This is a genomic window from Mycolicibacillus koreensis, assembly GCF_002104795.1.
GTDB classification, from domain to species: domain Bacteria; phylum Actinomycetota; class Actinomycetes; order Mycobacteriales; family Mycobacteriaceae; genus Mycobacterium; species Mycobacterium koreense.
The window spans coordinates 52,362-103,098 of record NZ_NCXO01000008.1; the positions used below are offsets into that span (position 1 = coordinate 52,362).

The 50,737-nt window shown below is 67.7% G+C and carries 75 protein-coding genes and 1 CRISPR repeat array (2 of these 76 only partly in view); of the genes, 50 read left to right on the plus strand and 25 right to left on the minus strand.

The annotated features are described in order from the left end of the window. From B8W67_RS20715 to B8W67_RS05580, 8 genes are all read left to right on the plus strand, one after another. Positions 1-46: the 3' portion of a hypothetical protein gene (locus B8W67_RS20715; RefSeq protein ID WP_163797114.1), read on the plus strand. 131 nt of this gene lie to the left of the window's left edge; 46 of the gene's 177 nt are visible here — the last part of the coding sequence; its start codon lies beyond the left edge, outside the window; the stop codon is at positions 44-46. Between the two features lie 5 nt (positions 47-51). Continuing rightward, positions 52-384 carry a hypothetical protein gene (locus B8W67_RS21085; RefSeq protein WP_085302706.1) on the plus strand — a complete coding sequence of 111 codons (333 nt, stop codon included), beginning with the start codon at positions 52-54 and terminating at the stop codon, positions 382-384. Beyond that, positions 381-518 (plus strand): hypothetical protein, encoded by a 138-nt coding sequence (locus tag B8W67_RS20720; RefSeq protein ID WP_163797112.1) that lies wholly within the window; start codon positions 381-383, stop codon positions 516-518. The genes B8W67_RS21085 and B8W67_RS20720 overlap by 4 nt, the downstream gene beginning before the upstream one ends. Before the next feature lie 215 nt (positions 519-733). Then, positions 734-955, plus strand: a complete 222-nt coding sequence (locus B8W67_RS05560; protein ID WP_085302708.1) for a hypothetical protein — start codon at positions 734-736, stop codon at positions 953-955. Between the two features lie 49 nt (positions 956-1,004). After that, a complete protein-coding gene (locus tag B8W67_RS05565; RefSeq protein WP_133056053.1) occupies positions 1,005-1,205 on the plus strand; it encodes a hypothetical protein in 201 nt (66 codons plus the stop codon). Positions 1,206-1,210: 5 nt separating this feature from the next. After that, positions 1,211-1,408 carry a hypothetical protein gene (locus tag B8W67_RS05570; protein ID WP_133056054.1) on the plus strand — a complete coding sequence of 66 codons (198 nt, stop codon included), beginning with the start codon at positions 1,211-1,213 and terminating at the stop codon, positions 1,406-1,408. Between the two features lie 19 nt (positions 1,409-1,427). Further along, the gene (locus B8W67_RS05575; protein ID WP_085302716.1) at positions 1,428-1,682 is read left to right on the plus strand and encodes a hypothetical protein; all 255 of its coding nucleotides are present in this window, start codon (positions 1,428-1,430) and stop codon (positions 1,680-1,682) included. 64 nt (positions 1,683-1,746) lie between these two features. Continuing rightward, complete coding sequence (locus tag B8W67_RS05580) at positions 1,747-2,007, plus strand: hypothetical protein (RefSeq protein ID WP_133056055.1); 261 nt, start codon at positions 1,747-1,749, stop codon at positions 2,005-2,007. Here B8W67_RS05580 and B8W67_RS21245 read toward each other — a convergent pair. From B8W67_RS21245 to B8W67_RS05595, 3 genes are read right to left on the minus strand one after another with little or no spacing between them, the layout of a single operon-like run. Next, positions 1,998-2,867, minus strand: coding sequence for a metallophosphoesterase family protein (locus tag B8W67_RS21245; RefSeq protein WP_234806670.1), 870 nt, complete (start codon positions 2,865-2,867; stop codon positions 1,998-2,000). The two genes, B8W67_RS05580 and B8W67_RS21245, sit on opposite strands and share 10 nt — an antisense overlap. A 52-nt stretch (positions 2,868-2,919) precedes the next feature. Then, positions 2,920-3,201, minus strand: a complete 282-nt coding sequence (locus tag B8W67_RS05590; RefSeq protein ID WP_085302718.1) for a hypothetical protein — start codon at positions 3,199-3,201, stop codon at positions 2,920-2,922. 13 nt (positions 3,202-3,214) lie between these two features. Continuing rightward, a complete protein-coding gene (locus tag B8W67_RS05595; RefSeq protein WP_085302720.1) occupies positions 3,215-4,030 on the minus strand; it encodes a hypothetical protein in 816 nt (271 codons plus the stop codon). A 290-nt stretch (positions 4,031-4,320) separates the two neighbouring features. Here B8W67_RS05595 and B8W67_RS05600 point away from each other — a divergent pair, with 290 nt between their 5' ends. From B8W67_RS05600 to B8W67_RS05615, 5 genes are all read left to right on the plus strand, one after another. Then, positions 4,321-4,707, plus strand: a complete 387-nt coding sequence (locus B8W67_RS05600; RefSeq protein WP_085302722.1) for a hypothetical protein — start codon at positions 4,321-4,323, stop codon at positions 4,705-4,707. Positions 4,708-4,709: 2 nt separating this feature from the next. Beyond that, positions 4,710-4,898, plus strand: a complete 189-nt coding sequence (locus B8W67_RS20495) for a hypothetical protein (RefSeq protein ID WP_133056056.1) — start codon at positions 4,710-4,712, stop codon at positions 4,896-4,898. Between the two features lie 48 nt (positions 4,899-4,946). Next, positions 4,947-5,402 carry a hypothetical protein gene (locus B8W67_RS05605; RefSeq protein WP_234806671.1) on the plus strand — a complete coding sequence of 152 codons (456 nt, stop codon included), beginning with the start codon at positions 4,947-4,949 and terminating at the stop codon, positions 5,400-5,402. Beyond that, positions 5,399-5,719 (plus strand): DUF4031 domain-containing protein, encoded by a 321-nt coding sequence (locus B8W67_RS05610; protein WP_085302725.1) that lies wholly within the window; start codon positions 5,399-5,401, stop codon positions 5,717-5,719. Before B8W67_RS05605 ends, B8W67_RS05610 begins: the two co-directional genes overlap by 4 nt. Before the next feature lie 131 nt (positions 5,720-5,850). After that, positions 5,851-7,059: an RNA-guided endonuclease InsQ/TnpB family protein gene (locus B8W67_RS05615; protein WP_133056057.1), complete on the plus strand. Its 1,209-nt coding sequence runs from the start codon at positions 5,851-5,853 to the stop codon at positions 7,057-7,059. Positions 7,060-7,082: 23 nt separating this feature from the next. Here the strand turns inward: B8W67_RS05615 and B8W67_RS05620 are convergent, their stop codons facing one another. Then, positions 7,083-7,367 carry a hypothetical protein gene (locus B8W67_RS05620; RefSeq protein ID WP_085302729.1) on the minus strand — a complete coding sequence of 95 codons (285 nt, stop codon included), beginning with the start codon at positions 7,365-7,367 and terminating at the stop codon, positions 7,083-7,085. Between the two features lie 80 nt (positions 7,368-7,447). Between B8W67_RS05620 and B8W67_RS05625 the strand changes: the two genes are divergently transcribed. After that, a complete protein-coding gene (locus B8W67_RS05625) occupies positions 7,448-8,422 on the plus strand; it encodes an ADP-ribosylglycohydrolase family protein (protein WP_085302731.1) in 975 nt (324 codons plus the stop codon). A 49-nt stretch (positions 8,423-8,471) separates the two neighbouring features. Beyond that, the gene (locus B8W67_RS05630; RefSeq protein ID WP_085302732.1) at positions 8,472-8,708 is read left to right on the plus strand and encodes a hypothetical protein; all 237 of its coding nucleotides are present in this window, start codon (positions 8,472-8,474) and stop codon (positions 8,706-8,708) included. 13 nt (positions 8,709-8,721) lie between these two features. Here B8W67_RS05630 and B8W67_RS05635 read toward each other — a convergent pair whose 3' ends face one another. Beyond that, positions 8,722-8,964 carry a hypothetical protein gene (locus B8W67_RS05635; protein WP_085302733.1) on the minus strand — a complete coding sequence of 81 codons (243 nt, stop codon included), beginning with the start codon at positions 8,962-8,964 and terminating at the stop codon, positions 8,722-8,724. 191 nt (positions 8,965-9,155) lie between these two features. On the opposite strand from B8W67_RS05635, the gene B8W67_RS05640 reads away from it, so the two are divergent. From B8W67_RS05640 to B8W67_RS05705, 17 genes are all read left to right on the plus strand, one after another. After that, positions 9,156-9,623 (plus strand): helix-turn-helix domain-containing protein, encoded by a 468-nt coding sequence (locus tag B8W67_RS05640; RefSeq protein WP_372507431.1) that lies wholly within the window; start codon positions 9,156-9,158, stop codon positions 9,621-9,623. Positions 9,624-9,634: 11 nt separating this feature from the next. Further along, entirely contained in the window at positions 9,635-10,129 is a 495-nt protein-coding gene (locus B8W67_RS05645) for a hypothetical protein (protein ID WP_133056058.1), read from the plus strand. Continuing rightward, positions 10,126-11,337, plus strand: a complete 1,212-nt coding sequence (locus B8W67_RS05650; protein ID WP_085302736.1) for a DUF6545 domain-containing protein — start codon at positions 10,126-10,128, stop codon at positions 11,335-11,337. The genes B8W67_RS05645 and B8W67_RS05650 overlap by 4 nt, the downstream gene beginning before the upstream one ends. Further along, positions 11,321-12,712, plus strand: coding sequence for a cytochrome P450 (locus B8W67_RS05655; RefSeq protein ID WP_085302737.1), 1,392 nt, complete (start codon positions 11,321-11,323; stop codon positions 12,710-12,712). Before B8W67_RS05650 ends, B8W67_RS05655 begins: the two co-directional genes overlap by 17 nt. A gap of 87 nt (positions 12,713-12,799) precedes the next feature. Continuing rightward, positions 12,800-13,111 (plus strand): hypothetical protein, encoded by a 312-nt coding sequence (locus tag B8W67_RS05660; protein WP_133056059.1) that lies wholly within the window; start codon positions 12,800-12,802, stop codon positions 13,109-13,111. Between the two features lie 31 nt (positions 13,112-13,142). Continuing rightward, positions 13,143-13,328 (plus strand): hypothetical protein, encoded by a 186-nt coding sequence (locus tag B8W67_RS05665; RefSeq protein WP_085302739.1) that lies wholly within the window; start codon positions 13,143-13,145, stop codon positions 13,326-13,328. 77 nt (positions 13,329-13,405) lie between these two features. Beyond that, entirely contained in the window at positions 13,406-13,864 is a 459-nt protein-coding gene (locus B8W67_RS05670; protein WP_085302740.1) for a hypothetical protein, read from the plus strand. Positions 13,865-13,884: 20 nt separating this feature from the next. Then, entirely contained in the window at positions 13,885-14,187 is a 303-nt protein-coding gene (locus B8W67_RS05675; protein ID WP_085302741.1) for a hypothetical protein, read from the plus strand. 4 nt (positions 14,188-14,191) lie between these two features. Then, complete coding sequence (locus B8W67_RS05680; protein ID WP_085302743.1) at positions 14,192-14,395, plus strand: hypothetical protein; 204 nt, start codon at positions 14,192-14,194, stop codon at positions 14,393-14,395. 64 nt (positions 14,396-14,459) lie between these two features. Then, complete coding sequence (locus tag B8W67_RS05685; RefSeq protein ID WP_085302745.1) at positions 14,460-14,651, plus strand: hypothetical protein; 192 nt, start codon at positions 14,460-14,462, stop codon at positions 14,649-14,651. A 46-nt stretch (positions 14,652-14,697) separates the two neighbouring features. After that, positions 14,698-15,222, plus strand: a complete 525-nt coding sequence (gene rnhA, locus B8W67_RS05690; RefSeq protein ID WP_085302748.1) for a ribonuclease HI — start codon at positions 14,698-14,700, stop codon at positions 15,220-15,222. Positions 15,223-15,301: 79 nt separating this feature from the next. Next, the gene (locus tag B8W67_RS05695; RefSeq protein ID WP_085302751.1) at positions 15,302-15,574 is read left to right on the plus strand and encodes a hypothetical protein; all 273 of its coding nucleotides are present in this window, start codon (positions 15,302-15,304) and stop codon (positions 15,572-15,574) included. Next, entirely contained in the window at positions 15,571-15,777 is a 207-nt protein-coding gene (locus B8W67_RS20500; protein ID WP_133056060.1) for a hypothetical protein, read from the plus strand. Before B8W67_RS05695 ends, B8W67_RS20500 begins: the two co-directional genes overlap by 4 nt. Next, complete coding sequence (locus B8W67_RS20725; protein ID WP_163797110.1) at positions 15,774-15,944, plus strand: hypothetical protein; 171 nt, start codon at positions 15,774-15,776, stop codon at positions 15,942-15,944. The genes B8W67_RS20500 and B8W67_RS20725 overlap by 4 nt, the downstream gene beginning before the upstream one ends. Further along, complete coding sequence (locus B8W67_RS20505) at positions 15,925-16,119, plus strand: hypothetical protein (RefSeq protein ID WP_133056061.1); 195 nt, start codon at positions 15,925-15,927, stop codon at positions 16,117-16,119. Before B8W67_RS20725 ends, B8W67_RS20505 begins: the two co-directional genes overlap by 20 nt. 20 nt (positions 16,120-16,139) lie before the next feature. Beyond that, positions 16,140-16,355: a hypothetical protein gene (locus B8W67_RS05700; protein WP_085302754.1), complete on the plus strand. Its 216-nt coding sequence runs from the start codon at positions 16,140-16,142 to the stop codon at positions 16,353-16,355. A gap of 105 nt (positions 16,356-16,460) precedes the next feature. Next, positions 16,461-16,664, plus strand: a complete 204-nt coding sequence (locus B8W67_RS05705) for a hypothetical protein (RefSeq protein ID WP_085302758.1) — start codon at positions 16,461-16,463, stop codon at positions 16,662-16,664. Between the two features lie 25 nt (positions 16,665-16,689). Here the strand turns inward: B8W67_RS05705 and B8W67_RS20730 are convergent, their stop codons facing one another. Continuing rightward, positions 16,690-17,010 (minus strand): hypothetical protein, encoded by a 321-nt coding sequence (locus B8W67_RS20730; protein ID WP_163797108.1) that lies wholly within the window; start codon positions 17,008-17,010, stop codon positions 16,690-16,692. 292 nt (positions 17,011-17,302) lie between these two features. Here B8W67_RS20730 and B8W67_RS20735 point away from each other — a divergent pair, with 292 nt between their 5' ends. After that, complete coding sequence (locus B8W67_RS20735; RefSeq protein WP_163797106.1) at positions 17,303-18,280, plus strand: AAA family ATPase; 978 nt, start codon at positions 17,303-17,305, stop codon at positions 18,278-18,280. Between the two features lie 46 nt (positions 18,281-18,326). On the opposite strand, the gene B8W67_RS05715 is transcribed toward B8W67_RS20735, so the two are convergent. The 5 genes from B8W67_RS05715 to B8W67_RS05735 all read right to left on the minus strand — a co-directional run bounded on the left by B8W67_RS05715 (position 18,327) and on the right by B8W67_RS05735 (position 20,670). Beyond that, entirely contained in the window at positions 18,327-18,521 is a 195-nt protein-coding gene (locus B8W67_RS05715) for a hypothetical protein (RefSeq protein ID WP_085302764.1), read from the minus strand. Positions 18,522-18,767: 246 nt separating this feature from the next. Beyond that, positions 18,768-19,220 (minus strand): phosphatase domain-containing protein, encoded by a 453-nt coding sequence (locus tag B8W67_RS05720; protein WP_085302768.1) that lies wholly within the window; start codon positions 19,218-19,220, stop codon positions 18,768-18,770. Next, the gene (locus B8W67_RS05725) at positions 19,202-19,477 is read right to left on the minus strand and encodes a hypothetical protein (RefSeq protein WP_085302771.1); all 276 of its coding nucleotides are present in this window, start codon (positions 19,475-19,477) and stop codon (positions 19,202-19,204) included. Before B8W67_RS05725 ends, B8W67_RS05720 begins: the two co-directional genes overlap by 19 nt. Before the next feature lie 137 nt (positions 19,478-19,614). Beyond that, positions 19,615-19,875, minus strand: a complete 261-nt coding sequence (locus B8W67_RS05730) for a hypothetical protein (protein WP_085302773.1) — start codon at positions 19,873-19,875, stop codon at positions 19,615-19,617. Positions 19,876-19,977: 102 nt separating this feature from the next. Further along, positions 19,978-20,670, minus strand: coding sequence for a helix-turn-helix domain-containing protein (locus B8W67_RS05735; RefSeq protein ID WP_085302776.1), 693 nt, complete (start codon positions 20,668-20,670; stop codon positions 19,978-19,980). A 148-nt stretch (positions 20,671-20,818) separates the two neighbouring features. Between B8W67_RS05735 and eccD the strand changes: the two genes are divergently transcribed. Genes eccD through B8W67_RS05755 form a run of 4 tightly spaced genes read left to right on the plus strand, consistent with a single transcriptional unit; the run spans position 20,819 to position 27,555 of the window. Further along, positions 20,819-22,336, plus strand: coding sequence for a type VII secretion integral membrane protein EccD (gene eccD, locus B8W67_RS05740; RefSeq protein ID WP_085302911.1), 1,518 nt, complete (start codon positions 20,819-20,821; stop codon positions 22,334-22,336). 18 nt (positions 22,337-22,354) lie between these two features. Beyond that, a complete protein-coding gene (gene mycP / locus B8W67_RS05745; protein WP_234806672.1) occupies positions 22,355-23,752 on the plus strand; it encodes a type VII secretion-associated serine protease mycosin in 1,398 nt (465 codons plus the stop codon). Continuing rightward, positions 23,752-25,785 (plus strand): type VII secretion EccE family protein, encoded by a 2,034-nt coding sequence (locus B8W67_RS05750; RefSeq protein WP_085302780.1) that lies wholly within the window; start codon positions 23,752-23,754, stop codon positions 25,783-25,785. Before mycP ends, B8W67_RS05750 begins: the two co-directional genes overlap by 1 nt. Then, a complete protein-coding gene (locus B8W67_RS05755) occupies positions 25,786-27,555 on the plus strand; it encodes a P-loop NTPase family protein (RefSeq protein ID WP_085302783.1) in 1,770 nt (589 codons plus the stop codon). On the opposite strand, the gene B8W67_RS05760 is transcribed toward B8W67_RS05755, so the two are convergent. Further along, a complete protein-coding gene (locus B8W67_RS05760) occupies positions 27,552-27,917 on the minus strand; it encodes an HNH endonuclease (RefSeq protein ID WP_085302785.1) in 366 nt (121 codons plus the stop codon). The two genes, B8W67_RS05755 and B8W67_RS05760, sit on opposite strands and share 4 nt — an antisense overlap. A 131-nt stretch (positions 27,918-28,048) precedes the next feature. Here B8W67_RS05760 and B8W67_RS05765 point away from each other — a divergent pair, with 131 nt between their 5' ends. From B8W67_RS05765 to cas3g, 7 genes are all read left to right on the plus strand, one after another. Beyond that, positions 28,049-29,251 carry a P-loop NTPase family protein gene (locus tag B8W67_RS05765; protein WP_085302788.1) on the plus strand — a complete coding sequence of 401 codons (1,203 nt, stop codon included), beginning with the start codon at positions 28,049-28,051 and terminating at the stop codon, positions 29,249-29,251. A gap of 361 nt (positions 29,252-29,612) precedes the next feature. Continuing rightward, a complete protein-coding gene (locus B8W67_RS20740; RefSeq protein WP_163797104.1) occupies positions 29,613-29,753 on the plus strand; it encodes a hypothetical protein in 141 nt (46 codons plus the stop codon). Positions 29,754-29,852: 99 nt separating this feature from the next. After that, positions 29,853-30,247: a CRISPR direct-repeat array (repeat unit 28 nt; unit sequence CTCCTCCCCGCGTAAGCGGGGGTGTTCC). A gap of 197 nt (positions 30,248-30,444) precedes the next feature. Then, entirely contained in the window at positions 30,445-31,104 is a 660-nt protein-coding gene (locus B8W67_RS05770) for a type I-E CRISPR-associated protein Cas6/Cse3/CasE (protein ID WP_163797102.1), read from the plus strand. Beyond that, the gene (locus B8W67_RS05775) at positions 31,094-31,288 is read left to right on the plus strand and encodes a hypothetical protein (protein ID WP_085302790.1); all 195 of its coding nucleotides are present in this window, start codon (positions 31,094-31,096) and stop codon (positions 31,286-31,288) included. The genes B8W67_RS05770 and B8W67_RS05775 overlap by 11 nt, the downstream gene beginning before the upstream one ends. 48 nt (positions 31,289-31,336) lie before the next feature. Next, a complete protein-coding gene (locus B8W67_RS05780; RefSeq protein ID WP_085302792.1) occupies positions 31,337-32,653 on the plus strand; it encodes a type I-G CRISPR-associated protein Cas7 in 1,317 nt (438 codons plus the stop codon). Further along, entirely contained in the window at positions 32,653-33,990 is a 1,338-nt protein-coding gene (locus B8W67_RS05785; protein ID WP_085302794.1) for a hypothetical protein, read from the plus strand. Before B8W67_RS05780 ends, B8W67_RS05785 begins: the two co-directional genes overlap by 1 nt. Before the next feature lie 49 nt (positions 33,991-34,039). Then, entirely contained in the window at positions 34,040-37,768 is a 3,729-nt protein-coding gene (gene cas3g, locus B8W67_RS05790) for a type I-G CRISPR-associated helicase/endonuclease Cas3g (RefSeq protein ID WP_163797100.1), read from the plus strand. A 16-nt stretch (positions 37,769-37,784) separates the two neighbouring features. Here the strand turns inward: cas3g and B8W67_RS05795 are convergent, their stop codons facing one another. After that, positions 37,785-38,387 (minus strand): helix-turn-helix domain-containing protein, encoded by a 603-nt coding sequence (locus tag B8W67_RS05795; protein WP_085302798.1) that lies wholly within the window; start codon positions 38,385-38,387, stop codon positions 37,785-37,787. 215 nt (positions 38,388-38,602) lie between these two features. Between B8W67_RS05795 and B8W67_RS20745 the strand changes: the two genes are divergently transcribed. The 3 genes from B8W67_RS20745 to B8W67_RS05805 all read left to right on the plus strand — a co-directional run bounded on the left by B8W67_RS20745 (position 38,603) and on the right by B8W67_RS05805 (position 39,447). Beyond that, the gene (locus B8W67_RS20745) at positions 38,603-38,767 is read left to right on the plus strand and encodes a hypothetical protein (RefSeq protein WP_165757310.1); all 165 of its coding nucleotides are present in this window, start codon (positions 38,603-38,605) and stop codon (positions 38,765-38,767) included. Next, positions 38,745-38,978 carry a hypothetical protein gene (locus B8W67_RS05800; RefSeq protein ID WP_085302799.1) on the plus strand — a complete coding sequence of 78 codons (234 nt, stop codon included), beginning with the start codon at positions 38,745-38,747 and terminating at the stop codon, positions 38,976-38,978. The genes B8W67_RS20745 and B8W67_RS05800 overlap by 23 nt, the downstream gene beginning before the upstream one ends. A gap of 109 nt (positions 38,979-39,087) precedes the next feature. Beyond that, entirely contained in the window at positions 39,088-39,447 is a 360-nt protein-coding gene (locus B8W67_RS05805) for a WhiB family transcriptional regulator (protein WP_085302800.1), read from the plus strand. A gap of 177 nt (positions 39,448-39,624) precedes the next feature. Here B8W67_RS05805 and B8W67_RS05810 read toward each other — a convergent pair whose 3' ends face one another. From B8W67_RS05810 to B8W67_RS05825, 5 genes are read right to left on the minus strand one after another with little or no spacing between them, the layout of a single operon-like run. After that, complete coding sequence (locus B8W67_RS05810; protein ID WP_085302802.1) at positions 39,625-39,852, minus strand: hypothetical protein; 228 nt, start codon at positions 39,850-39,852, stop codon at positions 39,625-39,627. Next, on the minus strand, positions 39,849-40,061 hold the full coding sequence (locus B8W67_RS05815) for a hypothetical protein (RefSeq protein WP_085302804.1): 213 nt from the start codon (positions 40,059-40,061) through the stop codon (positions 39,849-39,851). Before B8W67_RS05815 ends, B8W67_RS05810 begins: the two co-directional genes overlap by 4 nt. Positions 40,062-40,074: 13 nt before the next feature. Further along, positions 40,075-40,236: a hypothetical protein gene (locus B8W67_RS20750; RefSeq protein ID WP_163797097.1), complete on the minus strand. Its 162-nt coding sequence runs from the start codon at positions 40,234-40,236 to the stop codon at positions 40,075-40,077. Between the two features lie 22 nt (positions 40,237-40,258). Next, positions 40,259-40,513, minus strand: coding sequence for a hypothetical protein (locus B8W67_RS05820; RefSeq protein ID WP_085302917.1), 255 nt, complete (start codon positions 40,511-40,513; stop codon positions 40,259-40,261). A 29-nt stretch (positions 40,514-40,542) separates the two neighbouring features. After that, a complete protein-coding gene (locus B8W67_RS05825; RefSeq protein WP_133056062.1) occupies positions 40,543-41,049 on the minus strand; it encodes a hypothetical protein in 507 nt (168 codons plus the stop codon). 96 nt (positions 41,050-41,145) lie between these two features. On the opposite strand from B8W67_RS05825, the gene B8W67_RS21090 reads away from it, so the two are divergent. Beyond that, positions 41,146-41,595, plus strand: coding sequence for a hypothetical protein (locus B8W67_RS21090; RefSeq protein ID WP_085302807.1), 450 nt, complete (start codon positions 41,146-41,148; stop codon positions 41,593-41,595). Further along, the gene (locus B8W67_RS05835; RefSeq protein WP_085302809.1) at positions 41,592-42,536 is read left to right on the plus strand and encodes a hypothetical protein; all 945 of its coding nucleotides are present in this window, start codon (positions 41,592-41,594) and stop codon (positions 42,534-42,536) included. The genes B8W67_RS21090 and B8W67_RS05835 overlap by 4 nt, the downstream gene beginning before the upstream one ends. Here B8W67_RS05835 and B8W67_RS05840 read toward each other — a convergent pair. The 4 genes from B8W67_RS05840 to B8W67_RS05855 form a co-directional block, all read right to left on the minus strand. Continuing rightward, positions 42,533-43,132 (minus strand): bifunctional DNA primase/polymerase, encoded by a 600-nt coding sequence (locus B8W67_RS05840; protein ID WP_085302811.1) that lies wholly within the window; start codon positions 43,130-43,132, stop codon positions 42,533-42,535. The genes B8W67_RS05835 and B8W67_RS05840 overlap by 4 nt on opposite strands. Positions 43,133-43,208: 76 nt before the next feature. Then, the gene (locus B8W67_RS05845) at positions 43,209-44,195 is read right to left on the minus strand and encodes a transglycosylase SLT domain-containing protein (protein WP_085302813.1); all 987 of its coding nucleotides are present in this window, start codon (positions 44,193-44,195) and stop codon (positions 43,209-43,211) included. 16 nt (positions 44,196-44,211) lie between these two features. Further along, on the minus strand, positions 44,212-46,362 hold the full coding sequence (locus B8W67_RS05850) for a hypothetical protein (RefSeq protein ID WP_133056063.1): 2,151 nt from the start codon (positions 46,360-46,362) through the stop codon (positions 44,212-44,214). A gap of 30 nt (positions 46,363-46,392) precedes the next feature. Next, positions 46,393-46,779, minus strand: a complete 387-nt coding sequence (locus tag B8W67_RS05855) for a hypothetical protein (protein ID WP_085302817.1) — start codon at positions 46,777-46,779, stop codon at positions 46,393-46,395. Between the two features lie 77 nt (positions 46,780-46,856). Here B8W67_RS05855 and B8W67_RS05860 point away from each other — a divergent pair, with 77 nt between their 5' ends. Beyond that, positions 46,857-48,569 (plus strand): hypothetical protein, encoded by a 1,713-nt coding sequence (locus tag B8W67_RS05860; RefSeq protein WP_085302819.1) that lies wholly within the window; start codon positions 46,857-46,859, stop codon positions 48,567-48,569. Here B8W67_RS05860 and B8W67_RS21505 read toward each other — a convergent pair. From B8W67_RS21505 to B8W67_RS05875, 3 genes are all read right to left on the minus strand, one after another. Further along, the gene (locus B8W67_RS21505) at positions 48,562-49,755 is read right to left on the minus strand and encodes a PPE domain-containing protein (RefSeq protein ID WP_085302821.1); all 1,194 of its coding nucleotides are present in this window, start codon (positions 49,753-49,755) and stop codon (positions 48,562-48,564) included. The two genes, B8W67_RS05860 and B8W67_RS21505, sit on opposite strands and share 8 nt — an antisense overlap. Positions 49,756-49,769: 14 nt before the next feature. Continuing rightward, positions 49,770-50,537 carry a hypothetical protein gene (locus B8W67_RS05870; protein WP_133056064.1) on the minus strand — a complete coding sequence of 256 codons (768 nt, stop codon included), beginning with the start codon at positions 50,535-50,537 and terminating at the stop codon, positions 49,770-49,772. Between the two features lie 152 nt (positions 50,538-50,689). Then, positions 50,690-50,737, minus strand: the 3' end of a protein-coding gene (locus B8W67_RS05875) for a hypothetical protein (RefSeq protein WP_085302824.1). Its footprint extends 261 nt past the window's final position; 48 of the gene's 309 nt are visible here — the last part of the coding sequence; the start codon falls outside the window, past its right edge; the stop codon is at positions 50,690-50,692.

Here is a 50,737-nt window from a genome sequence, read left to right on the forward strand (position 1 = left end):
CAGCAACATCAAAGAGTGGTCGATCATCGACATCGAGAGCGTGTAGCTGCCATGCGATACAACCAGGGAACCGGGCGGCTGGAGTTGACTGAGCGCAACGTGATCTCGCTGCTTAACAAGCTGGACGATCCGCGCTCAGCACGCACGCTGGTATGCAACGACGGCGACAGGCTCATCGTGACCGCATACGAGGACCATGCGCTTCCGCCCCATCCGGACGAACCGATCATCTTGCTTCTGACGCGCACGCAGCTGGAGGCCCTGGCCGCCGGGAGGACGGTGCGCGTCCGGGACGTGGACGTGGTGCCCGTCGCCGACGAGGCGCACTACGGCGACCGCGACACTGGACCGGTCTACATGCCCAGCAGTGGGGAGTGCCGATGAGCGAGAGCTTCGATTACCGGTCCGAGGACTGCGGGCACAACAACGAGGAACTCAACGACGAGGGACTGGTGCAGTGCCTGGATGAAACCCGATGCCCGAGCGGATTTGATCCAGAGCTGCGGCAGGTCAGTTGACGTGAGGCAGACGCCTGGCGGGATCACGGTCGTACTCGGCTGACCACCATCCCCCGCCCCGCCAACCTGCGGGGAATCTGGCTCGTCCCAGCTGAGGATGGGGGGCAAGAAAAGGACAAAGCCCCCGTGCGGCTGAAGTTTGGCGACTGCACCGCATCGAGGGCTCTGTGGAGAGCAGGTCTCTGCGAGTGAGCATAACATCTTGCTTCTGACTGTTGTTCCTGTTCTACGCCGCCGACGCCGGGAACTGGGGCGGCAACCCCTGGCTGGACGGGAACCGCGACTTCACCGCCGCGGACCGCGGCAACCTCACCCAGCTCAAGCAGGCCGGGCTGCTGGTGACCCAGGACCACGGCGAGGGGGACGTTTACATCGTCTTCACCGACGCGGGCAAGGCGCTGGCCGCCGAGCACGGAATCGACCTCAGCGACTACTGAGCCGCGCCTCAGCCGCAGCATCGACGTCCCGCCGGACATGCTGTGCAGCATGGCTGAATACACCGTGTCGCATCCGCAGCTGCCCGAGGGCATCAACGGCGTCACCACCGTGGAGACCTCCGGCGGGATCGACGCCGCTCTTGACTTGGCGTCGTCACACGTGGCTGCCATCCTGCGGCACCGCAACATCGTCGCTTATGCGCGGCCGGAGGATGTGGCCGACCTAGTGACTGTCGAAGCGATCTCCTGATGTACGTGTCGGTGATCGAGCCGGGTCTGTTCGAGGTCGCCGAATCCCGTGGCCCCAACGCCGCGTGGTACACGGCCAGCCGACAAGACGACGGGTCGCTGTTCGTGATGAGCGGCAAGTCAGGTCGCGCCATCAAGGTGGGAAGCGCGATACACCACCGCGTGCAAGCAGCGGTGGATGGCCATGTCGATGGCCGCCGGTGAACGGCGAGGGGATTGGGGCATGACACCTGACGAGGTGGCCAAGGTCGCGCAGCTGATCGCCGAGGAGACCGCCGCGGTGCTGTTCGCGCATCTGCCTGCGCGGTTGGGTGATCCGGGAGTGAGTGCACCGTTGCCCAAGTCCCTCGACTTGCTGCCCGATGCGGTGAAGCGCTGCGAGACCGACGTGGACTACTGCGAAGACGACGCGGTGGAGGTGACCACCGTGGTGGCGCTGGAGACCGGGGTGGTGACCGCCTCGGCCAAGTTGCCGTAGCCGGGTCGCTGCCGCTCCGCCGTGATACTGTCTCTATAACAGAGACCATTAAGGAGCCTATCGGATGAATCGACGATTTCCCGGCAGCTTGGTCGACAAGGTGGTGGAGTCAGATAAGCCCGTCGAGCGATGGGTCAGCGTCGCGCTGCACCTGGTCGCAGCGGCTGCGTTCACCTTCGCTGCAGGGGCCTCGTGGCCCGCGGCTCTCGCGGGTGGGACAATGAGCGTAGCTGTGCTGTCCACGGTCGCCGCGATTGCGCACGCGGCGTCGGCGGTGATCATCGCGCGCCAGATTGTCCACGCGCCCGCTCCCGGTCAGACCTGAACGTCGACCACAGCGAGCCCGCTGATCCAGTGCACCGCGGTGCGGCCGTGGGTGCTCACCGGCGGGTTCTCGTAGGTGTGCCCGTGCAGCAGCCAGCGCGGCTGGTGGCGGTCCACCCAGCGCCGCAGCGCGGTGATACCGCGGTGCGCGTCATCGTCGGCGTCGTTGACCCCGGCTGGTGGGCAGTGGGTGATCACCAGGTCCGCGCCCGGTAGCGGGTCGATGGCTTGCGCGTACTGCTCCTGGGTGAACAGCACGTCGCCGGTGGGCTCCTTGTACTTCACACAGCCCTGCACCGCCAGCACCGACAGAGGACGTGACAGGGCGGACACCTGCGGGAACGTGGTCAGCCTCGCGGGCAGTGACCGGTCGCCGATGAGGTCGACGATGTCGTGTTCGGGCATGTAGTCGGCGGTGCAGTGGTTGCCGTAGACGCCGGTGACCACCGGTGCGCCGCTGCGTTGCAGGATCGCGGCGACGATCGGGCTGTAGTCACCCAGCGAGACCGCCGCGTCGATCTTCCGGCTGGTGACGATGGGGGACAGGTCGTAGCGACCGTCGACGCCGCTGGGCCAGCCGTCGGTGTTGTCGGCCACACAGAGCAGCCGCAGAGATTCCTCAGTGCGCGCCATCGGATAGGAGTAGGCGGCGCGGTAACGGTCCAGCATCTGATTGCTCGGGGCGCTGAATCTCAGCTGGGCCTCCTCGCGGCTGTAGGTGAGCACGGCGGTGCGCGACGGTGCCGGAAGGGCCACTTCCGCGGTCACTCGATCCGAGTAGACGTTGCTGATCTTGAGCAGTGTTCGTCCGTCAGCTACCAGGTGAAGTGGCTTGAGGTCGTCGAAAGAGATTGCACTCATGGATGCAGACTAGCTGCGTTCAGGCGCGCCGCTCGGTCTCGGCGCGTGGTGATCAGCCGTGGGCATCTTTGCTGGACAGGCTGGCCCTGTAGAGCTGGTGGATGGCGGCTTCGGCTTCGGCCTGCGACTCGGCGAACGAGGCATCGGGCGGGAGCCGCCCGTCGCGCAGCGCGTATTCGATGCCCCCGCAGGCGTTGGCCCGGCCTGCTTTCCAGTGCAGGCCATGCCGGTCGCCGTTTTCGACATAGGCGACGGTGGCGGTGTAGTGGTGGATGCGCAGGAAACGGTCTCCTCCCGCGGAGTCGCGCCACGCGGCGCGCAGAATGAGTTCCATGGATGTTGTCCTTTCACGTGGCTGCGATGCCGTAGAACAGCCACCCGCGTTTCGCCTCGGCCGGGACGCGCTTCTTGGGGGTGGCCACGGTGACGGTGACCCTGGCTTTGGCCGACTTCACGACGCGCCGCAGCTGCACGGCGACAGTGGGGTCGGCGGGAGCGTTTTCCTCGTCGCCGGTGCCGTAGCACTTCACCGCGCGCACGTCCACCGCACTGGACCAGGGTCGGCCGGGGTTGAGCAGCGCCTTCTTGGCCGCAGCGACGGCCTGCGCCTTGGTGTCGAAGCGCGCAGGATGGTTGCTGGCTCCGGTGACCTCGTAAACGGTGCGGGACTTGCCTTTCTGGTGGCCGACGATGACACCGAACTTCTCGGTGACGTCGATGTCGACGGAGTGGACGCTGTGGCCGTGTTCGCGTACGGCGCGGTCGAGTGCCGCGGAGCGGAAGCGCCACCGGGTGCTCTCGCCGCTGTCGAGTGCGGCGTCCCCGAGGGCGTCCTGGGTGAGGGTGAAGGTGCTCTTGGACAAGGTGAAAGCGTCGTCGGACAGAATCGGGATCGCCAGCGCTTCCTCCCACTTGCTGGCGGCGTACCGGGAACGTCGGCCGCTGCTGTCATCGCAGTAGTCCATTGCCCAGGAGGCGAAGGATTGCGCCCCGTTCGACGTCATGGGTGTGCTGGTCACCGCGCGTCCCCCACCGGTGGTGGAGATGGTCCCGTTGTAGGGGTCGTAGCCGAACTCAGAGTGGGAGTCTGCGACCAGTTCGTTGTACGCGCTGGCCATGTTCGATTCGGTCCAGATGGTGGTGACGAAATCTGTCGCTCCCATGGGAATCCCTCCGCTAATGTCTCGATAACAGAGACGCTATCAGCTGCCGGTGACAGTGCGCAATTGCGGCAAGCGGTGGCGGGTCACCAGGGACAAAATGACGGTTCGCGCCCGATCATCGCCTAGCGCGCTACCCCTGGTCGTCACCGCGATGTCGACCCGTCTCGGTAATGGAGACCGTAGCTGGTGCGTCCGCCACCGCCGCGCAACATCCACCGGGCGGCGTGATCGCCTCGGCGTGTCGTCGCGCCCGGCAAGGTGGTGTCAGCTGCGGACCCGACAATGGGGCCATGATCGACGAACACGCAATGGCCCCTGTGGGCACGGCTGCGCCAGGAATCGCTCTCAGTGCGATTTTCCTGGCGTACGCGGCGTTCGCCCTGCTGCTGGGGCTGAACGACTTCATCGCCTTCGGGATTGATCTTCGCCGCCGTAGTGGCGCTCCGCTGATCCGCCCCCGCCCGATCACGCACCGGAGGCTGCTGCTGATCATGGGACTGCTGATCTTGTCGGCCGCGATGATGGTCGCCCTGCTGTGTGTCGGCACCTTGCCCCCGGCCGCGGTGCAGATCACCAGCTTCGGGGCCGTTGTTGTGGGCGGGTCGCTGATGCTTGTGGCCAACGGTGTCTCGTTCATCCGGAGGCGTCGGGATAGTCGAAACGGGACGGGGGCCTGATCGTGAGTGATTCGACGTTGAGTGTGGGCGCGCTGGCACAGGTGCATCTGCGCGGCAAGGACCACGTCGGCGAGGTCGTGGCGATGTCGCGGTCGCGGGTGACCGTGCGCTACATCGACCCCTACGGCGACGAGCGGACAGTGAAAGTTCCTGTCGGCCAGGCTGTCGCGGTCGACGGCGACGCGGCGTAGCGACCGGAGAGCGGGACCGGCATGGGAACCTACGCAGCTGACACCAGTGTGAGCACCGATCGGTCGCGCGCCGAGATCGAGCGCACCCTGCGGCGATGGGGAGCCGAACAGTTCATGTACGGCTGGACCGACCAGGCCGCCATCGTCGGGTTCGTGATGCGCAATCGGCAGGTGAAGTTCGTGGTGCCGATGCCCGATCCCAACGACCGCAGCTTCACCCACACGCCCAGCCGCGGCAACCCCCGCAGCACCACACAGCGGGAGGCGGCCTACGAACAGGCGTGCCGCCAGCGGTGGCGTGCACTGAATCTGGTGATCAAGGCGAAGCTGGAGGCCGTCGAGTCAGGCATTTCGACGTTCGACACCGAGTTCCTCGGCCACCTGGTGCTGCCCAACGGACAGACCGTGGCCGACGCCGTGGTGCCGCGGGTTGTCGAAGCCTACGAGACCGGAGCGATGCCCGCGTTGCTGCCCGAGCACTCCCCGCGGGCGATCGAACGGTGACCGTCTACGTCGACGACATGCGGATGCCCGCGCGGGTGGGCAGGCTGCAGGCTCGGTGGTCGCACCTGCTGGCCGACACCGACGAGGAACTGCACGCGTTCGCCGCGCGACTGGGCCTGCGCAGACAGTGGCACCAGAAGCCGGGCACCGCGATCTCGCACTACGACGTCACCGACACCAAGCGGGCGTTGGCCCTGCAGCTCGGCGCGGTGCCGATCGGCTACATGGGCCGCGAGTCGATGGAGCTGATCCGCCGCAAGCGACATCAGCTCCTCGACGCCCGTATCCAGCCGCCCGCCGCGGGTCCAGGTCTCTAGCCGCAGTCCCAGTCGGGATTGCCGGTGTATTTGACCGATGTGCGAGCGCAGGCCCCACCCCTTGAGGGTGGGGTGAGCGAGTACCGCGCCGCGGTCGGCGCTATCGCTGCGATTGTGTCAGCGTTTGCGGTGTGAGTCTTCGGCAGCGTCTACGCCCGCGCAGCGGTGAGCAGCTCGCTGTGCTGGAGATGCACTGCTCCCACGCCCGCTACGTCTATAACCTGGGTTTGGAGCATCGTCGCTTGCGGTGGCGTGGCCGCCGTGAGAACACCGGTGTGGCTCAGCAGATGCGTGAACTCACCGAAGCCCGCAAAGAGTTCGCCTGGTTGCGGGAAGGCTCCACCGTGGTTCAGCAGGGAGCCTTGCGTGACCTCGACCGCGCCTACGCGAACTTCTTCGCCGGGCGTGCCCGGTTTCCCCGTTTCCGGTCGGCTCGCGACCCTCGGCAGGGTTTCGTGGTGCGTGACCTCAAGGTTCGCCGCTACTCGAAGCGTCACGGCGCGCTGCTGGTTCCCAAGGCCGGGTGGGTGAAGTTCCGGCTGACCTACCCGTGGGAGAAGATCACCGAAGCCACCAGCGCGCGGATCACCGTTTCCGGTGGGCGCTGGCATGTCGCGCTGACCACCCCCCCGCGAGGCAAACTCAACACCGAGGCCACGGCCGCACCCATCGGCATCGACCGCGGAGTAGCCAACACCGTGGCCACCAGTGACAGCGAGTTCTTCCAAGCCCCCACCTGGTCACCGCGCGAACAGAAACGCTTCATCGCGTTGCAACGCCACCTCGCGCGCCAACAGAAAGGCTCAACCCGCCGCGCGGTGACCGTTGCGAAGATCGCGGCGATGCACCACAGGTTGGCTGATCGCCGCCGTAACTGGGTGGAGCAGACCACCACCGAGCTGGCGCTACGGCACCGCAGCGTGGGTATCGAGAAGCTGCGTACCGCCAACATGGTGCGCCGCCCCAAACCCCAACCCAACCCCGACAAGCCCGGTGAGTTCTTGCCTAACGGGGCGTCGGCGAAAGCGAAACTCAACAAAGCCATCTACGCCTCCTGCTGGTCGCGGTTCGCTACGCGACTGGCCGACAAGACCGACGTGATCGAGGTGAACCCGCGCTTCACTTCACAGCAGTGCCACCACTGCGGCCACATCGACGCCCGCAACCGCGAGAGCCAAGCGAAGTTCCGGTGCGCACGTTGTGGCAACAGCGGCCATGCTGATGTTCACGCCGCGATGAACATCCGCGATCGAGCGTTTCGCTCATCGCGTCACCCGCCGGGCGACACTCGGCATACAGGCGAAGCTCACAACTTCGACCACCACCCGGCCGCTGCCTAGCAGCATCCGGGAATCCCCGTCCTTTAGGGCGGGGAGGATGTCAACATCGTGCAGCCGGAGCCGGGCATCCCGAAATCGCCGAGCGGGCCGTACGCCTGGTGTTCGGCGGGGGCGTCACCGCCCACCCAGAACAGGGTTCCGGTGTAGTACAGCTCGCCGTCGTCGTCATAGAGGCGGAACTGGTGGCGGTTGGGGTATGCAGAGTCCAGCTCGTCCTTGGTGGTGCCGCGCGCCCCGCGGGGGCCGATGATGCCTTCCTGCGAGGCGGATCGCCGAAAATTGTCACGTCCCCGGCGGGCCGAGTCCACTGCAGAGGGTGGACCGGCAGCGCAACTCACCTGCGCGCCGCGGGGGGTCGACTCCGCGCGGCCGCTGCTTCAATGCGCACATGAGTGAACACGGATGTTCGGTCGCGCAGTCGGAAGCCGTGCACAGCAGGTGCGCGGGCGCGTTGGTCGGCGCAGCGGTGGGGGACGCCCTCGGTGCGCCCTATGAGTTCACCTATCCCGACACCGGCACCCCCGTCGCGATGAAAGGAGGTGGGGCGTTCGGATGGGAGCCGGGCCAGTGGACCGACGACACCGACATGGCGATCTGCGTGGCGCACGGGCTGGTCGACGGTGACGGACTCACCGCCGCGAGCCTCGATGCGATCGCCGCGAACTTTCGCCGATGGCTGGCGTCTGGACCCAAAGACGTCGGACGCCAGACCAAGGTGGTTCTGCTGCATGGCGGTGATACCGCGGAGTCGATGGCGGCGTACTCGGCCACGAAGGGCCGGACCGGCGGAAACGGCTCCTTGATGCGCACCGCGGTGGTGGGATTGCGCCACCTCGATCGCCCCGATCTCGCCGCTGAGGCGGCCGATCGAATCAGTGCGATCACCCACCCCGATGCCGACGCACGGCTGGCGTGCGCGTTGTGGAGCTTCTCGATCGCCCACGCGGCCCGCCACGGTGACCTCGACGGACCTCGGCGGTATCTCGAAGAAGTGGCTCCGGAACAGGTCCGTGGGCGGTGGACGGACCTTCTGGGCCAAGCGACCGCTGCAGACCCCAGGCGCGATTTCCCCAACAACGGCTGGGTCGTGCACGCTTTGCAGACCGCCTGGTGGGCGATCACCACCACGCCGGGGACAGGAGAGGGGCACGTGGTCGGCGCTCTTGAGCGCGCAGTCTTGGCCGGTGGCGATACCGACACCGTCGCCTCGATCGCCGGAGCGCTGCTGGGGGCGCGGTGGGGGCTGTCGGCCATTCCGCTCACATGGCGTACCGCGGTGCACGGCTGGCCGGGGATCGACGCCGACGGACTCGAAGCTCTCGCGGCGCGGGTCGTCGACGCTGGGCGTTCGGCCACCGGATAGGCCGCGCCTCGTAGGGCTGGGCCGGTGAATCTGGGCGACGCTCACAGCCATGAGCAGTGACACCACCGTCTACACCGATTCCTACGGCGAAGTCAGCGAGGCGCAGTGGCGTCTGTACCGGGAGTGCAACGTCAGCCCCTCTGACCACGACATGCTGGTGGAGGTCTACGGCGGCGGACCGATCGGACGGGACCAGATCATGGCCGCTGTTCGCGAGTTCACTCGCGACGGCATGTACCGGGAGTTCGACATGGTCCGCGACGCTCGCCGCAAGGGGCGCATCTAACGGAGCGGCCTGTTCAGCGGTTGACGGCCGATGCGATCGCGCGAACGATCTCGTCCCACACCCGCTCGATGACCAGAGTCTTCTGGGCGACGGTCATGGTGTCCGACACCTCGGAGTCCAGCGCACGGGCCGCGGCGTTGGCCACATTCACAAGGCTTCCGATGGCTTCGATGTGGTCGCGGATGGAGTTGTATTGGCGCAGGTCGGACGTGCGCGTGATGATTGCAGCGGGGCGGTCCGCGGTGAGAGTGTGCATAGGGCGTCCTTTCGGGTCGGTGGGGGATTCAGATCGTGGGGGTGTCGTCGCGGTGATGCTAGTTCACACTCCGCGTCGCTGCATATACTCTTATAAATGATTCAGTATTAGCGGTGTGTCGCCGCCGTAGGCAGTAACATCAGCATACGATCGCACCCTGACATGGAGACCTACGTTTATGGAGCCCATCGGTGACTGACGCTGTGGAGAGTTCCGAGCTATCGGAAAAGCTCAACCGGCTGTTCGAGACCATGCGCAAGCCGCATGACCCGCCCCTGTCCAACGCGGCGGCCGCGGCCGCCATCACAGAGAGCACCGGAGTCGCCATCAGCGCCGCTTACCTTTGGCAGCTGCGCACCGGGCTCAAGAGCAACCCGACGGTCACGCATCTGCGGGCCATCGCCGAATACTTCGGGGTACCGGCGTCATATCTGATCGACGCGGGAATAGACCCACACCTGGACGCACAGATCAAGCTGCTGTCGACTTTCCGGGACGCGGGAATAAGGGACTTGGCCACCCGCGCCGCCGGGCTGACATCGCAGTCGCTGGAGAGTATCCGCCAGATGATCGACCAGGTTCGCCGCCTGGAGGAACTGCCGCCAATAGGCCCTTCACCAGGAGAAGGGCGCGGAACCGGAGATAGCGAGGAGCCGTAGCGGAAATGCCCATGTCACGTCGCGAGATAGCCGCTCTCGCAGAGTCTTTGCCTGTTCCATGCCCGTGGAACCTCGATGTCTTCCTCGCCCGCATATCGGACATCCGCAACCGTCCCATACGGCGGGTCGCCGTCGACACATCCGGCCTGGTCAACAGCCCATGCGGGCTGTGGATCGACCGCGACACCGAGGATTTGATCGTCCATGAGCGCGACACATCCGACTACCACATAGACCAGATCGTGTGCCACGAGATCGGCCACATGATGCTCGATCACCACCTCAACCAGCAGTCTGACCTCGGCGAGGATCGGGTGTCCGATATCCACACCGAATTGCTGCCTGATCTCGACCCGCGAGTGGTGAAATCCATCCTGACGCGCAGCCAGTTCGACTCCGACCAGGAGCGCGAAGCGGAGACGTTCGCCAACATCTTGATGATCCGGGCCGCTGAAGCCGGTGCACGCCAATCCATGATCCGCAGCATGTTCTTTCCCCAGCGGTGACCACCAGCTACCCGCCGTGCGTGACGTGGCCAGCGCTGGCGTGCATCGCCGCGGTGCTGATCGCGAGATACCTGTTCTTCAACAAGAGCGGATACGAGTCGGCCTTCAACAATCTGCTCACCTGCCTGTTCGCCGCGAACATCTTGCGTGAGCGCACAGCCGAAGTGATGCTCGACGACGCGGGGATTATGTCGATAACCACCGCCCAGCACGCATCGCTGGTGGCGGTGGTCTTCGCCAACGCCGAGCTGCTGCGGTTCATCAGGCTGTGGAAACATCCGCCCGCGGACACCGAGCGATACACCTATCTGACCCCCTACGTGGCGGCCGCCGCGGTGTCGGGCGGCTTCTGGATAGCGGCCACTCCCGCACGGCAGGCAGGCCAGACGCTGGAGGAGTTCGGTGGCTGGACGGCGATGATCGCCTGGACCATTCTCGTCAGTATCTTCGTGACTACAGGCGCTGGCCTGGCGTATAACTCCGTGCGCGAATTCCGCGGCCCCGAAACGAGTCTGCGTGAGCGCCTCCTTGCCGCATCCGGGGTGGTGATCGGCAGCTTCATCGTGGCCACCAGCGTGGACGTTCCGGTGCTGGCGGCGGCCGACGCCCTCGGAAGGGTCGACGCCGAGCCGATATTGACCTGGCTGCACGGACAGACGATATTTCTGGAGACTGTGGGCACCTGCCTGTTCGGGCTGGTGCCGTTCGCATTGGCCGCCATGGCGCAAGTCGGTCTCGACACCACCAGCTGCCGCTTGCGCAGAATCCGCCCGCTGCTGATCGACCTGATGGACGCCGCCCCCGAGGTCGTCTTCCAGCTGCCCGACCCGTACAAGCGCCGCGGCTGGACGGCCCTTGACCTGCACCAGGCCGTCGTTCAGATTCGCGACGGCATCCTGCATCTGAGGCCGTGGATGCTCACTCTCAGTGAGGCCACCGCCGACAGACTCTGCACACTCCACCGCGTGCCCGACGGCGAACGTGCGGAGGCCATCCTGGCGTTTCAGCTGGCGGCGGCGATACGGCGAAAGGATCGGGGACGTGACCCTGCCCCCGCGGCCAATTCGAGCAGCGGTCGCGCCGCCAGCCCACCTTCCCGGTCGGCCGATCTCGACGGTGAGACCGCCGAAATGCTCCGGCTAGCGAAGTGGTGGCCCGTCGCCAGCACGCACCAACCATTGGAGGAGAACCATGTCCGCAGCACCTGAACCGTTCCCGCGCCCGAGCTGGCGGCTACCCGTCCTGGGCGATCTGCTCCGCGTGGACATGTCGCGCCCCGCGCAGGGGATCGCCGACGACATCGCCGCGTTCGACGGCCTCATGGAGCAGCGCATCTTCGACATCTCAGTCGTCTGCGTATCGCGAAGTGATCTTGTCGATGAGATCAACGACGAGGCCCACTGGGAGAAGCACGTCGGCCACTCACTGCGCAAGCTGCGCCCGGTCAGCGGGGACGGGCTGTTCACCGCGTACAACCACGAGCCGAACTGGGCCAAGGCGCACAACATCTTGATGCCGCTGTTCACCAAGGCGGCGATGCAGTCCTATCACCGCTCCATGCTGGATACGGCGGGCGAGCTGGTCGACGCATGGGCACAGCGGGCCGGGGGATGGGTGGAGATTCCTACGAGCACCAACCGCCTGACCACCGAGATCGTGGCGCGCGCCGGGTTCGGCCATTCGTTCAACAAGCTCAGCGACGTCGACGACGACCCGTTTCTGGCTGCGGTGATCCGCGAATTGACCTACGCCAACCGCCGCACCGACGCGATCCCTTACTACGACAAGGTCATCGGCTCCCGGCGGCGCGACCTGCACCGGCGCGACAAAGCATGGCTGCGCGAGCGGGTCAAGGAGCTGGTCGACGCGCGGCGCGAGGCCGGACCCGGCGGTGAGGGCGGGGCGATGCTCGACGCGATGCTCCACTCGCCGGACCCGGACACCGGCGAGAAACTCGACGAGAAGAACATCATCAACCAGGTGCTCACCATGCTGGTCGCAGGTAGTGAGACTTCGGCCAACACCATTGCGTTCGCGCTGCACTTCCTGGCCCGCGATCCGCAACTCGCCCGCGAGGTGCGCGCCGAAGTGGACGCTCAGCTGGCCGGTCGGGACATCGGCGAGATCGGGTTCGACGAGGTGGCAAAGATGCGTCTGCTGCGTCGCGTCATCGACGAGACACTGCGCTTGTGGCCCACCGCGCCGGGCTATTTCCGGCAGGCCAAGCACGACACCACCATCGGCGGCGGCAGGTACCGCTTCCGCGCCGGTGACTGGGTCTTCGTCGTGCTGCTGGCCGCCCACCGCGACCGCGCGTGGGGCGACGACGCTGACGAGTTCAATCCCGACCGGTTCCTCACCGAGAACCTGCGGTCGCTGCCTCCGCGTGTGTACAAGCCGTTCGGCACCGGGGCGCGTGCGTGCATCGGTCGGCAGTTCGCGCTGCACGAGATCGCGCTGACGCTGGCCGCGGTGCTGCAGCGGTTCGATCTTGAGTACGACCCGCGCTACCGGCTGACCGTCAAAGAGACGATCACTCTCAAGCCCGACGGGTTGCGGCTGCGGTTCAACGAGCGGCGCTGATCGGCGTGCGGCTGCTTGCCGCCGCCACGGTCGCGGCACCCGCGCCGCGCACCTCGATAGCGGCCGACGTGGCGCATGGTCATGGCCATGGGCGACAACGACTTGGACCTTATCGACCGTAACCTCAGCGGCAAGCTCGGCGAGGTACTCCTGCGCGACGGCCGCGGGGTGAGGATCAGCTACGGCTACAACTCCGGCGGCTACGAGAATTTCATCTACTTCATCACCGCCGGTGGTGGCGCGTTGGCCATCGACACCGTGATCGCCGAAATCGGCCAGGTCGACTTCACCGACGCCTCCGACCCGCAGTGGCACATCGTCGCCTACGAGGTCAACTACGAGGACGCCGACCTCGTCGACGACCACACCGGCGACCGTATTCCAGCTGCGTACGTATGAGTCTGCTGGCCGGTGAGAGGGGAGCTGCGACATGGATGAGCTGACCGGCGGGACTCGGGTGCAGTGGGTGGGGCCGAGACCCGTGCCCCGCGGTGCACCCGCGACCGGGGCCGTGGTCGATGGTGAGCGTGACCGCGAGGGCCTGGTGGCTGTGCGCTGGGACGGGATCGGCACGTACCGCGATGACCCGATCAACCTGTCCGTGATCGACAGCTGATGTCCGCTTCATTGGCTTCTGCCCCAATGAGGTGTAGTCTCTAAGATAGAGACTACAGTCACGCTGGAGGAGGCACCATGTCCCGCCGCCCGACCGCGACCGATGAACTGACCGAGCTGCTCGTGGAGCACACTTTCGATGGCGAGATGTACCCGCCCTCGGGACATGTGTGGGTGTCCTGCTCCTGCAGCCGCACCGACATGTACGGTGGCGCGGACCCGTGGCCGGTGGTGCCGATCAAACCGGTGGACGCCTACGCGCTGCACGCCGCGCACCAGGCCGAGGTGATCGCCGACTGGCTCGCCGCCCGTGACGCCGCCCGGCAGAGGGCCGAGGACGTCAAAGACCGGGTTCCGGACTTCGACCCCGGTGATCCGGTGCGGGTTCTTCCCGACGCAGCCGGGTCAAACGTTGTCAACGCCGACGACGGCTGGGAGTTCGCCGGACCCACCCGCCATCCGCGCGTCGCGGTGATCCGCGACGTCCACTTCAACAGCACCGTGCACGTCGACCGGGCCCGACTCACCGACCGGTAACCGCTGAAAGGACACCTACCGTGGCTGGAAAGTACGCATCTGCCCGTGACGAGAAGCTGCACACCCTGGTGCTCGACGGGATGGCCGCCGACACCGTCGGCGACGTGTCGACCTGGGGCCACATCTACGACGGCATCGCCGACCTCGACGCCGACGAAGTGGCCCGCCTCGGCCTTACCGGCGACGTACCGGCGGGGAAATGGTGGATCGTCTGCGAGAACAGTGACGGCTTCATCGACGTCGACGAGTTCGACACCGCCGAGCAGTACGCCGACGCGATCCGGTCACTGGAGGCCGACTACGCCGAGTTCGAGGGCAGCTGAGGACGTGACAAGCGACCTGACGCAGAAGACGTTCGCCGCTCAGTTCGAGCAGATGAACGCCGAGATTCGCTCCCGCGGGGCGCTGCGCACCGCCGTCGACGGCGACGGCGAGGAGTTCAGCTGGATCGACCCCGAGATCATGGGCGGCGACTTCGTCGAGATGTACGGGAAGATGACCAGCCTCGGTATCGCCCGCGGCTGGCTGTAACTCTCCTCCGCGTGTCGCCGCGCCCAGCACCGTGGACCCTCGATTGCGATGCGACGGTGGGGATGTGAAACCCGCACTGGACCTCGACGGCCAGCCGCACGCTACCGTCGCTTGGATCGAGGACGCGGGCCACGCCGGGTGGTATCGCATCGGATTCAAGGACGGCACCGTATCGGCGTCGGTCACGTCGACGGAGCTGCAGCGGCGCTACGGCGTGGACCCGTTCGCCAACGTCAACCCGTTCCGCGTGGACTAGCCCACCACCGTCGCGGCCGAATACCCCTCATCAGGAAGGAATCCCCATGCCCACCACCGAGACCGTTACCGTCTACACCGACGGGGCCTGCCACGGCAACCCCGGCCCCGGCGGCTGGGGAGCCGTGCTGCGGGCCAACGGTGACGAGACGCAGCTGGTGGGCGGGGAGAAGCGCACCACGAACAACCGCATGGAGCTGCTGGCCGCGATCACCGCGCTGGAGCACCTGCAGACCCCGCAGACGGTGGTGCTGCACACCGACAGTCAGTACGTCCGCAACGGCATCACCAGCTGGATCATCGGCTGGAAGAAGCGCGGCTGGAAGACCTCGTCAGGCACTGCGGTGAAAAACGATGACCTGTGGCGGCGACTCGACGCTGCCGCCGCGCGCCACACCGTGGACTGGCGGTGGGTGCGCGGCCACAACGGCGACGAGGGCAACGAGCTGGCCGACCGGCTGGCCACCCGCGGCGCGATCGAGTTCGGCGGCTCGTCCGGCCCGCGCCCGCCGCGAAACGGCGGAAGCGGCGGCGGGCGTCCGCATTATCGCCGCGGTGGGCGGCGGCGATGACGGTCGCGTCGGCGTGTCTCGCGCCGAGCGGAGGCATATTGGCCCCGCCCCTGCACACTTGGCGGCACGAGGAGGAGCCATGGACGACAACAACGACGGACTCGCCGGGCGGAGGATCGCGGACTACCGCGACGACGTGCACCAGTGCAACACAGTCGAGGAACTGATCCGCCTGCGGGAATCGGGGTTCCTGGTCGGTGGGTCCGCCGAGCACACGCCGCGGGACTGGACGGGGGAGGAGTCCGCTGCGATCAAGCGCGCGTACGCCAGCGGCGAGTGCGTCGAGGCGATCCGGCGGTGGTTCCCGGCTGAGGCAGACGAGGCCGACGCGTTGAAGCGAGACGAGCGATGACCGCCGACGGCGCGGCCGTGCTCGGCGGAATCTTCACCGTCTGGCTTGTGATCTGCGTTGCGGTCGGCCAGTTCTGTAACTGGATGGATCGAGTGTCGAAGACTCACGAACGGCGTCTCGCCGATCTCCGCTGGGAGCGGCGCATGGCTCATCACCAGAATCCAATTGCAGTATCAGAGAATCCCGGAGGAGAAGCGACGTGAAGCAGCTCAAGGTGACGGTACGCACCGTGGAGACCACCACCTACCGGGTTGAGGTCGACGACGACTTCAACGAAGACGACCTCACCGCGATGGACATCGAGGACGCTCCGGTGACCGACTCCGACATCCGAGATTGGGAGATCGTCGATGTCGAACGGGTCGGCTGACGTGGCCCTGTTCTACGTCGAGAACCGGCAGTTTCCTGAGCTGTCGGCGATGTTCTCTGCTGTCGATGTCGACGACGCGCGCCGCATCTACATCGAGGGCCTGGACCCGTCGCAGTTCGACGCGACCGACTGGAAGACCATGCTCGACACGCTGTGCGTGGCACAGGCGCGATAGCCCGAAGGAGACTGCTGGCCATGTCCGCCAACTACGTTCGCGTCGCCGATCTGACGCCGGGGCAGTACATCGACGCCACTGACCTGATCGCGCGCTACCCAGACGGCCGCGCCGATGACGTGAACACCGTCGGCATCGTCAACCACGTGGCCCTCGCCGGTGGCGACAAGGTGGTGCTGCGCTCGTCGTGCTTCACCGGCGAAGTTCCTGCCGACGCCACTGTGGAGCTGGTCTAGCTGCCGCTGCGGCCGCGCCGCGTTGCGCGCGCAGGCGGTGCTGCGGAAATACTGCGTGTGCCGTGCGGAGTCGCACGGCTACAGCGAGCAGGGGAGCGACGTTCGATGGTTGTCGATCTGGATTTCGAGCGCGGCAAAGTTCTCGTCAAGGACTCCGAGCACATTCTGGGCCTCATCCACGACGTGCTGCTGACGCCGGATCAGGTGCGCGCCGTTGCCCGCAACCTGGAGGCCGAGGGAAAGCACACCGTCGCCGCTGCGGGTCTGTTCAAAGCCGCCGACGACGCGGAGCGCCGCGAACCGGCGTGAGCCAGCGCGAGGTCGGCTGCGACCGTCACCGGTGGCGACGAACGAACTCCGCCAAGGCGTCCAACTCGCGATGCTCGTGCTCGGCCATGCCTGCGTTGTGGCAGCGCACGCGGCGACTCCCGGCGATGTCGGCGAGCAGGGCATCGCGCGAGACCTCCATGCCCGAGGCGAACGAGGCCAGCACCGCGCCGATGGGTCCGGGGGACTGCCACCAGCTGGCGACCGCCACGGCGGTCTCGGGGCTGATCTCGCGGCCAGCGGCGATCGAGGAGTCGATGTCGCGGTGCGCAGCCGCCTCGTCGACCTCGATGGGCCGAGGCACGGATACGCGCACGGTGTCGTTCATCGCTGCTCCTTGCTCGGGTGTCGGAACCAGTGTGCGAGTGGCCTGCAGCGGGGACTGCACGCGGCGCGCCCCGGCACCGCGACACCGCTGCGGGCCGCTACCGTCGTCATCGTTCGCCTCACCGCGCAGGCGACACCCTCGACCGGCAGTCTCGGGCCGCGACCCCGAACACGCCACCGTTGCGAGGCCAGTCCCCTCCAGGGGCACGCGGCGACCCTCTGTCCAGCAGCGGGGCGGTACAGGTCGCGGCTGGTCGATCCGTCCCGCGTGTTGCAGAGAAGGAGGGCCTGCCATGGGCTCCAGTATCAAATCCGCCGCCCGTGAACTGATGGCGGACAACCCAGAGATGAGCTACACCGAGGCGCTGCGCCAGGTGCGCAGGGACTTCTCCGGTGGCGGTGGTGGTGTCGCCGAGGAAGTCACCGGCCAGTCGGAGCGGCAGGACCGTGCCCTTGCCCACGTGGAGTCTCTGGTGATCGGGGAGGATGCCAAGGCCATCGTCTATCGCATCGCCCAGGCGCACCTGCTTGGTCGGGAAATGGACCGCCGAGGTATGAGTATCCAGGTGACTGGCGGCTTGCACGCCCTGCGCACCCCGAAGCCGACCATCGTCTCTGGCCCGTACGGCAGCGGACGAACCTCGACCGCCCTGGCGATCGCGGAGCTTCACGCCGCGTTCCGCGGCGACGGGACGGGCGCAGTGAAGGCCGCGGGACGCTCCGAGTTGGTCGGTAGGTTTGAGGGAGAGACATCGGCCAAAGTCCGCAAGATGTTCTCCGATATGGCGGGTGGCGCGATCGTCCTCGACGACTTCGATGACCTCTATCGCCGGAGCAACTCGGACCCATTCGGTGAAGAAGCTGTGGAGACGATCAACGGCCACCTCGCCGACCGGCAGAACACCACCGCTGTGGTGTTCACCGCGACCACCGCATGGGCCGAGGAAATGGTCGCTAAGCGATCGAGCCTCTACGGGCACGTGAGGCTGGCCGAGCCCACCGCAGCGCAGATGGTTAAAGTGCTGCACCTGCTGGCGGGCCGCCGCGGCCGCTCACTGCAGGTGCCTGACGATCTGCCAGGGCTGGACACGCTGATCGGCTACGGCGGTATGCGCACCGCGGAGCTGATCATCGACTCCGCCTGCGACATCGCCGCTGACCGGATCGGTGCGTCAGAGAAGTCACTGGAGGCGTTGAGCGACGACGAACTCTCCACGCTTACCGCCGCAGACCTGACTGCTGCGGTGGATTCCGAAGTACGACACCTCTAGCCGACCGCGGCCGCATGGGGGCTCCGGCCGCAGCGGCACCTAATCGCTATTGCGGTGGCCAGGTGCCGCTGCCGTCGGGCGTCCACGCCAGTTCGCGGTCGCTGTACTCGTAGATGTTGCAGCTGACCGCGGCGTTGCCCTGGCGGATCGCTGCGGCCTTGGCGTCGTCGAACGAGTCGTACTCCCAGTCGGATTCGTTATCGTCGGCGTCGACGGTGACGTATCGGCGGATTTCAGCCATGGTGACTCCTTCGGATCGGTCGCTCGGGTCGTGCCGACGCTAGTGACGGTGGATTGTGATCGAGCTGCCCGGCGCGGCCACGTCATTCGCACTCCTCGGCATGGCAGTCGTCGCACAGCACATCTTGGATGGTGCATCCCATTGCGTCATAAGTAGTGTCGACCGGCTCGTACGACCATCCTCCGAGATCGCCTCGGCACCGACCGCAGCTGATGCGGCTGTAGCTGTGGCGCAGCTGTGGGTATCTCACGGCACCTCCCATCCGGGCACCACGGTGGTCGGGATACCCAACTGTGTCCACAGCTCCACGATCGACGGGTTGTCGTCGATCGCGTGCACGACGCGGAAGCCGTGGTCAGTGGTGATGATGCGGTGGATGTCGCGCTTGACGTCGACATCGGGACGGAAGTCGGTGTCCCCGCGCATGAACGGACCCAGGTAGGGGACCGGGAGGTGACGATCCAGCCAGCCGCGGGTGGAGTCCTCCCACCGGTACATCCGCGCGGTCACCACCACGATGGTGCGCCCACCGCGGTAGTGGCCTATGACTTCGTCGACCACGAAGTCGTGCGGCGGGCAGTCAGCTGCGCCGGAGTGGAAGGCGTGGAAGTTCTTCGGCCGCTGGTGCACGTGATGGCGGACGCTGGCGACGTCACACAGGGTGCCGTCGACGTCGACGATCACCGCATCGCTCGACACGACACCACCTCCCTCTCGGCGTGTGCCTCGCCGCGCTCACGCTGCGGAAACGTGATGGTGCGGCCCAGGTCGGGGTCGTGACGCTCGCCGACGTAGGTCGGGTGGTGCTGCCAGGTGAAGAAGTCGACGGCGAGCCACAGCAGCGCCGCCGCCATCGCCGCGGCGATGAAACCGACGCGGCTGCCGACGACCAGGCTGCCCAGGGCGGCTCCGGAGCACAGCGCGGTGGCCGCAGCTGTCCAGATGCGTGAGTTCATAGCTGTTGGGTTCCGTTCCTGCATCGGCTGTGTCTCTGTTTTGGAGACTACATCACGATACCGACACGACTGCGCACCGACTCCGAGACCGGCGTGTCCACCGTGGCCGATGCCCGGCTAGTGTCACGTCCTCGCCGTCACTCGACGAGCGACTCGTGGCAGCTGCCGCAGCGCTCCTCGGGGCCTTCCACGCTCACCTCGAAGATCACCTTCGGCCACTCGCTGCTGTCGAAGGTCCGCTCGTTATCCACGTCGATACCGGCTTCGCGCCCTGCCCGGTCGATCAGATCGGGGATGCGCGGACCAGCCTCGTAGTCGACGCCGACGGCCACGGCTGTGCACACCGGGCACAGGGTGTCCGCGTCGTAGGTGTAGCCGACGATGGTGTCTGAGGCCATGGCGGGTGCTCCTTCGGGTCCGGGGGCTCGGGCAAGCTCCAGACTCGGGCACCTCACGGCCGTTGGCGGCCTCGGGCGCGTCCACCGCGCAGGGCGTGCCCGCTAGCTCTCGATGCGTTTGCGCCGCAGCCGCCGCGTGCGGCGCGACTCTGACCAGCGTTGCATGTAGCGCTGCTGCTGTTGCGCGTCGGCGGTGCTGTCCTCGCCGCGCAGCCACTGTGTGTAGTTGCTGGAAGGGTCCGCGGGTGCGAAGTCGTCGGCGACGGCCACGAACGCCTCGTAGACCGGGGCCACCGACGGGTGCAGTTGCTTGCCGGGAAGACAGTTGTCTTCCACCAGCCTCACAACGTAGGGCCAGCACAGCGACGTGGCCGACTCCAGCAGCTTCGATATCTCGCCGCGTGTCTGCTCGAACTGTGAGGAGCGGCTGACCTCGGTGAGTGCGGCGATGAGCCGCTCCACCGCGGCCACGTCCACGTCGACCGGTCGACGGTCGAACTCCGGCGGCTGAAACACCAGTTCATTGCCGGTCGCCGGTGCGGACGGGCGGAAATCGGGGTCAGCGACGATGCGGTCGGCGGTTCCGCTGGCCCAGCCGAGGGCCGCTTCCACCTTGGAGATCACGCGTTCGGAGAAGTTGTCGCGCGTCCCGGACTCCAGGTCCGCCATCACGCGCAGTGACACGTCGGCGGCCTCGGCGAACGAGTCTCTGCTGTGGAATCCGAGGTCGTTGCGCGCCTTCCGAACGGTCGCTCCGAGTCGTTGCCAGCCATCGTCGATCGCACTATCGGTCATGTATCTGCCTCTCGGCGTGCATAGTCAGGTAGTCCGGCAACGCGATGCGTGTTGCCGCTGCGGATGAGTCTGTCATGTCCGTAATCGCTCTGTACATCCGACGCGCCTCCGTCGTCGTTGCACATTCTCGGCAGTGATGCTGTTCGCCATGACGCAATCAGTTTCGGTGCTCAACGACACCACGTTCATCGCCGTGAACGTGCACGCTCACTCCAGCGAGTTTCAGTGCAAGCTGCACGCACACACTTCGATCGCTGCGCTCACCGCCCAGCTGGTCGGCCAGCTCTCCGAACTGGCGGAACGCAAGGCGGTCAAGGACTACCTGGCCACCCGGAAGGTGCAGTGGGCGCTGGAGTACGGCCCCGTACGCCGCCGCCTGAGTCCGGAGACCACCTTGGACGAGGCCGGGGTGCATCCCGGCGCGGACCTCTACCTCACGCAGCGCTCCCGCACCGAGGAGTACCCGGTGCTGCGCGACGACGTCGCCGACGGCGCAGCGGAGGCGTCGAAGAAGTCGTTCCGGGTTCTCGACGGTTCCGACACCCGCCGCCTGGGCGTGGTCGCGCTGCCTTCTGTGGCGGCGGTGCTGTCGGCCATCGGCGTGGCGCAGGTGTTCGCCGTGTCCGAGCAGGCGCGGATTCCGGTGGCGGCCGCGCTGGGGGTGCTGGCGCTGATGTGCACGACGCTGGCCGCGGTGATGTCGCGGATGCGCCGCGAGTACGCCGACGTGTCCGGATCGTTGTCGATCGCCGCCTACATCACGGCCGCGGCCGCGGCTGTGGTCGCCGTGCCGCGCGATCCCGGAGTCTGGCACGTCACCACCGCGGGCGCGGCGGTGGGCGTCTTGGTGGCGGTGCTCGGCCCGGTGACCAAGAACCGTCCCGCGTCGCTTCACGTCGGCGCGGGTGTGCTCGCGTTCTGCGCGGTGTTCGTCGGCGTGGTCCATCTGCTGCTCGACGCCAGCTCACAGTCGGTGGCCTCACAGCTGCTGTTCCTGTCCGTGGTGGCGATCGTGTTCTGCACGCAAATCTCCCGGCAGGTCGGCAACGTGCGCGTCAATCGCATCCCCACCACCGGGGAGCCGATCCTCACCGAGGCCGAGCGCAAAGCCGCCGAGCGAGGCGAGCGCGTCTCCAAGGTGGCCAAGGTTTCGAAGCGATCCACCTCCAGCGTGGCGATCGAAGCCATCCTCAACCAGGAGAACCGGGTCAACACCACGCTCAAGGCGATGATCGGCATGGTCACCGCCGCGGGAATCCTGATGGTCGCCTCGGCAACCGCCCTCGGCTACTTCTCCAAGGACTACGAATGGCACGCGTTCGCGCTGGTCGCTGCGGCGTCGGTGGTCGCGGTGGCGGTCGGCCGGGGCCTGGTGTCCAGGGACGCCTCGCTTCCGCTTCTGGTCACCGGGCCGCTCGCCGCCTGCGGGTATCTGCTCGGGCGGTCGCTGTCGCCGCATCCGGCGGACGCCACCGTGATCGTCGCCGGTGCCGTTCCGCTGCTGATCTTCGTCATCGTGGCGATCATCTGGGCCGTGCGCGCGCAGTCGCTGCACTCACCGCTGAGCAAGCGCCGCCTGGAGATCATCGCCACCCTCGCCGTGATCGGCGTGTTCCCGCTGGTCGTCTTCATCGCTGAGGGCTGGTCCCGCATCCGCAACCGCTGAACGGCAAAAGGAGCCAAGGTGAAACCGAAGCATGTGGCCCGCCGCGCAGCCGCGGTGACGTCAGTGGTCGCCCTGTTGGGGTTGTGCGTGCCCGCGGCCCCGGCGGCGGCGATCACCCCGTACCACTTCAACCCCGACGTGGACATCGCCCCCGAGGACGGCCCGCCGGGACCGGAGTTCCCGATGAAGCAGCAGTACCTGTGCGCTGAGTCGGGGCGGCTGGAGAACTCGCAGTTCGACTCGGTGCCGATCGACACCGTGTGGCAGGTCGACAAGCTGCACAACTTCGCCACCGGCGAGGGGCAGACCGTGGCGGTGATCGACTCCGGGGTCAACCGCAACGACCGGTTGCCGCGACTGTTCGGCGGCGGTGACTACATCATGGGCGGTGACGGGCTGCAGGACTGCGACCATCACGGAACTCTGGTGGCCGGGATCATCGCCGCGCAACGCAAACCCGGCGACGGGTTCGTCGGCATCGCCCCCGGCGTGTCGGTGGTCTCCATCCGCCAGGCGTCGGAGCGCTACCAGGTGGACTCGGCTCAGACCCGCAACGCGCGACAGGCCACCGAGGCGTCCAACGTCGCAACCCTCGCACGCGCCATCGTGCACGCAGCAGCACTCAACGCCACGGTCATCAACATCTCGGTCACCGCGTGCGTTGGCGTTAACGGCGGTGCCGACCTGCGTGAGATGGCGGGCGCGCTGTACTTCGCGGCGGCGGTCAAAGACGCCGTCGTGGTGACTTCGGCGGGAAACCTCGGCGGGGACTGTGCGGCGAACCCCGGACCCGATCCCGCGCACCCCGATGATCCGCGTGGCTGGAGTTCGGTGCAGACGCTGTCTCTGCCGAGCATGTTCACCGACTTCGTGCTCAGTGTCGGCGGCACACGGCTCACCGGAGACCCGTACGTGATGTCGATGCCGGGGCCGTGGGTCACCGTCGGTGCTCCGGCGGTCAGTGTGGTCTCCCTGGACCCGTCCACGATGGACGGCTCACTGGTCAACGCCCAGGAGACCAAAGACGGCATCGAGCCGATCGCGGGCACCAGCTTCGCCTCGGCCAACGTCGCCGGGCTGGCCGCACTGATCCGCCAGCGCCACCCCGACCTGAGCGCGCATCAGGTCATCGAGCGCATCCGGCGCACCGCGCACCATCCGTCGGAGTCGCTGGCGGCCATCCTCGGTGACGGGGTGGTCGACCCGATGGCCGCGTTGACCGCCCCGATCGACGACTCCATCCCCATGGTGGGTCCGAATGTCCCCCCGGTGGCCGCGGTTCCCGGAGAACCGGCGTCCCCCGACGACCACCTGTCCCGCACCGTGGCGTTGGCCACCGTGGGGGTGCTGGCCGGGGCGCTGTTCATCGCGGTGGTGGTGGCCATCGCCCGCGGAGGATCGAAGGAGACCGACTGATGGCCAAGAAGGCACGTACCGCAGCCGCCGCTGAGGATCAGCATCGCGTCGCCGGTCCCGGCCGAACGGTGTTCGCCTACACGCCGCGCAGCGCGATGGCCGCCTCCATGGCGGCGACCACGGCTGCGGCAGCGACCGTGGGCATCAGTCCGGCCGTGGCGGGCGCGGCGGCCGCGGTGTCGGCGTCGGTGTTCGGGATGCGGTTCGCGGGCCGCACCGTGGGTCAGTGGGTGGCGCTGCGGCGTGAGTCGCGCACACCTTTGGAGCAGGCGGTGCTGTTCGCCAACGACAAGGTCGGCATCGTCTTCGACGGCACGACCGCGACGGCGTTCGTCGAGATCACCCCGCGGCCGTGGCAGATCACCTCGGTCGGGCCGACGGGGGAGAACCAGTCCCCGGTCATCTCCGCCGATGTGCTGCGCCGTCAGCTCGAACAGTACGACCTGCGGCTGTCGGGCATCGACGTGGTCTGCGCCGGGTACAAATTCGCCTCCCGCGACCACGCGTCGGCCACCTTGGACACGCTGATCGGTCCGGTGTCGGTTCCGCTCGGCGGGGTGACGGTGGTGGCGGTGTCGATGGCCCTCGACGCCGAGACGATCGACCCGTCGTACCGGCGCACCCAGCGCGGGTCGCTGCACGTGGGTTTCGCCCAGGCGCTCACCGTCGCCGCGACGCGGGTCATGTACTCACTGGCCGAGAAGGGATTCGGCGGCAAGCTCATGGACGCCACGCGGGTGCGCGGCTTCCACGACACCGTGCTCGCACAGGTGTCACGTCCTCTGGCGAGCCCAGGTTGGCGCAACTGCGGACCCCGCAGCGGGGTGCACACCCGCAGCTACGTCCCGGCCCGCGGGCATTGGAACGCCGAGTCCGCCGGGGCCTGGAACCATCTGCAGTCCCACCGCCAGTACACGTCGCTGTCACTGTCGCCGGTCGGCGGCGGGCAGGCACTGGCGCAGCCTCTGATCACCTACCTGGTGCGCGGCTCGGAGACGTTCGACAAGACCTCGGGGTTCGGCCTCAAGTCGGCATCCGGGCAGCAGGTGGCCGCACTGGAGCGCTGCCTTCCGGTCGCGTCGCGCACCACGCTGCGCTCACCGGGGGCGATCATCGGTGAGCGCCACCGCCTCGGATTCGGCATCCCGGCCGGGGGAGCGGGGCTGTTCGTGGGCAGCCGCCCCGACAAGACCCGCGTGTTCGTCGCCTCACCGCCAACCGAAGAACCACTGTGGGTGTTCGGTCCGCAACTTTTCGCTCTGCAGATGGTGGCGCGGCTGTCTACTCAGGACCGCCGCATCGCCGTGGTGATCGACGACCCCGCGTGGGAGGCCCTGGTAGCCCACCGCGCCGCACCGTCGCTCAGCATCGGCGTGGAGAACCTCCGGATGGCCGACGTCCTGGTGTGCACGCCCGCGTTCTGGGAGCGCAACCGCGCACGCTGCGAAGGTAAAGCCATCGTCCTGGTTGCCGAGGACGATCCGGGTACGGCCGCGGTGAACAGCATGAAGGTCATCAGCCACGAGGGGCGTTCGATGATCCAGGTCAAGGTCGACAGCGAGACCACCGACGTGATCTGGGAGCTGACGTCCGCGGAGCGCCGCGTGCTCATCGGCGACGTTGCCGCCGCGGGCGGTGTAGGCGATGACCAGCCGACGCTTCCGGGCATGGTGAGCCTGCCTTCGCCGACCAAGCCCCGGCGCGTCAAGCGAGAGACCGCGCCCGCCCCGCGGGTGCGCACCGTGGGCCAGGCCGCGGCCCCCGGCGAGGCACCGCCGCCGCAGGCGATGCCGAAGAAGCCGCGGGTCGCGCCCAAGAGGGATCGCGGCGGTCCGCTGTCGCCGCCGAAGACTCCGGTGGTCACCCCCAAGCCAGCGGAGACGCCGAAGCCGCGCGCCCCCAGGCATGCCAAGAAGGAGCGTCCGGCACCGCCGCGGGTTCCGGTCCAGAAGACGGTGGTGCAGCCCAAGGACAATGGGAAGGGCGGCCGCAACCGGGGCGGCGGATCGGACAAGGGCGACAGGACCGGTTAGATGAGTATGCGCGACACCAGTGGCTTCTCCCAGGCGTCGCACCAGTCGCAGGCACTGTGTTTCGCCACGCTGGGGTCGGCGGGGCTGCTCGCGCCGATCACGCAGTGGGGCTTCGCGTCACCGGTGCGGTATCTGGCATCTTGTGCGGCCGCAGCGGCGGGTATCTGGCTGTGGTCGCGCGCAGCTGATCATTGGCGCAAGCACAAGCTGCTGCTGGCCGGGGTGGACCCCGACGAGGTGGATTCACCGGCGACGATTCTGAGCCAGCTGCCCGGCGAGCAGGCCCGCGACCGCCAGATCGCCCGGCTCATCGAGGTGGCTGACTCCCGGTTTCCCGGCAAGCTCGCGCTGAGCCCCGACAGCATCGAGTTCGACGACGTCAAGGGCAAACGTGAGCTGGTCTCGTGGGGATTCTCCTGCGTGGAGCCGGGGTTTCTCACCGACTCCGCGGTGCAGAAGCGGCTGCAGTCGACGTTTGCGAAGACTCTCGGCGGGGTGTGGAAGTTCCGCTTCGACGTCACCGAGGACCGCTTCGAGGGCAGCCGCAAGTCCGGACTGCCGAAGTTGGCGTTCCCGCCGAAGTGGCCGGTGGTCAAAACGGTGGAGGAGGCCAAGCGTCGCTATCCGGGCTGGCAGCTGAAAGTCGGCGTCACCGAGGATGGTGACCTGGGTTTCCGCATGGACAAGATGCCGCACCTCAAGGTGATCGGCGAGACCGGCTCCGGAAAAAGCGTAGCGGTTCGCTCGTGGCTGGAGCAGCACCGAGCGGCCGGGTGGATGCTTCTACTATGTGATGGCAAGGGGGCCGACTACAGCGGCTACATCACCCCCGACCCCGCCGACAACGGCTTGCCGGTGCCCGGAACCGTGGCGGTCGGCCTGGGTTCGTCGAGTAAGGGCATGAGCTATGTGGGCACCATCGTGATGGCCTACCTGATCATGCAGGACCGCCAGCAGGGATCGGCCGAGGCCAAGGCCGCCGACCCGGAGAACTGGAACAACTTCATCCCGGTGCTGCTGGTACTCGACGAGATCAAGGGGATGCGCGAGAAGTGGCGCAGCGCGCTGAGCAAGGACGACGCCAAGGCGGTGGAGTCCATGGTCACCGAGATCACCGCCCTGGGCCGCGAGCTGCGCGTGCATGTGCTGCTGGTGTCCCAGGACGCGCGTGATGTGTCGATCCCGGCCACGTGGTCGTCGAACCTGCCGCTGTCGATCTCGCTGGGCAAGCCCAAGCCGATGACGGTGAGCAAGGCGTTCGACGAGTCGGTGCGCCCGAAGGTGCAGATGCTCTCGGAGTCGATGGACCCGAACCAGAAAGGCCGCTGTCTGATCGCAGCGATCGACCCCGAGAGCGGGGCGGCCGACGTGCTGGAGTACCAGGGCTACATCGGCTACAGCCCCGGTGAGAGCTGGAACAACCCCAGCCTCCCCCCGCAATGCGCGGAGCCGCAGAATTGGCCCGCCTTCAAGGCGCAGGTGTCCGACCGGGTGCCGCGGCTCTACACCCGGCAGTGGTTCAAGATCGACGAGCCGTCGGAGGCGCAGCGGGAGAAGGAAGAAGCCGAGGAGTGTCCGCTGGGCTACATCGACTTCGACATGTTCACCGTGGAGGAGTTGAAGCAGATGGAGCTGGTGGCCCTGGACACCCGCCACAGCAACGGCGACATCGTTCCCAACCCTGACGTGGCCCGCTACGACCCGGCCAGCCCCGACTACGTGTGCCGCCCTCCGGTGCGCAAGTCCAAGGTGGCCAAGGCCGAGCTTTAGGGCTTCGCGATGGCACGCACTAGTTCCCCGGCAGCCAGCGGCGACAGCTCAACCAGCTTGTTGCATCGCTTCCGGTGCGCCCAGCGCAGATTGTCGGGCCGGTCAAGCCATTCCGGCGTGAGACGCCAACGGCGGATGCCCTCCCCGAACGGGATTCGGTGGCAAACCTGCAGGGGATTGTCGGATGTCGGCGGCTCGCCGCACACGGCGCAGGCCGCGTCGATGCCGGGGTCTGCCATGTCCCGGCGCGGGTAGCGCACCGGCATCCGCCGCAGGTAGGTGGCGTACTCGTCGTCAGTGAGGAAGGCGCGGCCGTCGAATCCGGTGTTGGCGAGCGGCAGGGGCGGGATGTCGGGCTCCATGCGCGCCGACGGTACCGACGCGCCCCGCCCCGCCGAGGCGGTGGCGCGGTGTCACTGTGGCGGCTGTGCGGTGAAGTGGCGCGGAATGGTTCCGCTGTGGATGCCCCGGCCGCGTGAGGAGTGAATCTGTCATGTCCGATTCGATGATCGACGTTCCCGCAATTCCCGACCTGGCGTTCCCGCCCCATTGGTCGGTGCCCCAGAGTCTCGACGAGGCCAAGCAGCGGTACCGCGGCTGGGAGTTGAAGCTCGGCGTTAACAGCGATGGTGAGGTGGGTGTGCGTTTGGACCGTACACCGCACCTGTTGGTGGTGGGCGGTACCGGTTCGGGCAAGGGCGCTTTGGTGCGCTCCTGGCTGGAGCAGTTCCGCGCGTCGTTGTGGACGCTGATTCTGGCCAGCGACACAGGCACGGGCATCGCCGGTTACCTCTCCGACGGCCGTTCGGGGTCCGGGCTTCCGGCTGCCGGGGTGGTGGCCCACGGCTTGGGAACCTCACCCGCCGGAATGAGTTTCGTCGGGTCCATCGTCACGGCACACCGGATCATGCAGGATCGTCAGCGGGTCGCCGTCGATGCGAAATGGGCCGATCCGGAGGGATGGGACCAGTACGCGCCGGTGGTGCTTGTGCTTGACGACATCGGGGTGATGCGCCGCAAATGGGGTGCGCAGCTGCCCCGCGCAGAGCAGCGGGCGATCGAATCCATGATCACCGAAATCCTCGTGCTCGGCCGCGAACTTCGGGTGCACGTCGTGCTGGTGTCTCAGGACGCTCGCGACGTGTCGGTCCCGGCGACGTGGTCGTCGAACCTCCTGGTGAAGATCGCGGCGGCGCGGTTCTCTGAGATGACTGCGGCCAAGATTTTCCCGGATACCGACCGCCACGCAGCGAGGTTGGCGAAGAATGTCGGCGCGAACGGGGCGGGGGCGTTCGTGGCCAGCATCACCGACCCGAACACCGGCGAGTCCCGTGTGGAGGTGCTCCGCAGCTACCTCAGTTACGCGCCGGGCTGCAGCTGGAGCAATCCCGCTCTCCCGTCGGCGTGTGCCGAGCACTGGCCGCCCTTCGCGGCCGCGGTGTCGGATCGGGTTCCGAGGGTCTACTCGCGTTTGGGGTTCAAGGTCGAGGAGCCGCCGGATGGCGAGACTGTCGACTTCGATCAGTTCACCGTCGCCGAGCTGCAGGCACTGGAGCTTGTCACCTTGGACATGCGCGGCTCCAGCGGCAAGATCGTGGCCGCCCCCGAAATGGCCAAATACGACCCGCTCAGCGGGCACTACGTGTGCCGCGCCGATGACGCGGGTCGGGCTCGGGTTCCTGTCTTCGAGATTTAACGGCGGCCGGGCGGCGGGGTCGGCCATGCGACGTGGGGTGGCGGCGGCCCTCCTCGCCGCCTCAGCCGCGGCGGCCGCCGCCGCCGCCGCTGTCGCGTCGCCTCCGGAGGTGTCGGCCGCTAAAGAGTGCACGCCGCACTGGAGATGGTCCGACGCTGCGGGCGATACCTGGAAGTTCACCCGTTGCGCTGAACTGATCACTGTGGTCCGAGACGGCGGCCCGTTGGGGGCGTGCACCCTGACGTACCCGCCCGGCAGCAGGTGGAGCGGCCCAGACGATCTCTGCCGGTATCCAGGGCCGCGGTGACCCGGACGCGCCTCGACCCCGCGGCGGGGCCCCGCGGTGGCAACGTGCATGTGCATGAGCATCTACGACGATGAGGGTGACGTCTTCGACGAGCCCGACTACGAGGCCATCGCCGAGGCGCGGGCTGAGGCTCGGGCTGAGCGCATGGCCGAGATCGCCGAGGCGCAATACGAGCGCTCCATCTACGGCGACTGACGCCCAGCTGCTTGACATGTCGCGGTTATAGAGACAGTATGGGTGTCACAACTGAATGAAAACAGCTCCGGTCGCGTGTAACGGTGCAGGTCAAGAAGTCTCCTCCCCGCGTAAGCGGGGGTGTTCCTGCGAACCCGCACCCCTTCGGGGGTCATGGCGACTCCTCCCCGCGTAAGCGGGGGTGTTCCCAGCAGCCCGCCCGACGCGCTGCGGCTGGACACCTCCTCCCCGCGTAAGCGGGGGTGTTCCCAAGCACTTGATCGCTCGCCACGCTGACAAAGTCTCCTCCCCGCGTAAGCGGGGGTGTTCCGCGCGAGGGCCAGCACCCGCTCAAAGTGGAAGCCTCCTCCCCGCGTAAGCGGGGGTGTTCCGTACGCCCCGGCCAATCCAACCCAACCGATCGGCCTCCTCCCCGCGTAAGCGGGGGTGTTCCGCAGCACGACGTCGAGGTAGATGCCATTCAGGTCTCCTCCCCGCGTAAGCGGGGGTGTTCCACCGCCAAGCACGGCGGCCCCGGCACCGGTCCGTGTTCCCGACGCACGTTACGTGTACGTCACCTTCGCCACGCCTGCAACCGTTTTCGTCCCGAAAACCCGTCCCGAAAACAGTCGGTCAGGTCTGGGCGAGTTTCTCTCGGCGTGTCGCGCCCGGATGTAGTTGCCGGGTGCATAGTGCATGTAATGTCCGAGTCGTGATTGTCGCCAAAACAGAGACACGTGTAGATGCGGTGCACGCCGACGGCGCTACGGCGCTGAGCTACCGCCTCCCCGCCGACCGGGCGCTGCTGCGCGCCGCCGCCCATGACCGCGACCTGGGCCACCGCTTCGTGGCCAGCAGGTTCCCCGACGATCTCGGCGGTCCGCCGCTGGAGCTGTGGCGCATCGGCGACGGTGAGTTCACCGTGGTCTCCACCGTCGCCCCCACCGGATTCGTCGGCACCCCGCTGCCCACCGTGGGCCTCGGCGAGCGGCTGAGCATCGCGGTCACGCTGGAGGCGGTGGCGCGCCGCTACCCGCCAGCCGAGGTCGACCCCCGCGTGACCTCCGCGCTGCTGCGGAACGGCCACAATCCGCCGAGCGACCTGCACGGCGGCCGCCGGGTCCGCGTGCCCGACGCGGAGCTGCCCGGCTGGGTCAGCGTCCAGCTCACCAAAGCAGGGCTCGAACCCGCCGCTCTCACCGAAGTCACACGCAGCCGAGCCCTGCGCCGCGGGGCGACCATGCACCTGGCTGAGGTGGCCGCCGCGGTCACCGTCACCGACGCCGCCGCCGCGAACCTGGCGCTGGCCACCGGAATCGGACGCGGCCGCGCGTTCGGCGCGGGATTGATCGAGGTGACCGATGTGCACTGACGACACGGAACTGGCCGCAGGTGACGACGCGCCGACCGGGCGGCACGCCCGCTGCGAGGCCGTCACCGACATCGGCGCGATCGCGCGCAACGGCGGCGGCCAGTGCACCAAGGTGGCTGGCCACGACGGCGACCACCGAAACTCCATCGGCCTCACCTGGTATCCGGGCCGACCCGACAGCTAGGCCCTTACGTCCCACACCAAGCGACCATCGACAAGGAGAAACACCATCGTGACCACCATCAAGAACCCGGCCGACTTCGACCTGTACGGGGCCATCGGCACCGTGACCGAGCTGGTACCGACCACTGGACGCAACTCACCCGTGGCCCCAGCGACCTACAGCGTCGACAAGGGCAAGGAAAAGCCCACCTTCGAGGACAAGATCGCCATGTCTTACGGCGTTCCGATCCCGATGCGCGACTCCAGTGGTGAGTTCGACGAGATCATCCGCGACGCCGACGGTAAGCCGAAGACCGGCATGGCGGTGATGATCAACGGCGAAGCGGCCGAAGCGCATCGGCTCTCCGAAGCCCTGTTCGACGTCGACGGTATCGACTGGGGCGGAATCTTCGTCAATCCTCCGGACCGCGAATACATCGCCGCGCTGATCGGGAAAGTGAACGGGTTCACCGGGCCGGACATCGAGACGCAGGTCGAGGTCGCCATCGCCAAGATCGCCGACGCGACCGCGTCGAGCTGGACGGCGAGCCACCGCCACGTCGATGCGGTGATCCGCTACGCCATCGACCCCGAGACCGGCAAGCAGCTGTGGAGCGGCGGCAGCTCGCTCAAGCGCGACATCATCCTCGCCGACGCGCTGTGCGACTCCACCTGGCTGATTCGCAACGCCTTCAACAGTGCACTGTTCGGATTCTGGAACTCCAACTCCGGAACCGGGGTTCGCGCCAAACTGGCTCGCGGAATCTCCGCCAGCGTCACCGGATTCGGCTCTCATCTCGTGGCCACCGGCACGACCAAGGGGTCGGTGATCGGCGATGTGTACAACGACTTGCTCATCGGCTTCGACAAGCACGGCCAGCTGCAGCTGCTCGACAAGAAGCCATCGAAGGGCGACTACCGCCCGTCGGTGCAGGGCCTGGGCACCGTGCCCGGCCCGGTCGGGGCGTCGGCCATCTCCTGCGAGACGATCCTGCGGCGCAGCTCGCTGTCGCTGGCTGGGATGCGTCGCATCCGGTTCGCCGACGACCCCGACTCCGCCAAGCGCACCGCGGCGGTGCGGGCACTGGCGGCTGCCGGTATGTACGCCACCTCCGTGGTCGCCACCGAGGTGTCGTTCCTGCGCTCGGGCACCACGCTCAGGCCGCAGTCCACCGTCTGGCCCGCGCACACCACCGCGGGGGAGAAGTCGCTGCTGGAAGTCGACTCCGACTCGGCGCGCGACGTGCTGCTGGCGGCGATGGACGACCTCGACCGGCTCGGTCTCGGGCAGGCTGAGCCGATCCAGCTGAGGCACTCCGACGCAGTGCTGGAGCTGATGATCAAGTCCCTCGCCGCGAAGAAGTCCGAGGGAGAGAGCGACAGCTGATGGCTCTCGATGTCACGATCCGTCTGCACAACAACACCTTTCGCGGACGAGCCGGTGATCCTGACACGACCGCCTGGCCCCCGTCACCGGCCCGGCTGATCGGCGCGCTGCTGGCCGGGGCGCACGCGTTGCGCCCCGTCCACGGTGAACCGGACGCACTCGCCGACTCGGCGGTGGCGGCGGTAGAGGCGCTCACCGCGGCTCCGCTGCCTGCCGTCGTCACCGGAAGCGAGCCGGTCGAGATGGCCGGTAACACCGCCTGGTTCACCACGAAGTCACCGTGGACGGTGAAGCTGGCCGAGAAAGACCGGTCCGGAAAGGAAGCGACACCGGCCGAACTCGCGAGTGTGATTGAGCCGGTCCACAGCGTCGACGCGCGCAACAAGGTCGTCAAGTCGCGCACCCTGTCGCTGTTGACCGGCTCCAATGTGATCCGCTACCTCATCGACACCGAGGTTCCGGGGCCGTCGCTGGCGGCATTGCGTTCCGCCGCTGAACTGATCGGCCACTTCGGCTCGGCCACCGACATCGCCACCGTGACCGTTGCGGACCACCGAGCCGGTCTCGATGAGTTGACAGCGCAGGTCGACGCGGACGAGACGGTGTGGGTTCCCGAGCGCAGCGGCGCAGCTGGGGTGCTGGTGCGCGGATGGACCCCGGCGACGGTGAGCTTCTACGACGACATGTTCGCCGACGGCGGGGCGGCGCTGCGGGGCGACCCGCGCGTTCCGATGGTCCGATACCGGCCCATCGGCCCGCCACCGCCGCCGTTGCCGTCACTGATCGTTCGCCCATTCACCGGCGGTGTCCGGTCGATGAAGGAGTTCCCGGCCATTTACGCGCAGACCGCCGAGCTGCTCGACGGTCTCGACGTAGACGTGCATCCGGCGCTGGACCGCAACCGCGAGGGCCGGGTACGTGGGCTGATCCTGGGCGGGGCCGACCGGGACGAGGCGGTGGTGCGGCTCGACGGGCTTCTCGACCCGGACGTGGCCGACGGCTACGCGGCCCTTGACCCCGATACCTGGTCCGGCCCATCGAGGCAGTGGGAGTCGGTCACCTCGCTGGTAGCGCACCACGACCCGTTCATCGCCCGCGGCGAAGTGGAGGTGTTCCTCTCCGATGTGGGGCTGCGCCTGGCGGCGATGACCGCGTCGCCCTGGAAGCAGTTCCAGTCTCCGGCCCACGGCATCGGTGCCGGTTACAGGCACTGGTACGTGACCGCAACCAGTGACGAGCCGCTGGCGGGGCCGATCCGGGCGGGACGGTTCCCCGAGACCGGAGCCGGGCTGCTGGCCCCGGTACGCGGCCGCCGCACCCACGCAACGGCCACCTGACGCCCACCGCCCACCGCCTCCGACAACCACCACCATGAACGGACAACCGATGAGCTTCCCCAGCTTCGACGAGTTCTTCACCGCGGTGCTCGGATACGCGCCGTTTCCCTGGCAGCGGCGTCTCGCCGACTTCGTGGTCGCCCACCGGGAGTTCCCGGATTCGGTGACCGCGCCCACCGGCCTGGGCAAGACCTCCGCGATGCTCGCCCACACCTACGCGCTGGCGCACGACGTAGCCCACAACGGGGTGAAGGGCCGCAGCTACCCTCTGCGGTTCTTCCACGCCGTGGAACGTCGCGTGGTCGCCGACGACGCCTCCGAGACCGCTGAGGCGATCGCGGCCGCGGTGAACGGGGCTGACAGCTCCGACCCGGTGCTCGGACCCATCCGCGCCGCGCTGGAAGCTCTGGTGCCCGAGGAGTTCCGCGACTTCGAGCCGGTGATCGCGGTGGGCGCGTTCCACGGCGGCCGACGCGACGCGGGTGACTGGCTTCGGCCTATCGGCGCGGTGATCGCGTGCGCCACCGTCACCCAGGTGGCCAGCCGCTTCTTCTTCCGCGGCGTCACCGTGAGCCAGACCATGCTTCCCATGCACGCCGCAGTTGTCGGGATGGACTCCGTGGTCGCCGTGGATGAGCCGCACCTGTCGGTCCCGGCCATCACCGCGATGCGACAGGCCGCGACCGTGCAGCGCGACGGTGCGCTGATCCGCAGCGGCGTCGGCGACGAGCCGCCGGTCCCACTGCCCACGGTTCCGGTGAGCCAGGTGGTGATGTTGGGGGCCACTCCACCGGCGGGTGTCGAACTCGGCACCGCCTGCGGCATCGACGACGAGGACCGCGCCCACCCGGTGGCGGGACGCCGCATCCGCGCAGCCAAGACGCTGCAGCTGCACCAGGCTGAGGCTCGTCAGGGAGACCAGTTGGTGGGCTCGATCGCCGCCGTCGCCCTGGATGCCGCCGAACGCGACCTGGCGCGTGGGGATGACCCGGTCGGCGGGACCGACGGCATTCTGGTGTTCTGCAACTCAGTCGGGATGGCTCGCGCCGTGTACGCCAAACTGCTCAAATCCACCACCAAGACTGACATCGCGGTATCACTCATCCACGGCAAAATGCGCAGCGGCGACCGAGCCGATCAGCCGGTGGCACGCGGCGTGATCACCGTGACCACCCAGGCGCTGGAGGTCGGCGCAGACTTCGACGGCTTTGAGGTCATCACACAGCCGTGCTCGCTGTCGGCGCTGGTGCAGCGGGCTGGCCGCTGCAACCGCCGCGGTGACATGCCCGCGGCGCAGGTGGTGATGGTCGCCGGGCCGCCCCCGAAGAAGACCACCACCGTGAAGGATCGTATGAAGGGGGCCGGTCTCGACGAAGCCACCCGCGCCATCTACGGCGAACTGGTCGGCGAGCCGATCACGATCGAAAAGCTGGACAAGGACGGCAACCCGAGGCTCACCGAGAAGGGTGAACCTCAGTACGACGTGGTCCAGTGGGGCGAGGCCGCGGCACTGCTCGATGCGATCGAGACGATCTGCGGTGACAGTCCGGTGCCGTTCGGCCCCGACGACTTGGCCGCGTTCATCGAGAAGGTGACCGCGCTGGTGGGCGACATCCAGCCGCCGCTGTCGCGCACCAGCCGGTTTCACGTCGACATGGCCCGCTACCTGGCCCGCACCGACCCACCCGCACCGTTCAATGTGTCGGTGCTGCTCAATGGGCCGGAGACCGATCGCAGCCTCGACGTGACCGTGGCGTGGCGGCGTGACGACACCCTCGATCTGCTTGCCGACGCGTCTGTGATGGACGCCGAGACCGTCACGGTGCCGATCATGTCGCTGCGGGAGCTGCTGCGCACCGCGGAGGGGGAGACGGCGACTGCGAGCAAAACCCGCATGAGCGACCTCGACGTCGGTGAACATGTCGACGAGAAAGCGGCTTTCGTCGGTGCGGGCACGCTGCGGCGGGTGCGGGTGCGCGGAGGTGACGGCACCTGGTCTGTTCCCGAGAGGATCGGTGACATCAAGCCGGGAACGCAGCTGGTCCTGGCAAGCTCGATCGGCGGCTACGACGAGACCGGATTCCACATCCCGAAGCCCAAAGACATTGGTCCGGTGGATGACATCAGTGCAGCCGTGGCCGTCGCCGGAGGGCAGGGCCGGTTCATCGCCGACGGTGACTTGCACAGCACGTTGGAGGCGGCGTTCAACGACGACGCCGAGGTGCAGGAACTGGCCGATTCCGCTCGTGAGCGCTACGCGGTTCCCGACGATGTGGAGGTGACTGTCCTTCCGACGTCCCGGTACAGCAACGGAAGCGATGAGCCCCAGCTGTGGTTCGTGGTGATCATCGGAACCACCGTGGGCCAGTTCACCGACGGTGCCCGCACCCGGTGCGCACAGCTGGGGGAGCACGGCCACCAGGTAGGTATCTGGACCGCCGCGGCGGCCGCGGTGCTGCCGCTCGACGATGATGTGGCGGCTGCTTTGGCCGAGGCCGGACACCGCCACGACGACGGCAAGGCCGACCCGCGCTTCCAGCGCGCCTTGGGCACCACCGGCGACCCCGCGAAAGTCGCGATGGCCAAGAGCCGCGTGCGGTCCAGCACGGAGCGGCAGCGGATGCGGGAACAGGCCGGGCTTCCGCGGACCTGGCGGCACGAAGTGGTCAGCGTCAGCGATATTGCCGACGACCTCACCGCGCACGTGGTGGTCAGCCACCACGCCCACGGCCGCCCGGTGATCATCCACACCGACAGCACCGCCGACCGTTGCGGGGACGCGCGCATCTCCTCGCACGCTGAGACGTTCGCCCGGCTCGGCGACCGCTACGGGCAGTGGGGGCTGGCGCTGCTGGAGACGGTGATGCGCTGGTGCGACCACCGCGCATCGAAGTATCCATGGTCGCCCGTGCAGGCGCGCGCCGCCGGTGCACCGGTCACGATGTCGGCTCCCGACCCACTGACCACCCCGGAGCGGTTCACCGAGCCGGAGGTGGCCCACACGGTGCGTCTGCCGGGGCTGTTGTCGTCACCGCTTGCCGGTGTGCTGGCGGCGGTGGGCCTGTTGGACGTCCTGGAGAAGTCCGGCACCCAGGCGTGGCTGCGCTGGAGCGGCGACGACGGCTGCCCCGAGATCGGCTGTGACAGCGACATCTCCGCGATGATCGCCGAGCTGAGGCGCGATCCGAAGACGCTGCACATGATCGACGAAACCTTGAAGGAGCGCGGGGTCGGCAAAGGGCTGGAAATCGCGAAGGGCAAGGTTGACGACCCCGATTCGGTGACCGCTGGTCTGGCCGACACTCACCCTTTGCGCACCCTGCTGCCGGGTGTGACGAAACTTGACAAAGGTCAAGAGTCGATGTCAACGGTGGGAATCCACAACAACAGCACCGTGTTCACCGGCCTGATCGAACGGGATGCGGGAACCGACGCGTTCTTCTCCGCCACGACCGGATTCGAGGATGTGTCCGCCACTGATGTGAAGTGCGGTGGCATCGACACCGACCGCAACTCCTACCCGGCGACGGTGACTCGCCCCGATCTGCTGGCGTGGGCGATGGACGGCTCGCTTGCGATCGGTTGGGCACCGGACGCGGCCGGGTTGCATTACGGCCGAAGTTTCGCGGTTCTTCCGACACCGACGAGGTGGACCACCGTGGCCGGATACCGGGCGCTGGTGCTCGCGGCGGCAGACCGCGGCCCGCACGCGACATGGCGCAGGGTCGACCCGCGGGGGTCGGACAAGATGCGCGTGTGGGAGCAGCGGCAGGGCTGAGACGCCGCCGCTGGCGTCAGAACAGCGCGCCCACTGGCAGCCCCAGGAACACCGCCGTGCGCATGGCTGTGTCCACGCTGACCGTGCGCTTGCCGTTCTCGATGTCGGAGACGCCGGAGACCGACATCCCGAGGAACTCCGCCAGGCGCTCCTGCGACTCGCCCGCAGCGGTTCGCAGCGCCTTGATCTGCTTGCCGACGCGCGCACTGTAATTCGGCGAGGTGCCCCAACCGAGGCGGTCAACGGCTTCGGTGGCGCGACGCTGGTCGCCTTCGGACAGGGGTTCGAGGAGGAGCCCACTGCCGATCTTTTTGACCGTACCGGCCGTGACCGTCTCTCCCTGCAATGCCGTATCGAGGTAGGGGACGATTGCGGGGTTGCCGACAAGTGTTCTCTCGATCGACCCGGTGGCCAGGTCATACATGTCGCAGGCGTAGACGTACCACGCGCCGCCGTCGATTGGGCTCCGGAAGTTTCTGACTGCCCCTTTATGCAGTGGACGCAGGATGATGGCGTGATCAACCCGGCTGGACAACCTGACGTGCGTGACTTCCTTGTCAGTGGTGCCGGGGCGAAGATCGGTCGGGGCGACGATGTTGGAGCCGGGGTAGGTGGGCATGGTCAACCTTCTGGCACATAGATAGTTTTTCTGTTAAACAGAACATAGCACACGTCACGGCGGCGTCAACCTCTACTGCGTTGATCCCGCCGCGCAGCTGAATCGAGACGGCGGGGGCCTGTGTCAGTCCGTTCCTCGCGCGCCTGCCACGGCCGCTCGCGGCACCAGCATCCACAGTGGATGCGACGGCCACCGCGACCGAAGGAATGACGCCGATGTCCAAGTGTCAGCGCAAGTACCCGAAGAACGACTTTCTGCCGGTGCACTGCGGGCTGCCTGCGGGTCACAGTGGGGCGCACATGAACATCGACAAGATGTTCCGCTGGGAGGATCGCAGTGACGACGAGGGGCGACGCGATGGCGAAGATGCGCAAGGGTGAGGTCTACGAGTTCACCGAGAACTACGTCGACGGGACCGGCTGGGAGTTCACCGAAGGAACCCGGTTCCGTGTGACCAACGAACAGCACCCCTACCTCGACTGGTTCGTCGCCCTGATCGACATCCTCGACGGCCCTAGCGCCGGTCGCACCGCGAGGTTGGGCCTGGGGATGCTCGACGTGGGCAAGGTGCGTCCGGTCGCGAGCCGATAGGTGTAGCGGCCGTGGCTGTCACGTCCTCGGCGCGGGCACATGGGGGCGGCCGGGGATCGGGAGAAAACGCCACCGTCGGGTGTCAGCGGACTCTGATAGTGTCTCTGATATGGAGACGTTGACAGCACCTGTAATCGACCACGACATGGACGCCGACGAAGACGACTCCGAGTCACGGCACTGGCAGTGGCAGTGGGAGCGGCTGGCCAAGCTCAGCACCGAGTGGATGGAACGCGCCGCGTGTGCCGGTCTCGCGGACCAGACCAACGACGCCTGGTTCCCGCCAGTCGGAAACGCCAAGGCGAAGACCAAGATGGCGCGCCGCATCTGCGCGAGCTGCCCGGTGCGCGCCGAGTGCCTGAACTACGCCATCGAGGGCCGCATCGAGCACGGCGTGTGGGGTGGGCTGACGAAAGGCGAGCGGCGCAAGGTGATGCGCGATCGGCGCGGAGAGCAGCGATCCGCCTAGCCACCGAAGGGTTCAGCCGCCCCGGACGTCAGCAGCTTCCGTCGCAGCAGCACGCGAAGCATTCCTCGCACGCATGAAGCGGACCGCCATTCGCGGCGCAGTGCCCGGCCCACAGGCCGTCGTCATCGACGTTCGCGCCACAGCTGGGGCAGTGTGGGGGATCGCCTTCGGCGGCCATCACCTGTCGCCGCCGCGGTAGACGACGCGGCCCTCGGTGTTGAACTCCAGCCGCGATGTCTCGAACAGCCGCATCACAGTGCCGTAGTCCCGGCCGTCGGCGCGGGCAGACGCCCAGACGCGCACATGCTCCTCGACATGGCCGCTGTATTCGCTGCCCATGTGGCGGAAGCTGGCGTTGAACCAGTCGACGAAACTCTGCGCAACGGCCCGCTCACAGGGCGTCATAGCGCGCCGACGTATTCCAGGCCGTCCTTGCGGTCGATCGCCATGAGCAGCAGCGTGGTGCGGTTGATCAGGCTGTGCGTGCCAAAGTAGGTCCGCAGCTCCTCGCGCATCGCCGCGGTCAGCTCCGGCGACAGCGACTCGCTGAGCTGGTCGAAGGAGCGCCACGCTTGCTGCTCGTCGATCAGACCTTCGTCGGTGGAATGCGTCATGGTCGGTCTCCAATCAGCGCAGATCGTCAGCGGTCTCTCCGCTGTCGAAGTCGATGTCCCAGTGGGTGTCCCGGTCGACGTGCCCGGACAAGCACCCGTCGTCGACCTGGGCGCGGACCAGGTCGAGGTACTCCGTGATCCGGTCGGCGGGCACATTGATGGTGATCGTCGCCATGGTGTCTCCTTGGGTGGCCCGCCTACGCGGACCTCAACTGCTCACGCCAACTGCCGAACGCGATGGCGATGTGTCCGTTGACGATGTCGGCCAGCTCGTCGGCCGGTAGCGCCAGCAACGGGTCGCTGATGCCCATGTAGACGATCTGACCGCCGTGAACTGCCACCGCGACATGATGGTCAGTGACGTCATCTACCGAAACCCCGACAGCCTCCGCGATGCGGAATGAGGCTTCGGTCCAGGCTTCCTCGGCAGCTTTCGCTGCCTCCAGCAGCACGGAGGGAAGGTAGGAGGTGCCCGGCACGGTCAGTTCCCCGGCCCCGGCAGCGGCGGCAGCACGCTGGTGGTGGTCGGGTCCGACAGCGGGCCGTGCGCCGGGCCGGAGCCCCCCGAGTCGGCGGGCAGCTTCTGCAGCGGCGGCTCGTAGGTGTGCTCCGGGCCTTGCTGGGGCGTCTCCGGCTTGTCCGACGGCTTGTCGCGGTCGGAGTCGGAGGCCGGAACCGGCGCACACGTGTACGGGTCGAACCGGCTGGTGGAGATTCCGGTGCCTTCCGCGTCAGCGGCACCTTCTTCGGCGTCGGCCGGGTTCGCGGGCTTATCGCCGGAGTCGTTGGCCTCGGTGGCGGTCGGACCCCCGGCAACCGGCTCGCACTGGTCCGGTGCAACGGTGGCGGTGACCGTGACGGTTCCCTGGGCGTCCACCGAGCGGTTGTCGTCCCCGCCGGTGTCGCTCGGGTCGGCGAAGCACACCGCGGCGGTGGCCACGGCGATCGAGGCGACGGCCGGAATCAGCATGGCGTTCTTGATGTTCATGGCCGCCACCGTATGCCGATGATCACCGCGGTCGGGTGCGAGGCGCGGCCCGCGCCACAGGCGGTATCGCAGCATGTAGCACGTAGCGTGACCTGCATGAACACCCCGACGATGTTGGCGCGCACGGCCGGGTACTGGCTGGCCGGGCAGCTTCTGGTCGCAGTCGTGGTGGCCGCGGCCGTGCCCGGTGGGGCGTCGCTGCTGGTGGTGGCCGGATTCGTCACCGCCTACTACGACGACAACATCTTCGCCGCCCGTGTCGTCTCTGTGCCGTGGACGAACCCGACCGTGTGGTTCTCGGTGCAGACACTGCTGCAGATGCTGGCCATCGCCGCGGTGGCCTCGTCGGTGATCACGCTGTGGCGCACCAACTCGTGGCAGCAGGGAGTCCTTCCCGACTCCGCGCCGCCCAAGCGTGACAAGCCCACACCCGAACAGCCTCCCGCCGCTCCTCCTGCCCCGCCTGCGCCGGGGCCGCCGCCCAGCGGGCCGCCCGGTGGCGCGCCGCCGCCACCCGCACCGCGACCGGCAGGACCGGCGCAATGATCGGCCCCGTCATCTCCGCGGTGCGCCGGTTCCGGCAGATGGGCGACAAGCAGCCGCCACTGTTGCTGATGCGGCTGATGCGCGCGCGCACCATCGCCGCGGTGCTCGCGGCGGTCAGCGCCGCGTTCGCCCTGCTGGTTGTACTGGTCATGGTGCTCGTCGCGATCACCGCGCCGGTGGCGATCCCTGCGGCCATCGTCGGGACTGTGATCTCCGACGTGGCCGACCTGTTCGGCGGCGGCAAGAAGCCCGACGCCATCACCGGGGCGGACCTGGCCGATGCAGGCCGCGACGCCGACATCACCTGCAAGCCGGTACCTGTCTCCGCACTGCCGAAGCCCGCCGCGTCGCAGCCGCCCGCACCGGTCGAGGGGGAGCCGGGAGGCGATCAGGGGCAGGACGACGAGGACGTGACACCGCCCGCAACGGTCGTGTCTCCCATCGAGATTCACGCCGACGGGTCACTGGAGCACAGCGACGCCGAGATGCTGGTCAACGCTGTTCCTCCGCACACCAGCGTCATCACTGCCCACGTGTGGTTCCTCTACCGGATGGCGGGCCTGGGCGACTGGGACGGCTTCGTCGCCGCCTACCGCGCGGCGGGTCTCGACGAGAAGGACCGTGCCGACGACGCGCCGCTGGCACAGGTGCAGAAACTCAACACCATCGGCGTGGACATCGACCCGTACCGGCTCACCGCGGCGGCGCTGGCCACCGCGGGGATGCAGACGCAGCGCTACGAGGTGCCCTACGAGGACTACCGCGAGATTCTGTCTACCGAACTGATGTCCTCCTGCCTGCAGGACGCGGGCCTGGAGGCGAAACGGATGACGCTGCCGCCACCGGCCACCCCCTCGCCCGTGCCCGCAGACCCTGCGCCCGGCGATGGCAGTACCGGCGAGGACATGCCGGATGAACAGACGCCGTCCCCGGAAGGCTAGCTGGCGATGGTGTGCGGGTCGTCGAAGCACCCTTCGAGATCGAACAGCCACTCCGGGGCTACCTGCAGCTCGGTGGGGCTCGTCACGTCGAGTGCACCGCCGGTGGCGGGCAGATAGCGCAAGCCGCCCGCCTCAGCCAATGCTGACGGCGGGGCGACCGCCTGCCTGGCCCCGGCGAGCACGTCGACCAGGCCGCGCCCCGCAACACGCAGCTGCAGGTCCGATTTCAACTCCTGCGAGTCCAAGAGGTCGGAGAGCAGGTCGGGAAGGCGCAGCCAGAAGTGCGCCCCGCCGCGCTTGTGTCCACTGGTCATCTGCGCCTTCGCGGGCACCACGGTGGGAGTGAATCCAGCATTTATCAGCGCTGTGGTGGCCACGTGGTTCTCCGAGTCGATCACCACCATCCGCGATGGCAGCAGGTTGACGCCGATGTTTCCGCCGCTGTTCAGATGCGCAATCGCCGCGTCGGGGGTCAGTGCGGGGGCCAGCGTCCACTTCTTCGCGATTGGGAACTTCTCACCCGATCGAAGCTCCAGCAGGTGCGCTCCCAATTCGGCCATGCGGCCGACGAGAGCTTCGTGGGATACAGCGCTCATGGCCGGAACGCTACCCACGCAGATGCATGATGCACCGTCGCGCGCCGCGACACGCCGAGAGAAGTTCGGCCAGCGATCAGTAGCCCTGGTAACTGCCGGTTCCCACGCCCTGGCGCGCGGAGAACGACGCCAGCCCGGCACCGTCGGGGGAGATGTGATAGGTGTGCATCACGTAGTTCATGCTGGCCGCCGCCGAGGCAACCGGATCGTAGATCGACGTGCTGGTCCCGCCCATGTGGTAGGCAGCGAACGTCGACGGGATGCACTGCCAGATTCCTCGCGAGGAGTTCGACGGCGCACCGTCGGACGCGGTCGGACCCGTCGCGTTGGAGTCACTGAGGTTCACCGCGTCGGGGTTGAGCGAGGACTCGTTCTGGGCCATGTGCATGTACAGCTCATGCCACTGCGCCCGCAGCGCGGGATCGTCGGGCACCCCGTTGATCGTCAGCGCCTGGTCGATCACCGCCGCGGTCTCAGCCTCAGACAACGGGCGGCCGAACTTGTCCAAGGCCACCTGGGATACGTCAATCGGCTGCGGGTTCTGCGGGCTTCGGGCCGCGCCGTCGGAGAACGGATCGTCGACACCCGGCGTCACGCCGTCGGCGGCATCGGCGGCGGCCTGCTGGTTCGACAGTTCGACGAGCTGCTGCAGCAGCGCTGGGTCGATATTGGTCAGCCCGCTGGGCGCGGGCACGCTAGGCGGGTTGAACGAAGGTGCCGGGGCTGGTGACGGCGACGGTGCGGGAGCAGGTTGCTGCGGCATCGGCGGCATCTGGGGCATCGCTCCACGGTTGGAGGCCGGACCCTTGCTGTCGACTCCGGCCACCGACTTCTTGCCCTGCTGGTCGATGTCGTTGAGCCCGCGGCTGAACTTGCCGGTCTTCTCCGTGCGCTCCTTGACCTCCTTGCGATGCTTCTCCGACTCCTCGTTCGTCTGCCCGGTGGCATCGGCCACCCGCGGGTCGACGTTGGCCGGACCCTGCGGACGTGTCCCCGGCGGCAACGCGTTGTTGGCCTTATCGACTCCGTCGTCCAGAGGCTCGAAATTGGCGTCGATCGTCATCGGTTACTTCTCCTAGCTACTTCACCGCGCCGGGGTCCATCGCCGACGTACCGGTCGACGGCACCGCGTCAACCCCGCCGGTGTCGGTGGACTCGGCGTTGGCCGGGCCTCCGCCATCACCTTCGCTGGGCACACCCGGCGTGCCTTGCGACGGCACCGATCCCGGACCAGCGGGCGACGGCGGCGCGGCACCGGGAACCGCGCCCGGTGCGGGCGGCGGCGCAGCGGAGGCGTCGCTCGGCTCCGCAGCGGGTGGGGTGCCACCCGGCACCGCGAACGCCGCGGGGTCGTCGGTGGGTCCGGACACCGGCGACGCGGCGGCGTCACCGGCATCGGGCAGCCGGAAATAGCCGCCGCGATCGCCGAGGTCTGCGGGCAGCGCGTCCGCGCCAACGATCTTGAATTCGCTGAGGTCGTAGAACTGGCCGTCACCGAGCACCATGAACTGCCGGTCACCAGCCACGAGAACGTCACCGGGACGCGCGTCCGTCGGCGGCACCTGCTGGCCGGGATCGTGACCCGGAACCGGCGGCGTGAGCCCAGCCTTCGCCGCCGCGTCCGACAGTGACATCGGGTGCGCGGGGTCTGCACCGCTGAGGAGTTGCGCCATCTTCGCGGTCTTGGCGTCGGGGAACGCGACCTTCTTGCCCTTCACGTCGACCTCCTTCGGGCCGTCCGGTTTCGCCTCCGGCTTCTCGCCCGGCTTCGGGGCAGCCGCCTTCTGCGGACCGGCCTTGGTCTCCGGCTTCTTCTCCTCGCCCGGCTTCGCGGCCGCGGCTTTGCGGTTGGCGGCGTCCGTCGCGGTGCTGAGTTTCGGCTTGTCCTTGGGCTTCTCGTCCTTCTTCTCGTCGTCGAGCAGCGGCTTCGGCTCGTGCTTGGGCCGCGACTGCTCGCCCAGCAGCGGCTTCGGGCCGCCGCCACCGCTGTGCGGGGTGCCCAGCGAGTTGCCGGGGTTGCCGCCCATGCGGGGCATACCGCCCAGGTTGGGCATAGCGGGGGCCTTCGGCATCGACGGCACGGTCGGCTTCGTGTCGGTGGGCTTCGTGTCGGGCTTGTGCGCGGCCGGGACAGTAGGCTTCGGCTCCACCTTCGGCTTCTCCGTGCCCTTGTCCTTCGTCGTGTCACGGTGGCGTCCGGGGGTGCCGTAGTTTGGAACCAGCGGCGCAGCGGGGGAGTCGGAGAACACGTTGGCGAGCTTCTCGTTGGCCTGACCGATCACGGAACCGGCCTTCTCCAGCTGCGTTCTCATCTGTGTGGCAGGTCCGGGATCGGTCAGACTACCGTCGGTGCTCAGTTGCGAGCGAGCCGCGCGGTTGGCCGCGGTGACCGCCTGGTAAGCGGACTGCGCTCCGTCGGAAGCCGCGGTGAGTTGGTCAGCGATGTCCTTCGCCCGGTCCGGCAGCTTCGCCATGGCGGCGAAATGTGGCTGGAGCTTCTGGCGGTACTGCATCAGGTAGGGCTCACCGCTGTTTTTCATCAACTGGTCGATCTGGGCGAAAACGTCGGCGATGCCCTGCAGATGGTTTTTCACCGCAGCCTGGACGGTATCGGTGTCCAGCCGCAACGGGTCCGGCGGCGACGAATTCCACACGCTCCCCTGCGGCCCATCCTGGAACGCGAACACACCCCGCTGAGCGGCGGTCAACGCCGCATCGACATCGGCCACGCCCGCTTCATCCGCGGCGGCCGCGGGAAGCATGTGCGTAGAGGTGCCGTCTGGCGCATCCCACATGCCGTAACCGCTTCCGCCTCCGAAGATGTCCCAGGCGGTACTGAGTCCGAGGCCGACCCAGCCGATCGGGCCGGGAACAACGCCGACGACGTTGAGCAGGCCACCAACGACATCGCCGTCTTTGAAGTGACTGACCGCGGAGTATGCGGCGTATGCAGACCCAAGCACCGGAACTGCCTTGGCCGCGGCCTTCACGCCCGCTTTTCCGAGCGCGGTAGGTGCGGCGTGCGCCGCCGCGTCGCCAATCTTTCCTGCAGCCCGCTGCCCGGCGTTCCACTGGTCCTTTCCGATGGCCTTGAGGCCCTTCGTGACGTTTCCTTGACGTAGCTCATCGACTGATGGCTTGGAGACGCCCGCGTATTTCTCCACCATCTCCCAGCCGCGCGGCTGGGCCGTCTGGTTCGGCGGGTTAGTTCCGCTGTTGGGGCCGGTCATGGGCACTCCTTGCGTCTAGTGGGTGTGCAGTCAGGACTTCTCGGCGCGTTCGCAGGCGTCGACGACCATTGCTTCGATAAACGTCTCCAGCCCCGGTCCAGGTGCGTACCGGCGCTCGCGTCCCAGCACCACCTCGGTGCGCTCGCCGCGGGCGACCGCCTTGCGTGCCAGGACTGCTGGGCTGGTCGGTGGCGGTTCGGTCTGCGCGCGGATCACCCGGTCGACCTTGGACATGACCTGCGCCAGAAGCTCAGCCACGGCCTGTTTCTGCGCGCCCGGCGATGGCTGCCGCCGCGGCTCCAAGAGGTCCAAGTCGAGAACGACCCCTTTTCCACTTCGATCAATGAGGCCGACCGCGGATACCACGGTGTAGATCAGCAGCCGCGTCTGCTTGGCGGGGGCGTCGATGAAGTCCATACGCGGAGGGTAGAGCCGTTTCGGCGTGTCGCCTCTGCGCGGCGCGGTAGGCCCCCGAGACGTGCTTTTCTTGTCTCATGCAGACGTTGACGCCGGTGGACACCGCGAAGTCCACGCCTTCGGAATTGTTCCTCGTGACGAGCCATGTCACCGCGGAGGGCGCGCTGGCCATGGTGATGGGCGGTGCCGACCCGCACACGGTCGACTTCTCGCCGCTGCGGGGCGTGCGGTTGACCTACGCGCTGCTCAACCGTGCAGCTGCGATGTTGCTCGGCCAGCGGCGGCTGAACCAGATGCTGTCACGTCCTCGTACGGCACGTGAGCGCCTCACCGGGCGGCGCGAAGGAGGCGACGACGTCCTCGACCAGGCGTACCGCCTGGCCACGGCCCTCGCCGAAGACCGCCTGACGCCGTCACTGACGCGGTGGATGCGCCAGGACACCCGGCTGGAGCCGCTACTGATGCTGTCGCGGCTGCAGCTTCGGGTGCTGGTGTCGATGTGCGAGCAGATCGAACTCACCGCCGAGGACTTCCCCGTGTCCAAGAAGATGGCCACCATCACCGCGCGGGAGAAACTCGCCGAAGGCGGTCGAATCTCCGACTGGATGCGGCTGATCGACGATGGCGGGCAGGGGGAATGGCTGCACGCCACGTCCACGGTGTCGATCAACGGCACACCGGTCCCCATCGTGGCCGATGCCGGACCCGACATGGTGTCGGCGGCATGGGCGGCACGCATCGCGGCCCCGGTCAGCGTCTACGCCGCGCCGGGGAGCTGGCCGATGCACATCGTCGCCGACGCGCTGGACATGTGCGCAGGCTCGATCGCCTCGTGGGTCGCGGCGATGTCGCGGGAGCTGGCCGGGGACGGCGACATCGACCTGTCGCTGCGCACCACGGTTCCGCTGCGCAACTTCATCGTGGCCCCCGCGGTGCGTCAACTCAGCAGTGAGCGTGCCGGGGACATCGGACGTTACGACCGCACCCGCACCAATGTCCTGATCCCCGGAACCGCAACCCGTTACGGCCACCGCGACTTCGCCGTGGCCGCGGCCCATTGGGAGCCGGGCGAGGGGGAGACCCTGCGCGACGACATCGCCCTCGACGACGCCATCGCGATGTCGGCCATCGGAAGCAACGAGCTGGCCGCGCTGTCACTGGTGACTCCGAAGCCGCTCAACCGGCAGGTTCCGGTGACGATCAACGTGCACACACCCGAATGGGAGGACGTGACAGACACCGTCTCCGGCATCCAGGAGTCGAGATCGCTCACGCTGCGCGAGGCCACCATCGGCCACGTCGACCAGGACGTCGTGGAAGGCGACGAAACACGGATCACGCTGCGGGTTCTGGTCGATCACGGGGTTCCGATCGCAATCGCCTCTGGCTACGCGGTGGCGCTTCCGGCCGGGACCAAGGTCACGGTGACGCACTGCTCGGTGCGCAAACACCACGCGCTGTTCTACGGCCTCGTCGAGACCGTGATGGACGACGTGGTCGCCAACGTCACCGAGGCCGCCGCCGCTGCCGCGGCCGGTCTGTTGATCGAGGCCACCGAGGGCGTGTCCGCCGCGGCTGCAGCGGCAGCCGCCGAAGCGGCCAAAGTCACTGCCGGGATGATCCGGGAGCGCACATGGATCACCGCGTCATCGGATGCGGCCGAGCGGGTACGCGCCGCTGTCACTTCGGCGGCCCGGACAGCCGTCGACGAGGCCATCGCGGCGGTATTCGCCCCGGCCGATCCGCAACCTCCGGTGACCGAACTCGGGCAGCTGAGACTGGTCAGCTGAACAGGTCGCGCTCAGCGCCTTTGGCCTCGCGGCGTGCCGACGGGGGAGCGCTGGTCGTGGCCGTGACGATCGAAGCATCGCGTGCGCGTCGCGACGATCCGGACGGATGCCCACCGTGAGCGGGCATCATGCCGCCGCGGCCCATTCCGCTGCCGGTCGACGTGGCCGTTTTCTCCTGCGCGGTGGAGATGCCGGAAAGCACCGGGTTCTTCGACATGGCCGAGGATGACGAACCGGCGCGGGCGAGCTGACCCAGCCCGGAACCGGCACCCGCGCCCGAACCCACGCCGGAACCGGCTCCAGCCCCCGATCCCAGGCCGGAGTGCGCGCCCAGCGGCAGCCCACCACCGCTGGTGCCCAGCGCCGGGGAGAACGAGTCTCCGGTGGAGCCGCCGTTCATCAGCGAGCCGAGACTGGAAATCTGGCCGAACGCCTGAGCCGGGGCCTGCATCAGCTGCGAAAGCCCCTGCGGCCCCTGCGAAAGCGCCTGACCGGCGCTTTGGGCTGCCTGCATCGGGGCCTGGAACATCTGACTCATCTCACCACCCTGGGTGCCCTGCGAGGCGGCCTGCGACATCGCCTGCGGGGCGGCCTGGCCGATCTGCGACGCGGCATCGCCCAGTGAACTGGCCGCGTCACCGGCGGTTGTGGCGAGGCTGCCCAGCGGAGGCGGAGGAGGGATCGGTGTGGGCAGCGTGGCCGCGGTGATCACCTCCCCGTAGGTGGTGCCCAACGCGGCGTTCTGCGCGGTGTACTCGGCGTATTCAGTGTTCAACTCGGCGATCAGCGGGGTGTTCTGGCCGAAGAAGTTGGTGGCTTCGGCGGCACGCTCGTTGACGCGGTTGGTGATCGACTGCACCGACGGAATCATCGAGCTGCGCGTCATGCCGTAGCTTCCGGCCACGATCTCGGTGACCGCGGCCTGCTTGGCGGCGATCCCGGCCATCGTCGCCAGCCACGCCAGAAACGGCGGCGTGGCTGCTTCATGGGTCAGCGACCTGATGCCGGAGATCGTGGTAGTGGACGCGAACATCTGCGCGCCCACGATGCCCATCGTGACCATCGCGACGTCCGACAGGCCCATCCACGCCGCCGAGGCCGCCATCCACGTCGCCGAGGTGGAACCGGTCTCGATGACTCCTGAGTTCATCTCCGGGCGCGATGCGCCCCACGGGTGCATGGGCATGGGTACCTCTCGTTCTAGTTGCCGCTCTCCGGTGCCGGGGGAGCGGGTGGGGCCACCGATACGGTCAACGCGCCGGAGGCTCCGATCAGTTTCGTGGTGGGCACGGTCGTGTTCGCCGCCGCGTTGAGCGACGAGGTGGCGTCGCCGGGTGCTGGTGACAGCTTGCCCTCTCGGTCGCCGACCGTCATCTCGGCGATTCCGGCCTCGGTGAACACCGCGGCCAGATCACCGCTGTGGAACGTCACGGTCTCCGCACCCGCCTCGGCGTGATCGACGTAGGTCTCGTCGGTCGGATCGAGCTGGGATACCGCCTCCAGCATCGGGAACGGGATCACGCCCAGGCGATCGTCGACGTCGATCCAGCCGGGCTCGGAGGTCGGGATGCCCACGCTGGCCCAGAACTGCGGCGAGCCGCGCAGCAGGGTGTGCCCGCTGACCACGATCAGATCGCCGTGATGCGACTGGGACGTGACATCGCCGTAGGACACCGCCCGCGACACGTCGACGACCTGGCTGACCTGCAGCTGTGCGTTGGCGGTCGTGACCGTCGACTCGACCTTGACCGGATCGGTGGCCAGCGACTGTGCGCTGGCGCGCACGGCGGCGGCTTCCATGGCCGACAGCGGCCGCGTCGGCGGCGCGGGCGGAAGTGGACGCTCGCGGGTGGCCAGCCACACGGTCAGCGGCACCGCCGCCAGCGCCCACACCAGCGCAATGGCCACCGCGGCTTTCCCGGCACGCTGCAGCAGGGTCGGACCCGGCAGCTCCCACATCTGACGCACGACAACTCCTCACGATCGGTAGCGGAAACGGCCACCGTCTCCTGCTGCGTCGCAGGTTACGGCGCAGACCGCGGCCGCCGGACGCGCGGCGCGGACAACGAAAACGCCGCCCGCGCAGTGGCGAGCGGCGTTTTCGTCGAGATGCGGTGCGATCAGATCGCGGCGACAGCCGCCGATCCGATGTCCTGCAGGGCCTCGAA

Excerpts from the sequence above, each read along its gene's own strand:
- B8W67_RS05755 (WP_085302783.1), top strand. The coding sequence starts at position 25,786 with ATGAGTATGCGCGACACCAGTGGCTTCTCCCAGGCGTCGCACCAGTCG.
- B8W67_RS05565 (WP_133056053.1), top strand. The coding sequence starts at position 1,005 with ATGGCTGAATACACCGTGTCGCATCCGCAGCTGCCCGAGGGCATCAAC.
- B8W67_RS05725 (WP_085302771.1), bottom strand. The coding sequence starts at position 19,477 with ATGAACTCACGCATCTGGACAGCTGCGGCCACCGCGCTGTGCTCCGGA.
- B8W67_RS05810 (WP_085302802.1), bottom strand. The coding sequence starts at position 39,852 with ATGACGCCCTGTGAGCGGGCCGTTGCGCAGAGTTTCGTCGACTGGTTC.
- B8W67_RS21245 (WP_234806670.1), bottom strand. The coding sequence starts at position 2,867 with ATGAGTGCAATCTCTTTCGACGACCTCAAGCCACTTCACCTGGTAGCT.
- eccD (WP_085302911.1), top strand. The coding sequence starts at position 20,819 with ATGACGCAATCAGTTTCGGTGCTCAACGACACCACGTTCATCGCCGTG.
- B8W67_RS05660 (WP_133056059.1), top strand. The coding sequence starts at position 12,800 with ATGGGCGACAACGACTTGGACCTTATCGACCGTAACCTCAGCGGCAAG.
- B8W67_RS05705 (WP_085302758.1), top strand. The coding sequence starts at position 16,461 with ATGGTTGTCGATCTGGATTTCGAGCGCGGCAAAGTTCTCGTCAAGGAC.
- B8W67_RS05825 (WP_133056062.1), bottom strand. The coding sequence starts at position 41,049 with ATGAACATCAAGAACGCCATGCTGATTCCGGCCGTCGCCTCGATCGCC.
- B8W67_RS21085 (WP_085302706.1), top strand. The coding sequence starts at position 52 with ATGCGATACAACCAGGGAACCGGGCGGCTGGAGTTGACTGAGCGCAAC.
- B8W67_RS20500 (WP_133056060.1), top strand. The coding sequence starts at position 15,571 with ATGACCGCCGACGGCGCGGCCGTGCTCGGCGGAATCTTCACCGTCTGG.
- B8W67_RS05595 (WP_085302720.1), bottom strand. The coding sequence starts at position 4,030 with ATGGGAGCGACAGATTTCGTCACCACCATCTGGACCGAATCGAACATG.
- B8W67_RS05630 (WP_085302732.1), top strand. The coding sequence starts at position 8,472 with ATGAGCAGTGACACCACCGTCTACACCGATTCCTACGGCGAAGTCAGC.
- B8W67_RS05665 (WP_085302739.1), top strand. The coding sequence starts at position 13,143 with ATGGATGAGCTGACCGGCGGGACTCGGGTGCAGTGGGTGGGGCCGAGA.
- B8W67_RS20505 (WP_133056061.1), top strand. The coding sequence starts at position 15,925 with ATGTCGAACGGGTCGGCTGACGTGGCCCTGTTCTACGTCGAGAACCGG.
- B8W67_RS20730 (WP_163797108.1), bottom strand. The coding sequence starts at position 17,010 with ATGAACGACACCGTGCGCGTATCCGTGCCTCGGCCCATCGAGGTCGAC.
- B8W67_RS05845 (WP_085302813.1), bottom strand. The coding sequence starts at position 44,195 with ATGACGATCGACGCCAATTTCGAGCCTCTGGACGACGGAGTCGATAAG.
- B8W67_RS05590 (WP_085302718.1), bottom strand. The coding sequence starts at position 3,201 with ATGGAACTCATTCTGCGCGCCGCGTGGCGCGACTCCGCGGGAGGAGAC.
- B8W67_RS05750 (WP_085302780.1), top strand. The coding sequence starts at position 23,752 with ATGGCCAAGAAGGCACGTACCGCAGCCGCCGCTGAGGATCAGCATCGC.
- B8W67_RS05800 (WP_085302799.1), top strand. The coding sequence starts at position 38,745 with ATGGCGAAGATGCGCAAGGGTGAGGTCTACGAGTTCACCGAGAACTAC.
- cas3g (WP_163797100.1), top strand. The coding sequence starts at position 34,040 with ATGAGCTTCCCCAGCTTCGACGAGTTCTTCACCGCGGTGCTCGGATAC.
- B8W67_RS05835 (WP_085302809.1), top strand. The coding sequence starts at position 41,592 with ATGATCGGCCCCGTCATCTCCGCGGTGCGCCGGTTCCGGCAGATGGGC.
- B8W67_RS05735 (WP_085302776.1), bottom strand. The coding sequence starts at position 20,670 with ATGACCGATAGTGCGATCGACGATGGCTGGCAACGACTCGGAGCGACC.
- B8W67_RS05580 (WP_133056055.1), top strand. The coding sequence starts at position 1,747 with ATGAATCGACGATTTCCCGGCAGCTTGGTCGACAAGGTGGTGGAGTCA.
- B8W67_RS05575 (WP_085302716.1), top strand. The coding sequence starts at position 1,428 with ATGACACCTGACGAGGTGGCCAAGGTCGCGCAGCTGATCGCCGAGGAG.
- B8W67_RS05855 (WP_085302817.1), bottom strand. The coding sequence starts at position 46,779 with ATGGACTTCATCGACGCCCCCGCCAAGCAGACGCGGCTGCTGATCTAC.
- B8W67_RS05695 (WP_085302751.1), top strand. The coding sequence starts at position 15,302 with ATGGACGACAACAACGACGGACTCGCCGGGCGGAGGATCGCGGACTAC.
- B8W67_RS05840 (WP_085302811.1), bottom strand. The coding sequence starts at position 43,132 with ATGAGCGCTGTATCCCACGAAGCTCTCGTCGGCCGCATGGCCGAATTG.
- B8W67_RS05815 (WP_085302804.1), bottom strand. The coding sequence starts at position 40,061 with ATGACGCATTCCACCGACGAAGGTCTGATCGACGAGCAGCAAGCGTGG.
- B8W67_RS05785 (WP_085302794.1), top strand. The coding sequence starts at position 32,653 with ATGGCTCTCGATGTCACGATCCGTCTGCACAACAACACCTTTCGCGGA.
- B8W67_RS20740 (WP_163797104.1), top strand. The coding sequence starts at position 29,613 with ATGAGCATCTACGACGATGAGGGTGACGTCTTCGACGAGCCCGACTAC.
- B8W67_RS05760 (WP_085302785.1), bottom strand. The coding sequence starts at position 27,917 with ATGGAGCCCGACATCCCGCCCCTGCCGCTCGCCAACACCGGATTCGAC.
- B8W67_RS21090 (WP_085302807.1), top strand. The coding sequence starts at position 41,146 with ATGAACACCCCGACGATGTTGGCGCGCACGGCCGGGTACTGGCTGGCC.
- B8W67_RS20735 (WP_163797106.1), top strand. The coding sequence starts at position 17,303 with ATGGGCTCCAGTATCAAATCCGCCGCCCGTGAACTGATGGCGGACAAC.
- B8W67_RS05805 (WP_085302800.1), top strand. The coding sequence starts at position 39,088 with ATGGAGACGTTGACAGCACCTGTAATCGACCACGACATGGACGCCGAC.
- B8W67_RS20720 (WP_163797112.1), top strand. The coding sequence starts at position 381 with ATGAGCGAGAGCTTCGATTACCGGTCCGAGGACTGCGGGCACAACAAC.
- rnhA (WP_085302748.1), top strand. The coding sequence starts at position 14,698 with ATGCCCACCACCGAGACCGTTACCGTCTACACCGACGGGGCCTGCCAC.
- B8W67_RS05700 (WP_085302754.1), top strand. The coding sequence starts at position 16,140 with ATGTCCGCCAACTACGTTCGCGTCGCCGATCTGACGCCGGGGCAGTAC.
- B8W67_RS05670 (WP_085302740.1), top strand. The coding sequence starts at position 13,406 with ATGTCCCGCCGCCCGACCGCGACCGATGAACTGACCGAGCTGCTCGTG.
- B8W67_RS05860 (WP_085302819.1), top strand. The coding sequence starts at position 46,857 with ATGCAGACGTTGACGCCGGTGGACACCGCGAAGTCCACGCCTTCGGAA.
- B8W67_RS05625 (WP_085302731.1), top strand. The coding sequence starts at position 7,448 with ATGAGTGAACACGGATGTTCGGTCGCGCAGTCGGAAGCCGTGCACAGC.
- B8W67_RS05645 (WP_133056058.1), top strand. The coding sequence starts at position 9,635 with ATGTCACGTCGCGAGATAGCCGCTCTCGCAGAGTCTTTGCCTGTTCCA.
- B8W67_RS05795 (WP_085302798.1), bottom strand. The coding sequence starts at position 38,387 with ATGCCCACCTACCCCGGCTCCAACATCGTCGCCCCGACCGATCTTCGC.
- B8W67_RS05775 (WP_085302790.1), top strand. The coding sequence starts at position 31,094 with ATGTGCACTGACGACACGGAACTGGCCGCAGGTGACGACGCGCCGACC.
- B8W67_RS05635 (WP_085302733.1), bottom strand. The coding sequence starts at position 8,964 with ATGCACACTCTCACCGCGGACCGCCCCGCTGCAATCATCACGCGCACG.
- B8W67_RS05655 (WP_085302737.1), top strand. The coding sequence starts at position 11,321 with ATGTCCGCAGCACCTGAACCGTTCCCGCGCCCGAGCTGGCGGCTACCC.
- B8W67_RS21505 (WP_085302821.1), bottom strand. The coding sequence starts at position 49,755 with ATGCCCATGCACCCGTGGGGCGCATCGCGCCCGGAGATGAACTCAGGA.
- B8W67_RS20745 (WP_165757310.1), top strand. The coding sequence starts at position 38,603 with ATGTCCAAGTGTCAGCGCAAGTACCCGAAGAACGACTTTCTGCCGGTG.
- B8W67_RS05730 (WP_085302773.1), bottom strand. The coding sequence starts at position 19,875 with ATGGCCTCAGACACCATCGTCGGCTACACCTACGACGCGGACACCCTG.
- B8W67_RS05715 (WP_085302764.1), bottom strand. The coding sequence starts at position 18,521 with ATGGCTGAAATCCGCCGATACGTCACCGTCGACGCCGACGATAACGAA.
- B8W67_RS05600 (WP_085302722.1), top strand. The coding sequence starts at position 4,321 with ATGATCGACGAACACGCAATGGCCCCTGTGGGCACGGCTGCGCCAGGA.
- B8W67_RS05850 (WP_133056063.1), bottom strand. The coding sequence starts at position 46,362 with ATGACCGGCCCCAACAGCGGAACTAACCCGCCGAACCAGACGGCCCAG.
- B8W67_RS05765 (WP_085302788.1), top strand. The coding sequence starts at position 28,049 with ATGTCCGATTCGATGATCGACGTTCCCGCAATTCCCGACCTGGCGTTC.
- B8W67_RS20750 (WP_163797097.1), bottom strand. The coding sequence starts at position 40,236 with ATGGCGACGATCACCATCAATGTGCCCGCCGACCGGATCACGGAGTAC.